39 protein-coding genes, 1 other RNA gene and 2 pseudogenes (1 of these 42 running past the window's edge) are annotated in these 57,671 nt (G+C 41.9%); 35 read left to right on the forward strand and 7 right to left on the reverse strand.

Annotation, left to right across the window (positions count from 1 at the left end):
* From QZ135_RS08925 to QZ135_RS09020, 20 genes and pseudogenes are all read left to right on the forward strand, one after another.
* A pseudogene (locus QZ135_RS08925) lies at positions 1-452 on the forward strand (hypothetical protein); the annotation flags it as partial.
* Positions 453-458: 6 nt separating this feature from the next.
* Positions 459-896 carry a DUF5958 family protein gene (locus tag QZ135_RS08930; RefSeq protein WP_294608062.1) on the forward strand — a complete coding sequence of 146 codons (438 nt, stop codon included), beginning with the start codon at positions 459-461 and terminating at the stop codon, positions 894-896.
* A 233-nt stretch (positions 897-1,129) separates the two neighbouring features.
* Positions 1,130-1,705 (forward strand): annotated as a pseudogene (locus QZ135_RS08935) (RHS repeat-associated core domain-containing protein); the annotation flags it as partial.
* 679 nt (positions 1,706-2,384) lie between these two features.
* Complete coding sequence (locus QZ135_RS08940; RefSeq protein WP_294608064.1) at positions 2,385-2,825, forward strand: hypothetical protein; 441 nt, start codon at positions 2,385-2,387, stop codon at positions 2,823-2,825.
* Positions 2,826-3,211: 386 nt separating this feature from the next.
* Positions 3,212-3,676 carry a nucleoside-diphosphate kinase gene (gene ndk / locus QZ135_RS08945; protein ID WP_294608067.1) on the forward strand — a complete coding sequence of 155 codons (465 nt, stop codon included), beginning with the start codon at positions 3,212-3,214 and terminating at the stop codon, positions 3,674-3,676.
* 155 nt (positions 3,677-3,831) lie between these two features.
* Positions 3,832-4,563: a type III pantothenate kinase gene (locus QZ135_RS08950; protein WP_294608070.1), complete on the forward strand. Its 732-nt coding sequence runs from the start codon at positions 3,832-3,834 to the stop codon at positions 4,561-4,563.
* Positions 4,550-5,812 (forward strand): hypothetical protein, encoded by a 1,263-nt coding sequence (locus QZ135_RS08955; protein ID WP_294608072.1) that lies wholly within the window; start codon positions 4,550-4,552, stop codon positions 5,810-5,812. Before QZ135_RS08950 ends, QZ135_RS08955 begins: the two co-directional genes overlap by 14 nt.
* Positions 5,813-5,850: 38 nt before the next feature.
* On the forward strand, positions 5,851-7,170 hold the full coding sequence (locus tag QZ135_RS08960) for a tetratricopeptide repeat protein (protein WP_294608075.1): 1,320 nt from the start codon (positions 5,851-5,853) through the stop codon (positions 7,168-7,170).
* A gap of 11 nt (positions 7,171-7,181) precedes the next feature.
* Positions 7,182-7,829, forward strand: a complete 648-nt coding sequence (gene lptC / locus QZ135_RS08965) for an LPS export ABC transporter periplasmic protein LptC (RefSeq protein ID WP_294608078.1) — start codon at positions 7,182-7,184, stop codon at positions 7,827-7,829.
* Between the two features lie 3 nt (positions 7,830-7,832).
* Positions 7,833-9,089: a hemolysin family protein gene (locus QZ135_RS08970; RefSeq protein WP_294608080.1), complete on the forward strand. Its 1,257-nt coding sequence runs from the start codon at positions 7,833-7,835 to the stop codon at positions 9,087-9,089.
* A 121-nt stretch (positions 9,090-9,210) separates the two neighbouring features.
* The gene (locus QZ135_RS08975) at positions 9,211-11,349 is read left to right on the forward strand and encodes a SurA N-terminal domain-containing protein (protein ID WP_294608083.1); all 2,139 of its coding nucleotides are present in this window, start codon (positions 9,211-9,213) and stop codon (positions 11,347-11,349) included.
* A 156-nt stretch (positions 11,350-11,505) separates the two neighbouring features.
* Positions 11,506-12,546: a 23S rRNA (adenine(2503)-C(2))-methyltransferase RlmN gene (rlmN, locus tag QZ135_RS08980; protein ID WP_294608086.1), complete on the forward strand. Its 1,041-nt coding sequence runs from the start codon at positions 11,506-11,508 to the stop codon at positions 12,544-12,546.
* Positions 12,547-12,615: 69 nt separating this feature from the next.
* The gene (locus tag QZ135_RS08985) at positions 12,616-13,671 is read left to right on the forward strand and encodes a DUF4837 family protein (protein ID WP_294608088.1); all 1,056 of its coding nucleotides are present in this window, start codon (positions 12,616-12,618) and stop codon (positions 13,669-13,671) included.
* An 83-nt stretch (positions 13,672-13,754) separates the two neighbouring features.
* Positions 13,755-14,852 (forward strand): 4-hydroxythreonine-4-phosphate dehydrogenase PdxA, encoded by a 1,098-nt coding sequence (pdxA, locus tag QZ135_RS08990; protein WP_294608091.1) that lies wholly within the window; start codon positions 13,755-13,757, stop codon positions 14,850-14,852.
* Between the two features lies 1 nt (position 14,853).
* On the forward strand, positions 14,854-16,098 hold the full coding sequence (locus QZ135_RS08995; RefSeq protein ID WP_294608093.1) for a sigma-54 dependent transcriptional regulator: 1,245 nt from the start codon (positions 14,854-14,856) through the stop codon (positions 16,096-16,098).
* Entirely contained in the window at positions 16,085-16,612 is a 528-nt protein-coding gene (locus QZ135_RS09000) for an LptE family protein (RefSeq protein ID WP_294608095.1), read from the forward strand. The genes QZ135_RS08995 and QZ135_RS09000 overlap by 14 nt, the downstream gene beginning before the upstream one ends.
* A gap of 8 nt (positions 16,613-16,620) precedes the next feature.
* The gene (locus tag QZ135_RS09005; RefSeq protein WP_294608098.1) at positions 16,621-17,514 is read left to right on the forward strand and encodes a tetratricopeptide repeat protein; all 894 of its coding nucleotides are present in this window, start codon (positions 16,621-16,623) and stop codon (positions 17,512-17,514) included.
* 4 nt (positions 17,515-17,518) lie between these two features.
* Positions 17,519-17,905 carry a preprotein translocase subunit SecG gene (gene secG, locus QZ135_RS09010; protein ID WP_294608101.1) on the forward strand — a complete coding sequence of 129 codons (387 nt, stop codon included), beginning with the start codon at positions 17,519-17,521 and terminating at the stop codon, positions 17,903-17,905.
* Between the two features lie 151 nt (positions 17,906-18,056).
* The gene (locus tag QZ135_RS09015) at positions 18,057-19,448 is read left to right on the forward strand and encodes an MFS transporter (protein WP_294608105.1); all 1,392 of its coding nucleotides are present in this window, start codon (positions 18,057-18,059) and stop codon (positions 19,446-19,448) included.
* A 6-nt stretch (positions 19,449-19,454) separates the two neighbouring features.
* Positions 19,455-19,805, forward strand: a complete 351-nt coding sequence (locus tag QZ135_RS09020) for a PqqD family protein (RefSeq protein ID WP_294608108.1) — start codon at positions 19,455-19,457, stop codon at positions 19,803-19,805.
* Between the two features lie 72 nt (positions 19,806-19,877).
* Here QZ135_RS09020 and QZ135_RS09025 read toward each other — a convergent pair whose 3' ends face one another.
* The 3 genes from QZ135_RS09025 to QZ135_RS09035 all read right to left on the reverse strand — a co-directional run bounded on the left by QZ135_RS09025 (position 19,878) and on the right by QZ135_RS09035 (position 25,325).
* The gene (locus tag QZ135_RS09025) at positions 19,878-20,936 is read right to left on the reverse strand and encodes a DUF4831 family protein (RefSeq protein WP_294608111.1); all 1,059 of its coding nucleotides are present in this window, start codon (positions 20,934-20,936) and stop codon (positions 19,878-19,880) included.
* Positions 20,937-21,285: 349 nt separating this feature from the next.
* A complete protein-coding gene (locus tag QZ135_RS09030) occupies positions 21,286-22,401 on the reverse strand; it encodes a lactonase family protein (protein WP_294608114.1) in 1,116 nt (371 codons plus the stop codon).
* 101 nt (positions 22,402-22,502) lie between these two features.
* Entirely contained in the window at positions 22,503-25,325 is a 2,823-nt protein-coding gene (locus QZ135_RS09035) for a glycoside hydrolase family 3 N-terminal domain-containing protein (protein ID WP_294608116.1), read from the reverse strand.
* Between the two features lie 301 nt (positions 25,326-25,626).
* On the opposite strand from QZ135_RS09035, the gene ssrA reads away from it, so the two are divergent.
* Positions 25,627-26,023, forward strand: a transfer-messenger RNA (tmRNA) gene (gene ssrA / locus QZ135_RS09040).
* A 127-nt stretch (positions 26,024-26,150) separates the two neighbouring features.
* Here the strand turns inward: ssrA and QZ135_RS09045 are convergent.
* The 4 genes from QZ135_RS09045 to QZ135_RS09060 all read right to left on the reverse strand — a co-directional run bounded on the left by QZ135_RS09045 (position 26,151) and on the right by QZ135_RS09060 (position 34,382).
* Positions 26,151-27,212 carry an endonuclease/exonuclease/phosphatase family protein gene (locus QZ135_RS09045; protein WP_294608119.1) on the reverse strand — a complete coding sequence of 354 codons (1,062 nt, stop codon included), beginning with the start codon at positions 27,210-27,212 and terminating at the stop codon, positions 26,151-26,153.
* Between the two features lie 23 nt (positions 27,213-27,235).
* On the reverse strand, positions 27,236-27,379 hold the full coding sequence (locus QZ135_RS09050) for a hypothetical protein (RefSeq protein ID WP_294608121.1): 144 nt from the start codon (positions 27,377-27,379) through the stop codon (positions 27,236-27,238).
* A 413-nt stretch (positions 27,380-27,792) separates the two neighbouring features.
* Positions 27,793-30,231, reverse strand: coding sequence for a beta-galactosidase GalA (gene galA / locus QZ135_RS09055; RefSeq protein WP_294608123.1), 2,439 nt, complete (start codon positions 30,229-30,231; stop codon positions 27,793-27,795).
* Positions 30,232-30,320: 89 nt separating this feature from the next.
* Complete coding sequence (locus tag QZ135_RS09060; RefSeq protein WP_294608125.1) at positions 30,321-34,382, reverse strand: two-component regulator propeller domain-containing protein; 4,062 nt, start codon at positions 34,380-34,382, stop codon at positions 30,321-30,323.
* A gap of 221 nt (positions 34,383-34,603) precedes the next feature.
* Here QZ135_RS09060 and QZ135_RS09065 point away from each other — a divergent pair, with 221 nt between their 5' ends.
* The 14 genes from QZ135_RS09065 to QZ135_RS09130 form a co-directional block, all read left to right on the forward strand.
* Positions 34,604-35,809 (forward strand): glycoside hydrolase family 88 protein, encoded by a 1,206-nt coding sequence (locus tag QZ135_RS09065; RefSeq protein WP_294608128.1) that lies wholly within the window; start codon positions 34,604-34,606, stop codon positions 35,807-35,809.
* Between the two features lie 67 nt (positions 35,810-35,876).
* The gene (locus QZ135_RS09070; RefSeq protein WP_294608185.1) at positions 35,877-39,035 is read left to right on the forward strand and encodes a TonB-dependent receptor; all 3,159 of its coding nucleotides are present in this window, start codon (positions 35,877-35,879) and stop codon (positions 39,033-39,035) included.
* A gap of 13 nt (positions 39,036-39,048) precedes the next feature.
* Positions 39,049-40,851: a RagB/SusD family nutrient uptake outer membrane protein gene (locus QZ135_RS09075; RefSeq protein WP_294608131.1), complete on the forward strand. Its 1,803-nt coding sequence runs from the start codon at positions 39,049-39,051 to the stop codon at positions 40,849-40,851.
* 31 nt (positions 40,852-40,882) lie between these two features.
* The gene (locus tag QZ135_RS09080; protein ID WP_294608132.1) at positions 40,883-43,639 is read left to right on the forward strand and encodes a SusC/RagA family TonB-linked outer membrane protein; all 2,757 of its coding nucleotides are present in this window, start codon (positions 40,883-40,885) and stop codon (positions 43,637-43,639) included.
* A 13-nt stretch (positions 43,640-43,652) separates the two neighbouring features.
* On the forward strand, positions 43,653-45,365 hold the full coding sequence (locus QZ135_RS09085) for a RagB/SusD family nutrient uptake outer membrane protein (protein ID WP_294608135.1): 1,713 nt from the start codon (positions 43,653-43,655) through the stop codon (positions 45,363-45,365).
* A gap of 183 nt (positions 45,366-45,548) precedes the next feature.
* A complete protein-coding gene (locus tag QZ135_RS09090) occupies positions 45,549-49,754 on the forward strand; it encodes an alpha-L-fucosidase (RefSeq protein ID WP_294608138.1) in 4,206 nt (1,401 codons plus the stop codon).
* A 43-nt stretch (positions 49,755-49,797) separates the two neighbouring features.
* Positions 49,798-50,781 (forward strand): metallophosphoesterase, encoded by a 984-nt coding sequence (locus QZ135_RS09095; RefSeq protein WP_294608140.1) that lies wholly within the window; start codon positions 49,798-49,800, stop codon positions 50,779-50,781.
* Between the two features lie 60 nt (positions 50,782-50,841).
* Positions 50,842-51,870: a L,D-transpeptidase gene (locus QZ135_RS09100; RefSeq protein ID WP_294608142.1), complete on the forward strand. Its 1,029-nt coding sequence runs from the start codon at positions 50,842-50,844 to the stop codon at positions 51,868-51,870.
* An 87-nt stretch (positions 51,871-51,957) separates the two neighbouring features.
* Positions 51,958-52,668 (forward strand): murein L,D-transpeptidase catalytic domain family protein, encoded by a 711-nt coding sequence (locus tag QZ135_RS09105; protein ID WP_138291980.1) that lies wholly within the window; start codon positions 51,958-51,960, stop codon positions 52,666-52,668.
* 98 nt (positions 52,669-52,766) lie between these two features.
* Positions 52,767-54,116 carry an MATE family efflux transporter gene (locus QZ135_RS09110; protein WP_294608149.1) on the forward strand — a complete coding sequence of 450 codons (1,350 nt, stop codon included), beginning with the start codon at positions 52,767-52,769 and terminating at the stop codon, positions 54,114-54,116.
* The gene (locus tag QZ135_RS09115) at positions 54,113-54,256 is read left to right on the forward strand and encodes a hypothetical protein (RefSeq protein ID WP_294608151.1); all 144 of its coding nucleotides are present in this window, start codon (positions 54,113-54,115) and stop codon (positions 54,254-54,256) included. Before QZ135_RS09110 ends, QZ135_RS09115 begins: the two co-directional genes overlap by 4 nt.
* A gap of 349 nt (positions 54,257-54,605) precedes the next feature.
* Positions 54,606-54,935 (forward strand): PAS domain-containing protein, encoded by a 330-nt coding sequence (locus QZ135_RS09120; protein ID WP_287682761.1) that lies wholly within the window; start codon positions 54,606-54,608, stop codon positions 54,933-54,935.
* Between the two features lie 26 nt (positions 54,936-54,961).
* Entirely contained in the window at positions 54,962-56,065 is a 1,104-nt protein-coding gene (dinB, locus tag QZ135_RS09125) for a DNA polymerase IV (protein ID WP_294608154.1), read from the forward strand.
* Positions 56,066-56,195: 130 nt separating this feature from the next.
* On the forward strand, positions 56,196-57,671 hold the 5' portion of the coding sequence (locus tag QZ135_RS09130) for a heparinase II/III family protein (protein ID WP_294608156.1). The gene runs 453 nt beyond the window's last position; the window shows 1,476 of its 1,929 coding nt (coding positions 1-1,476); the start codon lies at positions 56,196-56,198; its stop codon lies off the right edge, out of view.

A 57,671-nucleotide genomic window follows, 5' to 3' on the forward strand; every position in this document is an offset into this window, starting at 1 on the left:
GACTTGTATCGCGAGGGACGGATGCTATTACAAGGCCGATAGGAGAGTTCTTAGTTTGGAGTGGCGCAGGTGAACTTGGTGGACCTCTAGTTGGACAAATATTTGGATGGGGAGCTAAGGGCTTAGTGAACTTATTAGGGAAAAGTGGGGCTAAAGCTGCAACTCAAACTGGTGCCCATACATTAACAGCTAGTGAATATCTTCGGATAGAAAATGCTGCAACTCGAATAAATATGCCTATAAATGTTGTCGGTAGTCGTGCATCTGGTACAGCAACGGCATATTCTGATTGGGACTATATTATTGAGGGAATAAATAAACATAATTGGAATAAAATAAAAAATTCTCTTCCAGGCGCACGGTCTATATTAGACAATACACCACGGAATATAGATCTTATAAAGGAACCTCTTGATAGAACAAAACCATTTATAACAATTTATCCACGATAATAGTTTATGAAGTTTGAGCATGAAATATTAATTAATAAGTACGGTCAGGATCTAATAGATATAGATCAACTAGTACTTCTGTATAAAAGCTTTGGAGAAGATTATAAAAGGTCTTTTATTCACGGTCTCATAACTTTGATAATGCAATCAAAGCCTAAAAAAGAAGACATTAGAATAGCTATATGTAATAGTTGTTTAAAGGAGAGTTATACACCATGTGTTTTGTTAAAAAAGGATTTGTCACAATCTAATCTTTATAAAATTGGAGGATTGCCCTCCTATGAATTAGAGAAAACCGTAGTATTATTTCTAAATTTATTTAGAGTAGCTTATAAACGTAGATTTGAGAAAGAAAGGAATAATATTTATAAATGGTGGTATTGGGACTTGTCTGATAGTAGAAATCTAAAAAGAATTGAGGATGGAAAATTGACGATGGATTGATTTTCTGTCCGTTCAGTCGAGTATGTTATCCGGCTGAAATACTAAAATCTTCAATCAATTAATTGAATGGTCCCTACCTTTTACAACAAAACACAGAGGTAGGGATCTTCTTCTTGGCTTATATCTCTTATCATGACGAGCTTGAGCGTTCTTTTCTAACGGCACAAAAAGCTGTATTCAACAATGCTCCTTTCAACAAGAATTTCTTTACAGTCTGGTTAACAGCCTACTATAATGGCGATTTAACACAAGATTTAAACAAAGGAATAGAGAATATTCAATACAATTGCTTAAATTTGCCAAGACTGGTAAAGTTTAAGGATCAGAGTACTATTACTTATACTTATGCGGCAGACGGTACAAAGCTGCGCGTGGAACATAAGATAGGAAGTAGCACTACCCGGACAACTTACTGCAGTAATGTGATCTATGAGGATGGTACAGCCAAGTGTTTATTAACGGAAGAGGGCTATGTCTCTTTAGACGACCGGGAATATCACTATTACCTGAAGGACCATCAGGGAAACAACCGGATACTGGTAAACAAGAATGGTGGCGTAGAAGAAATCAACCATTATTATCCATTCGGAGGTATCTTTGCAAGTGAAGAGAATGTGCAGCCTTATAAATATAATGGTAAGGAACTGGATACAAAGAAGGGGCTGAACTGGTATGACTATGGGGCGAGGGAGTATGATGCGGCACTGGGAATCTTTACTACGGTGGATCCTTCATCCGAAAAGTATTACCCGACCTCTCCTTATGTTTATTGTGGAGGTGATCCTATAAATAGGATAGATCCTACGGGAGCGGACTGGTATAAGGATAGTGACGGCAATTATCATTGGGCTGAAAGAGGTGGCTACATTGCTGAAGGATGGACATGGGTCGGTTCTTCAGTCTCTATAGAAATCAGTAAAAGTAAGTATGTCAATTATTATGAGAACGGTGGTATTGTAGCCAATAAGCCGGTCAATGCTTTTGATCTGATAGCTTCCAGCCCTAAATTGCAGAATCTTTTTCTTGGTGAGAATAGTCTGTTATCGGAGGCTTCCAAGTCAAGGTTGTTCAATGGACTTGTATCGCGAGGGACGGATGCTATTGCAAGGCCGATAGGAGAGTTCTTTGTTTGGAGTGGCGCAGGTGAACTTGGTGGACCTCTAGTTGGTAAAGCTATAGGGTGGATACTCGGGAAGGTGATGTCTAAAGTGAGTCCGTTGTTGCGTCCTTTAGGACTTGGAAACACAGGTAGGTTTATTTCGAGAAATCTAACAGAAAAATTAGCGATGCAAGAAATTCTAGCAAATCCTGCTGCAGGTGAAATAATTGAAAGAATGAATCCTATAAATGCCCCACGTTGGTTTGGTTGGAGAAAGATGCAATATATACATACCGGATTAGATGGAAATAAAACAGTGATACACTATGTCGGAAAATGGGAAGAAGGTGTTTTGAAAGCAGTTGATGATTTTAAATTTAAATAGATTCATGAAAGTACGTTGCATTAATAATACAGGAAAGAGTATAAGACAATACGAGTATAAGTCTTTAAAAAAAGAACAATTAGGTCGATTTGGTGCTACTGAATATACGCAATTCGGATTGGAAATTGGTAAAGAATTTCTAGTGATGGGTATGCTGTTTGGTGAAGGAGCTTTGGATTATTTGATAGATGACGGAGGATATATTTCGGCATATCCTTATCCGCTTTTTGAGATCATTGATAATAAAATTCCTTCCTTTTGGTATTACAAAGCTTTTTGCTGTGCGGATGAAAAGTATCCCTATAGAGAAGCTGTTTGGGGGTATTATGAATTGGTTTTTGATGATATGCACTATGAACAACTGGTAGATGTGGAAAAAGTTGCATGTCAGATTTATTTTAAACGTAAGATGGAATTAGAACAAGAATTTAGCTTGTATAAATAGTCTTTAAGAATTTTGTTCAACTGGATATTCTATCTGATTGAACGGAGTATTGGAATTTTAATCCGCTATTTAAATTTTCCCCGTCTCTGAAAGCTAAATATTTTTAGAGACGGGATTATTTATTGATGGAATTTAAAATATATTCTTTTGCCGTTACGACGGGCTGGATCGTTTGACCGCCGCTCACTTTAGTGGTTCTGCCTATGGTTCTAAATTTCCTGCCAGTAACATGATATCTACGGAATGAAGTTAAATGCGTTTACAACTTCCTGTACGCTATCATCCCTTTGCATAAAAAAAGCCAATAGAAACCTTGTTTCAAATAAAAATCGTATTTTTGAACAGAGTAAAACAACTCTATAACTTTCAATAAAAAAACGACTATTATGATGGAAAAAACACTGGTTATTCTGAAACCATGTACCCTGCAGAGGGGACTGGTAGGTGAGATTACAAATAGGTTCGAACGCAAAGGCTTACGTTTGGCTGGTATGAAAATGGTTCAATTGACAGACGAAGTGCTCAATGAACACTATACCCATTTGAGTGCAAAACCCTTTTTTCAGCGCGTGAAGGATTCAATGATGGCATGTCCGGTCATTGTGTGCTGCTTTGAAGGGGTGGATGCTGTTGAAGCGGTGAGAGCACTGACAGGCCCTACCAATGGCAGAAAAGCAGCACCCGGAACCATTCGCGGAGATTACAGTATGAGTTTCCAGGAAAATATAGTCCATGCATCCGATTCGCCTGAGGCTGCCGAAGTGGAGCTGAAGAGATTCTTTAATCCCGAAGAAATATTCGAGTATGAGCAGGCTACATTCGGTTTCCTTTACGCTAACGATGAATATTGATAGAAAAAAAACGTATTACTGAAAAAGTCTTTAATCCTTGTATATTCGCCGGATAATGAAAGCGTTCGTCGATAATTTTTTCTTCTTCTTAGATAAAATGTTGCCGGAAACTATATAAATAGTATCTTTGCGCCGCAAATTTAATTAGTAATGCTGTGAATCTGGTTGTCGATATAGGAAATACAACGGCAAAGTTGGCGCTTTTTGATGGAACATTGCCGTTGGAAGTGGTATATGATTCAAATAGCACGTTAGAGCTTTTGCCTGATATTTGCAGTCGGTATGCTGTTGAAAAAGCGATTGTGGCGAGCGTCATAGATTTGAGTGAATGTGCTTTGGCGCAACTCTCAAAGCTCCCGGTGCCTGTGCTTTGGCTGGATGAAAAGACACCACTGCCGGTGGAGAATTTGTATGAAACTCCTGAAACGCTGGGATACGACCGTATGGCGGCAGTGGTGGGGGCGAATGAGCAATTTCCCGGCAGAGACATCCTGGTGATTGATGCCGGTACCTGCATTACATATGAATTTGTTGACGCTGAAGGGCGCTATCATGGCGGGAACATATCTCCCGGCATGCAGATGCGTTTCCGGGCGCTTCACCAGTTTACCGGGCGATTGCCTCTGGTGCCTCGTGAAGGGCGTGAACTCCCCATGGGGAGGGATACTGACACTGCTATCCGTGCGGGAATATTAAAAGGAATGGAATATGAAATTTCAGGTTACATAGTGGCTATGAAACATAAATATCCTGAACTTTTGGTTTTTTTAACGGGCGGGGATGATTTTTCTTTTGATACGAACTTAAAAAGTATCATCTTTGCAGACAGATTTTTAGTGTTGAAAGGATTAAATCGAATTTTAAACTATAATAATGACAAGATTTAGACAAACACTTTTGGTGCTTTTGCTCACGATATTATCTGGGGCGATGGTCGCTCAAAATAATACAAATTCTCCCTATACAAGATACGGATACGGACAGCTGGCAGACCACGGGTCGGGTAATAGTAAGGCAATGGGTGGCATTGCTTATGGCTTACGTGATAAGTATCAGACCAACTTCGCGAATCCGGCATCCTATACGGCGGTCGATTCGTTGACCTTTATGTTTGATGGGGGGATTTCTATGCAGAACACCAACTTAAGTGACGGAGGCGTCAAGATGAATGCCAAAAACTCAAGTTTTGATTACATAACGATGCAGTTCCGCCTTTCCAAATGGGGCGCCATGAGTATAGGACTGTTGCCTTATTCCAATATCGGATATAGCATGGGAAGCTATACGGAAAATGAAGAGGTGCCTGATAAATCTTACATAAATACTTATTCCGGAGAAGGAGGTTTACACCAACTTTATTTAGGTGCAGGTTTTAAAATTCTTAAAAATCTTTCTGTTGGTGCGAATATTTCGTATCTTTGGGGGGATATCTCGCATAGCCGTTATCAGACATTTCCGTCTGATGCGACCGTAATGCCGTTGACGACGGTTACCGGAATAGAGATTACAAGCTATAAACTTGACTTTGGCGCGCAGTATACACATCAATTTGGCAAGAAACATGCTGCCACTTTGGGTGTCGTCTTCTCGCCGGGACATAATTTGAGTAATGATTCATATGTGCAGGAAACACTTGGTAATCAGAATACCGGATATAGTTCAACGCAAAGGGATACGGTATTAACGATGGGTATTCCTATGACTTTAGGTGCTGGTGTGACATATGTGTATGATGATTGTCTGACGGTAGGTATGGATGTGATGTTCCAGAAATGGAACAGTGTGACATTCATGAATGATCCGGCTGCTTTCTGTAATCGTGCAAAGATTGCCTTGGGTGCGGAATATATTCCTAACCAGTTAGGCAGAAGCTATCTTTCACACATTAAATATCGTTTGGGAGCTTATTATTCCAAACCTTATTATAAAATAGACGGTGTGCGCGCTTCGAATGAATACGGGGTGACTGCCGGTTTCGGATTGCCTCTTCCACGTAGCCGTTCTGTGTTGAGCATCTCGGCACAATATGTGAGAACACAAGGCACAGAAGCCCGGTTTGTGAATGAGAATACATTGCGAGTTTGTATTGGTGTGACATTCAATGAACGTTGGTTCTGGAAGCGTAGGGTTGAATAAAAAAGAATAGACAATATAACAACTAAAATTTAAATACAATGAAGATTAAAACGCTTGTAGCTGTTTTGCTCCTTTCGGGTGGAGTAACCAGCGCTTTCGCACAGACTGAAGATTGTAATAAGAACAGTAGTATTTCTCATGAAGCGGTAAGAGCAGGTAATTTTAAGGATGCTTATCTGCCGTGGAAAGAAGTGCTTAAAAATTGTCCAACATTGAAGTTTTATACTTTTAATGATGGCATAAAGATATTAACAGCTTTTTTGGGCGATATAAAAGACCGTAATTCGGCTGACTATAAGAAATACTTCGACGAATTGATGGAAGTATATGATTTGAGAATGCAATATACACCAAACTTCCAGCATTTGAAAGGTACGCCTTCTGTAGGGGATACCAAAGGAAGTAAGGCTATCAGTTATATCGCTTATGCTCCGAATGTGGATGTGAATCAGGCTTATACTTGGTTGAAAGAATCTATAGAATCAGAAAAAGAAGGTTCTAAAAGTCCTATTTTGCACTATTTCTTGGATATGTCTTTGAATAAGTTGAAAGCTGACCCCAACCACAAAGAACAATTTATTCAGGATTATCTGACTGACTCTGAATATGCAGATGCTGCTATTGCCGCTGAAAGTGACCCTGCCAAAAAGAAGGCTCTGCAACAAGTGAAAGATAACATTGTAGCAATGTTTATTAATAGCGGTACTGCCGACTGTGAATCTCTGCAAGGTATTTATGGTCCTAAAATTGAAGCTAATCAGTCAGACTCTACTTATCTGAAGAAAGCTATCTCTATCCTGAAGATGATGAAGTGTACTGAAAGCGAAGCATATTTCCAGGCTTCTTATTATATGTATAAGATTAACCCGACTGCTGATGCAGCTACAGGCTGTGGATTTATGGCATACAAGAAGGGTGATTATGATACAGCAATCAAATACTTTGATGAAGCATTGTCGCTGGAAAATGATAATGAAAAGAAAGCTCAGATTGCTTATGCTGCTGCAGTTTCTTTGTATAATGTGAAGAAGCTTTCACAAGCCAGAAGTTATTTACAGAAAGCTATCAGCTTTAAGGAAAATTATGGTGATGCATACATCCTGCTTGCACAGCTTTATGCTTCCAGCCCGAACTGGAATGATGAGCCTGCATTGAATAAGTGTACATACTTTGTAGTTATTGACAAATTGCAACGTGCTAAGGCTGTAGATCCGACTGTGGCAGATAAAGCAAATGAGTTGATTTCAACATATGCACGTTACACACCGAAAGCTGAAGACCTCTTTATGTTGGGTATTAAAGCTGGCGACCGCGTTACAGTAGGTGGCTGGATCGGTGAAAGCACAACGGTTCGATAAGAAATATAAATATGTTACCACAACGAAGTAACGTTCTATTTTGTAGAAGTTTGAGCATAACCATTGCCTTTGGGGCAGTGGTTATGCTTCTTTTATTTTCTGCCTGTTCCGGGCGCCATAAAGATTTGGGAGATGCCATCACTGAGCGTGATTCTTTGCCTGTGATGGATACGAAAGGGGTGATGACTTTGATTTCTGACTCCGGTGTCACCCGCTATCGCATCAATACCGAGGAATGGTTGGTCTTTGATAAGAAGAATCCATCCTATTGGGCATTCGAGAAAGGCGTTTTTCTGGAGAAGTTTGATTCGGTATTCAATGTGGAAGCAAGTGTAAAGTCGGATACTGCTTATTATTATGATAAGCAAAAGCTGTGGAAGTTGATGAGTAATGTAGATATTCGGAATCTGAAAGATGAGAGGTTTGAAACCGATCTGCTTTATTGGGACCAAAATAAGCATACTATCTATTCCGATAGGTTTATCCGCATTGAACAACCGGACCGTATCATTACGGGACATGGATTCGACTCCAATGAACAAATGACTGTTTATAAAATAAGAAAGCCGGAAGGCATTTTCTATGTGGACGACGATGCCACAACGCCTACCGACAGTTTGCAGACTGACAGTTTGCAGGTTGATAGTATCAAACCGTAAATTATGGATACCTATATTTATTTATTGATTACTATGGCTTTCTCTGCCTTCTTTTCAGGTATGGAGATTGCTTTTGTTTCCGTAGATAAACTGCGTTTTGAAATGGAACGTAAAGAAGGGCTGACTTCTCGCATCCTTTCCTATTTCTTTCGTAATTCCAATAGCTTCATTTCTACCATGCTGGTAGGTAATAATATTGCGCTGGTTATTTATGGTATCCTCATGGCGCAAATTATTAAAGTTCATTTGCTGGGAGATTTGATTTCTAATGATTTTGTAGAAGTACTGTTGCAGACGATAATCTCCACGCTTATTATTCTGGTTACAGGTGAATTTCTCCCTAAAACTTTATTCAAGATTAATCCTAATCTTGTGTTGAAGGTGTGTGCTTTTCCCTTGATTATCTGTTATGTCATTTTGTATCCGGTGTCTCAACTGGCATCCGGGTTGTCTTATCTCTTCTTACGTCTGTTTGGAATGAAGATTAATAAGGAGGCGCAAGAAAGAGCTTTTGGTAAAGTTGATTTGGATTATTTCGTCCAGTCCAGCATTGATAATGCCGAAGATGAGGAAGGACTGGACACCGAAGTGAAGATATTTCAGAATGCGCTTGACTTTTCCAGTATTAAAATACGTGACTGTATCGTACCGCGTACGGAAGTTGTAGCTGTTGACCTGACTACTTCCCTGGAAGATTTGAAGAGCCTTTTTGTTGAGTCCGGCATCTCTAAAATTATTGTTTATGACGGAAATATAGATAATGTGGTAGGTTATATTCATTCGTCTGAAATGTTCCGTAATCCTGCCGACTGGCGGAATAATGTGAAGGAAGTTCCTATTGTGCCCGAAACAATGGCAGCGCATAAACTGATGAAGCTGTTTATGCAGCAGAAGAAAACTATTGCGGTTGTGGTGGATGAGTTCGGCGGTACGGCGGGCATTGTTTCACTGGAAGACTTGGTGGAAGAGATATTCGGTGATATTGAAGATGAGCATGATAACACTTCGTATGTTTGCAAGCAGATTGGTGAGGGTGAATATGTGCTTTCCGGTCGTTTGGAGATAGAGAAGGTGAACGAGACATTTAATCTTGATTTACCTGAAGAGGATGATTATATGACCGTAGGTGGATTGATTTTGAACCGTTATCAGAGTTTCCCGAAATTACATGAAGTAGTGACTATTGATAAATTCCAGTTTAAAATAATTAAGGTTACAGCCACAAAAATTGAGTTGGTACGTCTTAAAGTGGTCGAATAATGACGGAATGGTATATTTTTTTAGAGAATAAATAGATGCGTATTAGCATTTTTTGTATCTTCGTGCGCTAAAATGAAGTTTGGAGAAAATAATAATAAACAAATAAATCATATTAACTAAAATGGCAACATTACAAAACATTCGGTCTAAAGGACCCTTATTGGTGGTTGTAATTGGTTTGGCGCTGTTTGCTTTCATTGCAGGAGATGCTTGGAAGGTATTGCAGCCGCACCAATCACATGATGTAGGAGAGGTTAACGGAGAGGCACTTTCCGCTCAGGATTATCAGAACTTAGTAGAAGAATATACTGAGGTTGTGAAATTCTCCAGCGGTTCAAATGCACTTAACGACGAACAAACCAACCAAATTAAAGATGAAGTTTGGAGAAATTACGTCAACAATAAGCTGATTGAAAACGAAGCAGAGAAGCTTGGTTTGTCAGTCTCTAAAGCAGAAATTCAGGCAATCATTGATGCAGGTGTACATCCGATGTTGCAACAGACCCCGTTCCGTAATCCGCAGACTGGTGCTTTTGACAAAGATATGCTGAAGAAGTTCTTGGTAGATTACTCTAAGATGAACACAGCACAGATGCCGGCACAATATGCTGAATATTATCAGTCTATGTATAAGTTCTGGTCTTTCTTGGAAAAACAACTGATACAGACTCGTCTGGCAGAAAAATATCAGGCTTTGGTATCGAAGTCTCTTTTCTCTAATCCGGTGGAAGCTCAGGATGCTTTCAATGCGAGAGTAGATCAGTCCGACTTGTTGCTGGCCGCTATTCCTTATTCCTCTATCGTTGACTCTACCGTAACCATTACGGATGCCGACCTGAAGGATGCTTATGGAAAGAAGAAAGAACAATTCAAGCAATATGTAGAAACTCGTAACATCAAGTTCATTGATGTACAGGTGACTGCAAGCCCCGAAGATAGAGAAGCTATCCAGAGCGAAGTAATGGAATACACAGAGCAGCTTGCAGGTACTCCGGGTGATTATTCAACTCTGGTTCGTGCTGCTGGTTCTGAAGTTCCTTATATTGATTTGTATTATACATCTAAGGCGTTGCCTACTGATGTTGCAGCTCGCTTGGATTCAGTATCTGTAGGTGGGGTATATGGTCCTTACTATAATGCAACTGACAACACTATTAACTCATTCAAGAAGTTGGCTACTGCTTCAATGGCAGACTCTATCCAATATCGCCAGATACAGGTGGTTGCTGAAGATGCTACTAAAACAAAAGCTTTGGCCGACAGTATCTATACTGCTATTAAGGGTGGTGCAGATTTTGCAGAGATTGCAAAGAAATACGGTCAGACCGGTGAGTCAACCTGGATTTCTTCTGCTAACTATGAAGGTGCACAGTTGGATGGTGACAACCTGAAGTATGTAAGCACTATCAACACTTTGGATAAGAATGCTCTGACTAACCTGAGTCTGACACAAGCAAATGTTATCTTGCAGGTGATGGACAAAAAGGCTGTTAAGGATAAATATAAAGTAGCAGTCATCAAGCGTCCGGTAGAATTCAGTAAGGAGACTTATAGCAAAGCATATAATGAATTCAGCCAGTTCATTGCTTCTAATCCGACTTTGGATAAATTGGTTGCTAATGCTGAAGATGCAGGTTACAAATTGCTGGACAGAAACGACCTGTACAGTTCTGAACATACTATCGGTGGTATCAGAGGTACTAAAGAAGCTCTGAGATGGGCTTTCTCTGCAAAACCGGGTGAAGTTTCGGGTTTGTATGAATGTGGCGAAAGTGACCGTATGTTGGTGGTGGGTGTTTCGGCTGTAATCCCGGCAGGTTACCGTCCGTTGGCTTTGGTGAAAGACCAGTTGAGACTGGAATTGCTTCGCGACAAGAAAGCTGAGAAAATCATGGCTGATATGAAGGCTGCCGGTGCAACTTCATTCGATCAGTACAAAGCTATGGCGGATGCAGTTAGCGACTCTGTGAAACACGTAACTTTTGCAGCCCCTGCTTATGTTCCTGCATTGCGTGCGAGCGAACCGTTGGTAGGTGCTTATGCATCTGTTGCTGAGCTGAACCAACTGAGTGCTCCGATTAAGGGCAATGGTGGTGTATTTGTTCTCCAACCGTATGCAAAAGAAAAGATGAACGAGACTTTCAATCAGGAAACCGAAGAAACTACATTGCAGAATATGCATGCCCGTATGGCAAGCCAGTTCCTCAACGATTTGTATCTGAAAGCTGATGTGAAAGATTCACGTTACCTGTTCTTCTAAGGAATTATAAAATAATTCGAGATATGAAAGCCGTCTGATGTTATATCAGGCGGCTTTTTCTTTCTGCCTTTCTGTCATTTTCTGTGCCTGCCATTGCCTTTGTGCAACTTTATTCCTACCTTTGCAAAGATAAACTGGAAAGATTGATAGATAATTATGCCGAAACTAACTCTTTTAGGATTAACACTCGCTGAATTGCAGGAGGTGGTGAAGAGACTGGGAATGCCAGGATTCGCCGCCAAGCAGATTGCTTCATGGCTGTATGACAAGAAAGTGAACTCCATAGATGACATGACTAACTTGTCGTTAAGACATCGGGATCTTCTGAAAGATATCTGTGAAGTGGGAGCGGATGCACCTGTGGATGCGATGCGTTCGGTAGATGGTACGGTGAAATACTTGTATCGGGCTGGTGAGAAACATTTTGTAGAGGCGGTTTATATTCCTGATGAAGAACGTGCCACGCTTTGTGTATCTTCGCAGGTGGGATGTAAGATGAATTGTAAGTTTTGTATGACCGGTAAACAAGGTTTTATTGCTAACCTGACTGCCAATCAGATTATCAATCAGATTAATTCCCTTCCCGAACGGGACAAGCTGACTAATATCGTGATGATGGGCATGGGAGAACCTCTGGACAATCTGGACGAGGTGTTGAAAGCCCTGGAAATAATGACTTCTTCTTATGGCTATGGATGGAGCCCTAAGCGAATCACTCTTTCTACGGTTGGATTGCGCAAAGGTTTCCAGCGCTTCATAGAGGAGTCCGAATGCCATTTAGCCATTAGTTTGCATTCTCCTGTCATCATGCAGCGCCGCGAACTGATGCCGGCGGAGAAAGCCTTTTCTATTACAGAAATGGTAGACGTGTTAAAAAACTATGATTTTAGTAAACAGCGCAGACTATCTTTTGAATATATTGTTTTCAAGGGTGTGAATGATTCGTTGCTCTATGCTAAAGAATTGTTGAAACTCTTGCGCGGACTGGATTGCCGTGTTAATCTTATCCGCTTTCATGCTATACCGGGCGTAGAATTGGAAGGTGCGGATATGGAAACAATGAATAAATTCCGTGATTATCTGACTTCTCATGGTTTGTTTACCACGATACGTGCTTCCCGGGGTGAGGACATATTCGCCGCCTGTGGCATGCTTTCCACTGCGAAGCAGGAAGGGAATAAACAAGAATTAATATAAATTATTAACTTTGGCTCGGATGATATACGTATTCTTCGTAGTTTTGTAAAAACATTAACTGGTAAGTATATGAGAAAGCACCTGTTTTTTTTGAGTTTAGCTCTTGTAGCGATTGCCTTTTCCGCTTGTAGTGGTGGTAAGAAAGGCGTATTTGGTGCGACCTCCAGTGGTCGCGCGTATGAGATTTTGGTAGTGGTTGACCCTGCTATGTGGGAGCGCCCTGCCGGCAGGGCCCTTTTTGACGTACTCGATACGGATGTGCCGGGACTTCCCCAATCCGAGCGTTCTTTCCGTATGATGTACACTTCCCCCTCAAATTATGATGCTACGTTAAAGCTGATTCGTAACATTATCATTGCTGATGTACAGGATATTTATACCCAGCCTAAGTTTAAGTATGCAAGGGATGTGTATGCAGCACCACAGACCATTTTGACAATCCAGGCTCCGGATGAAGCTTCTTTCGAGAAGTTCGTGTCGGAAAATAAGCAGACTATTATCGACTTCTTCACCCGTGCGGAAATGAATCGCCAGATTTCGCAGTTGGAAAAGAAACATAATGACTATGTGGCTACGAAAGTGAAGAGCATGTTTGATTGTGATGTATGGATACCCGCAGAACTTTCTTCTACCAAGCAAGGTGAGAATTTCTTCTGGGCAGGCACGAATGCAGCTACCGGCGATCAGAACTTTGTTATTTACTCTTTCCCTTATAAGGATAAGAATACGTTTACCAAAGAATATTTTGTGCAGATGCGCGACTCTGTCATGAAAGCTAATATCCCGGGTTCTAAGGAAGGCGTGTATATGATGACCGATTCATTGATGACAGATGTGCGTCCTCTCACTATACAAGGCGAATATGCTTTGGAAGCACGTGGATTGTGGCGTATGAAGGGTGACTTTATGGGCGGTCCGTATGTTTCGCATATGCGCCTGGATCCGGTGAACCAACGCATTATCGTTGTAGAAGCCTTTATCTATTCACCTGATAAGTTGAAACGTAATCTAATGCGCCAGATGGAAGCTTCTCTTTACACATTGAGAGTGCCGGGTGATAAACAGACGGGTTCAGAAATACCATTAGGAGTGACTAAAGAGCAGGCTGCTGATAAAGAAGAATAATATGAAGGTATGGGGTGTGTCAAAACGTGGTGAGTTCCGGCACACCCACATCATTTCTCTAATGTGATATATATAAATTTAAAATGGAAGATAATAAAATAAAAGTCGGCATTACCCAGGGAGACATAAACGGCGTGGGGTACGAGGTTATTCTGAAAACATTTTCAGACCCCGTTATGCTAGAACTGTGTACGCCTATTATTTATGGCTCACCCAAGGTGGCAGCTTACCATCGTAAGTCACTTGATTTGCCGACAAACTTCAGTATCGTGAATTCGGCTTCGGAAGCGGCTCATAATCGTTTGAGCGTAGTGAACTGCACGGATGATGAAGTGAAGGTGGAGTTCTCGAAAGCTGATCCGGAAGCCGGAAAGGCTGCACTTGGTGCTTTGGAAAGGGCGATTGAGGAGTATAAAGAAGGGTTGATTGACGTGATTGTGACCGCCCCTATCAATAAGCATACTATTCAGTCGGAGACTTTCTCTTTTCCCGGTCATACGGAATATATAGAAGAAAGATTGGGAAATGGTGCCAAGTCGCTGATGATATTAATGAAAGATGATTTCCGGGTGGCACTGGTGACAGGGCATATTCCTGTTAGCCAGATTGCATCTACCATAACGAAAGAACTGATAGAGGAAAAACTAGCTATCTTCAATCAGTCATTGAAGCAAGACTTCGCTATTGGTGCACCGCGCATTGCCGTACTTTCTCTGAATCCACATGCGGGAGATGAAGGACTGCTGGGCAAAGAAGAGGAAGAAATCATCATTCCGGCGTTGAAAGAAATGGCTGCAAGAGGCATTTTGTGCTATGGTCCGTATCCGGCTGATGGTTTCATGGGTTCAGGTAATTTCACTCATTTCGATGGTGTGCTTGCCATGTATCACGATCAGGGATTGGCTCCGTTCAAGGCGCTGGCAATGGATGAAGGGGTGAACTATACTGCCGGATTGCCTGTAATACGCACTTCACCGGCTCATGGTACTGCCTATGACATAGCAGGAAAAGGACTGGCTAGCGAAGATTCTTTCCGTCAGGCTATTTATGTGTCTATTGACGTATTCCGTAACCGCCTGCGTGATAAAGAAGCACATGCCAATCCTTTGCGAAAACAATATTACGAAAAGCGTGATGACAGCGACAAGCTGAAACTTGACGTTGTGGAAGAAGATTTGTAGCATGACGAAAGCGGAGATACAACAGGTAAAATTACGTTTTGGCATCATTGGTAACAATGAAGCATTGATGCGTGCGATAGACGTTGCCATTCAGGTGGCGCCTACCGACTTGTCTGTACTGATTACCGGAGAGAGTGGTGTGGGTAAGGAGAGCTTCCCCCAGATTATCCATCAGTATAGTAGGCGGAAACACGGCCAGTACATCGCGGTGAACTGCGGTGCCATCCCCGAAGGAACTATTGATTCGGAATTGTTCGGTCATGAGAAAGGAGCGTTTACCGGTGCTATCGGTGAGCGGAAAGGATATTTTGGTGAAGCAGATGGAGGAACCATCTTTCTGGATGAAGTGGGAGAGTTGCCTTTGCCTACCCAAGCACGCCTGCTTCGTGTGCTCGAAAGTGGAGAGTTCATCAAAGTCGGTTCATCTAAGGTGCAGAAAACCAATGTGCGCATTGTGGCAGCTACCAATGTGAACCTGGCACAAGCCATTTCCGAAGGACGTTTCCGTGAAGACTTGTATTACCGTCTCAATACCGTACCTATTCAGGTGCCTCCTCTGCGTGAGCGTGGAGAGGATGCCTTCTTGTTATTCCGCAAGTTTGCTTCGGACTTTGCTGAAAAATATCGTATGCCTGCCATTCAATTGACAGATGATGCCCGGCAGTTACTGACTTCTTATTCATGGCCCGGCAATGTGCGGCAATTGAAGAACATCACAGAGCAGATTTCCATCATTGAAACGAATCGTGAAATCAATGGCACTATTCTGAAAGGTTATTTGCCGGATCAGAATAATATGCAGCGGCTTCCGGCTTTGTTCGGTGTCAAAGAGTCCAAGAGTTTCGGGAGCGAAAGGGAAATTCTGTATCAGGTTCTCTTCGATATGCGTCAGGATGTGACGGAATTGAAGAAACTGGTGCATGAGATTATGACCGAGCGTGCAAAGACTGCTGCTCCGGCTGTATCGACCACCTATTATGCCCAGCCACCTGCAGTGGTGGCTCCTGTTTCTCCGAGTGTGCCTACTATTATTCACCCTTCCATAAAGCCATCTCATGAAATGGATGAAGACATACAGGATACGGAAGAATATGTAGAAGAATCTCTCTCTCTGGATGAAGTGGAGAAAGAAATGATACGGAAGGCTTTGGAAAAACATCATGGCAAACGCAAGAGTGCGGCAAAGGATTTGAATATTTCCGAGCGTACCTTATACAGAAAGATTAAAGAATATGGATTGGATTAAAAAGATTGCCTCGACAGTTATCCTGCTGGGTATATTACTGATAGTAAATTCGTGTAGTATTAAAGTCGGACTTGCACCGATTAGTTCGATTGACTACGCTAAGGTGAAGACTATTTCGATAGCTGACTTCCAGAATCGTGCGGAGTATGTCTACGCCCCGTTAGCTACACAGTTTAATCAGGATTTGAAAGACCTGTTTATGCGCCAGACGCGCCTATCGCTGGTTAATGGCAATGCCGACCTTGAAATTGATGGTGAGATTACCGGTTATAATCAATATAATGAGGCGGTAGATGCAAGTGGATTTTCTTCAAAGGTGAAGGTTACTTTGACGGTAAAGGTTACTTTTGTGAATAATACCGACCATAAAGATGATTTCACCGATCAACAGTTCACGGCTTTCCAGACTTATGATTCTTCCCTGCTGCTGACTGATGTGCAGGATGACTTGATAACCAAGATGGTGAAAGATATTACAGAACAAATATTTAACGCAACCGTAGCTAACTGGTAATATAAGGAATGACGCCTGTACATTTGCAACAATGGATACAGCATCCCGAGGCGTTGAACCGGGATACCTTGTATGAACTTCGTACGCTGGTAGCCCGCTATCCTTATTTTCAGTCCCTACGTTTGCTCTATCTCAAGAATCTCTATGTGCTGCACGATATTAATTTCGGTGCGGAACTGCGTAAAGCGGTATTGTATGTATCAGACCGCCGTGTATTGTTTTACCTGATTGAAGGTGATCGGTATACTCTTCATCCCCATACTTCCGTGCACATTGCCGAAAAGGATATGGAAAAGGAGCCGAGTATTGACCGCACCCTTTCACTGATAGATGCCTTCCTTGCTACTGTTCCCGAAGAACATTTTCAGACGACGGAACTGGACTATACCATGGATTATACCTCCTATCTGGTGCAGGATGAGGAAGAAACGGGTGGGACGGATAGGTCTTCAGTTGTTCCGGCAAAAGTACCGAAGTTGCGTGGACAAGATTTGATAGACGGCTTTATTCGCCAGAGTGAGACAGAAGAAGGAATCAGCCTGAAGTTGCCTAAAGAAGAAAAAGTGCTTCTGTTGCCATTGACTGAAAACGATATGGAAGAAGAGGAAACGGAGGTTGCTTCCGATGAGACCATTCAGTCGGTACAGGTAAAAGCAGAGCAAGAAGAGGAAACGGAGAATGAAGAAACTGATGAGGAAACAACTCCGAAATCAGTTCCCGATGATTTGGATGATAGCTGTTTTACCGAAACTTTGGCTAAAATTTATATCAAACAGCACCGATATGACAAGGCACTTGAAATTATTAAAAAATTAAGTTTGAATTATCCAAAAAAAAATGCTTACTTTGCAGACCAAATCAGATTTTTGGAGAAATTGATTATTAACGCTAAATCAAAATAACAAAATGTACTTATTATTAGTTATCTTAATGGTGATTGCATCCTTGCTGATGTGTTTCATTGTATTGATTCAAAATTCCAAAGGAGGCGGTCTGGCATCCGGCTTTTCTTCTTCCAATCAAATTATGGGTGTTCGCAAGACTACTGACTTTCTGGAAAAAGCTACATGGAGCTTGGCTGCATTCATGGTCGTTATGAGCATTGCTACTGCTTATGTTGTTCCTACTTCTTCTGGTAGAGGTGGTGACGTAATTATGGAACAAGCTCAGCAAGAAGAAAAAACCAACCCGTATAACATGCCGTCTGGTACAACTGCTCCGCAGACAGAAGCACCTGCAACTCCTGCAGTTCCTGAAACTCCTGCTCCGGCTGCTGAAGAACCGGCTAACTAAAGCTATGCGCGGATGAACCGCAAACAGAAATAAGAGAGAGGTTGACACTGAAAAGGTGTCAGCCTCTTTTCTTTTTATGCCAGATTTAATTACCTTTGTCGGGATTATGCAATCTTAAAGCAATAATTTAAAATCTTATATAAATAGTACAATGACAGAACAATTGAAACTTAAATTGAATGACTCCAAAGCTACCCGATGGGGCGCGTTGGTGATTGTTGCCTTCACGATGATGGCAGCTTATTATGTAAACGACGTGGTAGCACCGTTGAAAACGATGCTGGAGACAGACTTGGCTTGGTCGAGCACGGACTTTGGATTCTTTACCGGTGGTTACAGTTTCCTGAATGTATTCTTCTTGATGTTGATTTGGGGAGGACTGATTCTCGACCGTTTTGGTATCCGTTTCACAGGAAAATTGGCAACCATCTTGATGGTAGGAGGTACAGCACTCGAATACTATGCAATGACAGGACTTGCAGGACCGGATGCACAAATCTTTGGTCTTAATGAAATTTTCGGTTATAAAGCCGGAGTATTTGTTGCTTTTGCCGGTTATTCTATTTTCGGTGTAGGTGCAGAAGTTGCCGGTATCACTGTCTCTAAGATTATAGCTAAATGGTTTAGAGGTAAAGAATTGGCTACAGCTATGGGTGTACAGGTAGCTTTAGCTCGTATTGGTTCGCAAGCCGGTTATGCAGTAGCTATTCCTTTGGCACGTGCTTTCGGAATCACCACTCCGGTATTGGTTGGTTTAATTTTATTAGTGGGTGGCTTGGTTGCTTTCTTTATTTTCTCCGTGATGGATAAGAAGCTGGATAAGCAGATGGAAGCGGCTGCCATAGCGGCCGGTACGGAAGGAGAGGAAGAGAAGTTCTCTTTCAAAGATGTGAAGAATATCTTGGTTAATCCGGGGTTCTGGCTGATAGCTTTGCTGTGTGTGTTGTTCTACTCATGTGTGTTCCCCTTCCAGAAGTTTGCTTCCGAATTAATGATTATCAAATATGGCATTAATGAAAATGTGGCAGGAACTTTTGCCGGGTTGCCGGCATTGGGTGCACTGATTCTGACTCCGGTATTCGGCGGGTTTATTGATAAGCGCGGCAAATCGGCTTCTATTATGATATTAGGTGCTGCCATGCTGATAGGTGTACACTTTATATATGCCATTCCTGCCATTGATTATTGGCTGGTAGCTATTGCATTGATGATTATTCTGGGTATTGCTTTCTCGCTGGTACCATCTGCCATGTGGCCTGCTGTTGCCAAGATATTCCCGGTAAGCCAGTTAGGTACAGCGTATGCATTGATATTCTTTATCCAGAATATCGGTCTGTGGGGTATTCCTACCCTGATTGGTAAAGTGCTTGATGTTTATTGTATAGTGGGGCAAAAAACTGACGGTACGAATATATATGATTATACAATACCTATGTGTATTTTCACCGGTATTGCTTGCTTATCTCTTGTGGTAGCCTTTTTGTTGAAGAGGGCAGATAAAAAGTATGGTTATCAATTGGAAGAACCTAATATTCAAGAATAGGTAAAAATGGGAACACTTGAAGGTAAAATCAGTCTACTGGATGCTATTCCGGTGCGTTGTAACCATATCATGACGGAATGGGAAGGGGATTGCGCTATAATTTCCTACCCCCGGTTCAAATATGAATGGATGCGCCGTCTTTTGTTACCAAAAAGTATGTCTCCCGATATTCATATTCGCTTTGAAGAACACGGCAGTGCTGTCTGGAAACTGATAGATGGGCAGCATACCGTGCAAGAGATAATTTCTCTGCTTGCCGAACATTTTCATCCTGACGAGAATTATGCTTCGCGGGTTACGACTTATGTGATGCGATTGCAAAAGGATGAACTTATTAAATTGAAAATTGAAAATTAAAAATTAAAAATTAAAGGCTGCGCAGTGTTTGAACATTAACTGCGCAGCCTTTAATTTTTAATTCCTTCAGTTTCATTCTTTGTCTACTTTGACCAAAGCTCCTGTGTCAGGGTTGAATAACACTTTAATTGTGGAGTTCTTATTGAACAGCACGGGAGCAAGATATTCGACTACGCCAAATTGTGTAATGGGTATTTCTGAATTATACAACTCCTCGTTCTGGTATTTCAATGTAACTTTAGCTCTGCCGGGCGCGTTGTATGCAACGCCATCTACCTGTTTCTTGGGAAGTTCAGCAGGAATAGTAATGGTTTTGAGGTCTGTTATTGTGATGTACACCGGTTCGCCTGCCAGGTCGTCATTGGCTACAACTCCTAATTTCTTTGAAAAGCGGAAAGCGACTTCGTTCTTCATTTCTTTAGGAACGATACGGATGTTGTATATCTTCTCTTCTTTTGTTACTTTACCGGCGAACATTTCTGTCAAGGCACGTTCTTGCAAAGTCAAGTTGTCCAACATAAGTTTCAGTTGTGCACCGTCTTTGGGCATGTTGTCTGTTTCGCCACGCAACAGGGCATTTTTGCTTTCGCGGATGCTATAAATTTCCTTAGCTACCAGTTCCGCCATCTTTGCCGTTGAATTTGCCATCAGAATTTCTTCTGTCAGGAAATTGCGGGGATTGAGGTTAGGAGTGTTATCCGTAGCTTTAGGCTCTACGGGAGTTGCCTTTTTCTGTCCGCTGCCCAATGGCATGTTGATGGAATAGATGATACCGTCTTTGCCCAACTCAATGAGAGGGGCTACGGTTTTATCCTTCATCTTTACAAAATATACATTCTCATTATCGGGTACGCCGATAACTTCCGTTTGTATCTTGTCCAGTGTCCAGTAGGTTTCCGAATCGGGAGAAACGTTGGTTAATCGCAGATAGCGTTCGGCATACTTAGAAAATTCTCCGGGAGTATAGATGTTTTTGGTAACTTGCACGGTGAGTTCAATTTCCGTTTTAGGCAATACATAAGTCACCCCATAGTCCTTGCCACGGGTGACACCGGCCGTCACTTCCGTTTGACCTACAGCGGTCACGGAGAATAACAGGGCTGAAAGCAATATTATATTTTTTTTCTTCATAAGTCGCGTTGTTAAAACAATTTCGGTTAAGGGACAAAGTTAATGAAGTTATTTTTGTCAAGAGTAGAATTACGGAATATTAACAGAATAACCGAATTGAGGGAGCTGCCGGTACTTTCCGTCTTAATAGATGGTATGTTTGGTCTCAATAGATAGTATGTTTTGTTCCGATAGATGGTGTGTTTTGCCTCAATAGATGGTCTGTTTTACTCCGATAAATGATGTTTTGGATATAAAAAACAGGGAGAAGTATTGCTTCTCCCTGTTACTATCTATAAATCCAAATCTAAATCAGGATTACGTTGACAAATATACGATATTAAATACCGGAAGTCAAACTTTTGCCCGGTTATTTTACGAATTGGATGCAAACGGGCTTATCCACCTTGATATCCTGATGTATGTCGAATAACAGTCCTGTGATGGGATCGCGTTGGAATACCTGAATCACATGGCTGTCCCGGCAAGCTGCCAACAGATACTTTCCATTCGGGGTGATGATGAAGTTGCGCGGATGGATACCTGTCAGTTGGTATCCTGCCTTTGCCAGCATGCCGGTTTCAGGATTTACTTCAAAGATAGCAATGCCGTCACCTTTCAGCCGGTTGCTGGCATAGAGGTATTTCCCGTCGGGACTTAGGTGTATATCGGCACTGCCACGTGCACGGAGCGTATCGGCGGCAATAGTTTGTATCTTTTCTAATTTTCCATCCAGATAGCTGAAAGCGGTGATATTACCTGATAACTCACTGATAAGATAGGCATACTTTCCGTTGGGACTGAATGTCAGATGGCGTGGACCGGAATTGGAATCCACTTCGATGGCTTCGGTAGAGGGGTGGGGGATGATACTCTTCGGATGCATCACGAAGCGCAGGATGCGGTCGGCACTGAAATCGGTGGCGAAGATATATTTTCCGTCCGGAGAGAAGACGGCGCAATGTACGTGGGGTGTTGCTTGTCTGTCAGCGTCCGGTCCGCCGGTGCTACCTTCAAAAAGGGTATCGGCGGGTTCCAATGAACCGTCTTTTTTCAGTGGAAAGACGGACATGCTTCCGCCGCTGTAGTTGGCTGTAAGTACTTCTTTTCCATTGGTGGAAACGTAGCATGGGTCGGCACCCATAGTCGGCTGGCGGTTCAACAGACGAAGCTGTCCCGTTTTTTTGTCGAAGGAGAAAGCATTGAGTGCTGCCGTCGTATCGTTCATTTCGCTGACGGCATAGACGAACTTGCCGTCTTCGGAAGGAACGAGATAGGAAGGATTGAGCACTTCAATGGAACCGAGTGCCGTTGCCATACCTGTTGCCTGATTGAAACGGAAGGTGTAGATGCCTTTACTGTTTCCGTCGGTATACGTGCCCACCAACATGGTGAGTTCATCACTTTCACTGTTTACGTTTCCCGCCTTACGAGGAGAGCAGGCCACCATAGCTAATCCAAGCATAAAGAAAAGAAGTTTTCTCATGATACTATAATTTTTATTTAATGAAGAATGAAGAATGAGGAATGAAGAATTTTGCTGAATTATTTGAATATGCCGCAAGGTAATTTTTCATTCTTCATTCCTCATTCTTCATTAAAATTCACTTCCGCCACCCCTACACGGTCATCGTTCAGCACGATGCGCAAGTCGCTGGCAGTGGTTCCTTTGAACGTGTATGAAATCAGCTTGCCGTACTCGCTGACTGTACCCGAATAAACCGTCAGGAACTGTCCGCCACCGCCCGAAAGCTGTATCTCAAACTCTGCCGGCAGACCGTTGCTTCTGCTGAATGCAATGGAAACACCATCTACCTTAGAGCCGTTCTCTAAGGCAAAGGTAATATAATCTCCTTTATTTCCCTCCCAAACAGTATTCATTTTTTTATCAAGTACGTTCATTACGCTTTCCGGATTGGTGCTGGCAGTCACAGGACTGTCTGTTTGGGCTTGCGTTTGCATAGGAGCGTTTGGGTCTTCTACTGTCAACATTCCATTCAGACGAATGTCTTCGGAAGAGGCACCTATCATGATGCTGAAGTCTCCCGGTTCTACCACCCATTCCATGTGCTTATCCAGTAGTTCCAGGTGTTTACGGTCGAGGGTGAAGGTAACTTCCTTCGTTTCTCCCGGTTGCAGGTGGATGCGCTCGAACCCTGCAAGATTCTTTTCATAAGTGGTGACACTGCTCAGCATATCGCGGATATAGAGTTGCACTATTTCATCGCCTGCCCGCTTTCCGATATTGGTAACTTTGCAGCGTACGGTGGCTTTCTGATTGGCAGTCATCACCTTCGGACTGATTTTGATATCGGAATATTCGAAGGTGGTATAACTCAGACCGTATCCGAAGGGATAAAGAGCACCGTTGACACGTGACATATTTCCATCCGGTCCCGGATTCTTTCCCCCGTCAATTTGTGAGGAAGGTTTGCAGGGGAAGTTGAAAGGGATTTGTCCCACACTTTTGGGGAAGGTAACAGTCAGCTTTCCGCCCGGATTATAATCTCCGAAGAGTACATCGGCCACTGCCGTGCCACCTTTAGACCCTGGATACCAGGTTTCCAGAATGGCGGGGACAAACTTATCCGCCCAGTTGATAGAAAGTGGACGACCGTTAATCAACACCAGTACAACAGGCTTTCCCGTTGCCTGCACGGCTTGAAGAAGTTTCAGTTGTCGTCCCGGCAGGTCAATGCTGCTGCGTGATTTGTTTTCACCACAGGTGCGTTGTCCGCCGCCTAATACAACGACGGCTACATCAGCTTGGCGTGCATTCTCTACGGCTTTGTTTATTTCTGCTTGTTCTTCATCAGTCATGGGATATTCGATGAGTTCGCTTTCCGGCCAGTTGGCGTCTACAAGGTCGCATCCCTTTGTATACAGCACTTCTGTTTTACCTTCGGTCTTTTGGCGGATACCCTCCAATACCGTGGTTACTTCTACTGCCAACGGACCATAGTGCGTCAGTGCATAACCTTCTTCATTGGCATTCGGGCCGCATACGGCTATCTTTTTTACGTTGTTGATGTCCAGTGGCAATACGTTGTTTTCATTCTTCAACAGGACGAGGCTTTCGTGTGAGGCTTGCAGGGCTACTGCTTCATTCTCTGCTTTCTCCACTTCTTTATCGGCCCCTGCAAGGTCGGTCTGATAGGGAGCATCAAATAGTCCGACAAGGAACTTTACACGCAGGATGTCACGTACGCGGTCGTTGATGACGTCTTCGCTCAGTCCGCCCTCTTTTACCAGTTCGCGTAGCGGCAATACATACGAGTCCGGTGAGCGGAAGGTACAACGTACGTTCAGACCTGCCTCCACACTTTGGCGTACGGCTTCTTTCATGTCTTTGGCAGTGCTGTGTTTCGTATAGAGATATTCTACGGCGTCACTGTCGGAAACGACGTATCCGCGAAATCCCATTTCACCACGCAGGCGTGTAGTCAGCCAGTAATAACTGCCTTGTATGGGGATGCCGTCGTAGTCATTGTACGAACTCATTACTCCCAGCATGCCTGCTTCTTTTATGACTCGTTTGAAGGGATAGACGTGTATCATCTCCACTTCGCGCGGAGACATTTGCGGGTCTACACGTGCCATACCTTCGCGGGCACCTTTGTTATTGCTGTAGGCAACAAAGTGTTTTCCGGTGGCTGCCACTTGGTGGTTGTGCTGCATGCCGCGCACCATCTCAATGCCTAGTTCGGCTACGAGGTAAGGAGATTCGCCGTACACTTCTTCATATCGTCCCCAACGCTGGTCGCGGCCTACATCGAGAATAGGAGCATAGACATTGGTGTATCCCAACATACGGGCTTCCCGCCCGGTGATAAGTCCCACCTGGTGTATAAGTTCACGGTTCCAGGTGTGTCCTAATCCCAGTTGGGTGGGGAAGTTGGTGGCACGGTAGCTCTCTACGCCACGGATGCCTTCATTGGTGAAATCTACGGGAATGCCGAGGCGGGTTTCTTCTATGAAGAAGCGTTGCACTTCGTTCAGTGCCCAGGCATGGCGGGAGGCTGGCCATACGTTCGGATTATCCGATGGGGGTAGTTCCCATTGCTGGAAGCCGTTCAGGTGTTCGTCGATGGCACCGATGCCGTCTTTCCAAAGCATTTGCTTCCATTCGGGGGTGGGGAGGTCATCTTTCAATACGCGTTTATAACCGTAGAGGGTGACCATCTGGCAGGTCTTTTCGTCCAGTGTCATCTGGCTGAGCAGGTCTTCGATGCGTGCGTCCAGCGTGGCGTTGGGGTCTTCGTACACATCTTTCACTCCGTTTTTGTTGAAGTCTATCCAGCCTTTCCGGTATATCTCACTTTTCGCGGGTTTGTACACGGATGGAATCTTTTGGGCTGACAACAGACAGGTGCCACTCAACAGCAGGCAAGTCGTAATTATTCTTTTCATGGTATATAGGTTTTCTTTTAAATCTACAGACAAAGATACGGCAATTCAAGGGGAGGGAGTGGGCAAAATTGTCCATGTTTGTGTATGATATATTCCATTGTGAATGATAAAAAGCTGACTTCTGCCATTACGTTCGCATCGGGATTATAATATTTGCTAATAAATGAAGTATGAAAACAAAAGATTTCCTATCTTTGCAGGAAAGATATGCGGCTATGAGATAGTATTCTGGTGTCTTTTTGTTATTGATACTATTTAGTGTGGCTGCATTTTTCTGATTTCTAATACGTTAGATTTATCTGGGGTTGACTGGATTTGACAGCGGGTAGAAATAGTAAGTAAGCATGCAGTGCGTCGTTGATTTGCACTTTAATCTCAGTCTTCAAAATTTTATCTGGCGAAAGACAATACGCTCTTGCTGCTTAATCGAATCATAGTAGATTAGCTTAATCCCGGCACTAGGTGCTGGGACGAGACATCACTCGGAAGCTGTTGCTCCGAAGCATTCCGATACAGTGGTGCAGTTACATCGGGGATAGTTTTTGTCGGCCTTGAGGCAAGAATGAAACTTTAAAGGATAAGGCAACGATTGATGGCTTTGGTTCTGCCGTTGCTCGAAAATCTAAGCAAAGATAAGCATGTAGAAAGCTTATGATTTCCTCGTTTGGACGAGGGTTCGATTCCCTCCAGCTCCACTTTAATAAAAGATAAGTCCTTGAATTATTAAAATTCAAGGACTTATCTTTTTCTTATTATACTCCTCTTCTTGCTTTCATCTTTTTGTGCTCATTTACCTTACTTGCCGTTAAATGAAGGCAGAGCACACTATTTCGAAGAAGTCTTATGAATCTTAAAAGTAGCAAGGTTTCCTTTGTGGTCGGTAGGCCAAACACCGGAGGGGAGCAGAAACTTATCTTTGGAATCGTTTTCAGTTATTACTCCTCTGACAACTGTTTCGGAAGGACCTACTAAAATGCTATTTCTCAATGAAAGAATCGAGTTCATCGGATAATAATAAATAAAATCAATCCGGTCACGTTCATCCACTTCGGGTGCCCAAGCTAATTTTTCAAGTTTAGCTTCTTCTGCAAGTTTATTTCCGGCAGGGAATGTGAATCCGGGATATCGAACAGGGTTGGGATATTTTTCACGATAACTATCTTTAAATCCAGCTTTATGAAGCATCATTGAACAATCCCAATGAATAACCGCTCCATTGTGGTCCCATAGATTTTTGGTGTCTGCTTGCCAGTCTAAATGTGAAGGCTCATTGAAATCTCCTCCCATGATAACCGGACGTCCTTGTTTAATATCGGTTTGTACTTCCTGTACGAAAGTATGGATAGACTCATCTCTGAATGACAAACGATTGGCTTTCAGAACTTCATATTCGTCTGTTATGGGTTTATCTATCTTCTTCCAACTTGTGCCGCTATATCCGCGTGGCATGTAACATTCATAATTTCGATAATCTAAATGACAGGAATAGAAAGAAACTGATTGCCCTTCGATTGTAGTCGTCATTTTTACCATAGCACGACTTTCGTCGCCTGGTACAATGCAGCATTTAGTCATGCTGTCTGGTTTGAATTTGCTTAAAATACCAATTGCCAGATCGAAAGTTTCTCCATAATAGTGTTTTCCTCTCTTCTTCAATTCTTCTATCACGTGTGGTATAAACCGTTTTCCATCTTTGACTTCACACAGGAAGACTACATCTGCATTCGTCTGGTCCAGTATATCAATGATTCCTTGGTCTCCATCAGGTACTTTAGTACCTCCATGCCACAGGTTTAATTGAAAAACTGTAAATGTACTTTTGTTTTTCGCATCGCAGAGATTAACTAAACAAAACAGGCATAGTAATAATAGTAAATTCTTTTTCATTTCGTATCTTTTTTATTCTTAATCTATTGTGCACTGCTTCCGTTATCGTTGGCATAACAAGCTTTATACGCTACTTCTGCATATCTCTTGCCCAGAATAACCTGGCTGTCAGCACTGAAGTGAGGGTCTTTCTCATTAATCAGGGGAACCAATTCTCTGGATGACACACAGTAGGAATTAGGGATATGTTGCCGATAAACAGGAAAATATCCAGTTTAGTATCTGTGGGTTTGTCACCGGCATAGGTGGCTAAACTTATGATAAGTAAGCATAATGATAATAAGATGTGTTTCATGGTTCTATTCTTTTCTATTCGTTTATATTGGTGGCAAATATAAGCAGATAATAGACTCCCGGCAACGGAATGTTATACTTTTATATAGAGTTTTTATGACTTTAATACCCTGTCGACAAGAAGTTAAGAGTTTGTCAACAAGAAGTTAACTCTTTATTGACAAACTCTTAACATCTTGTAATGTATTGATTTACAACACTATCTTTACTAGCTTATTTCAGTCGTTCTTTCTTGTCTCTCAGTCTAAAAAAGTTTATTTTAGGAGATGGAGATTATGACTATAAATCACCGGATATAAATTGTTAAGTGACTTGTTATTAGAGATTCGGCTGTTACGCTTATCTGAATGGGTTTTCCTGAACCATCACTTTTTATAATAAGTTGTGCATAGCCGGAGAAAGCACTCCTTCCTATAGGAGCATTTTGTGGAAACGCATCAGGTTCATGACACGAAGGATTGCCATTACCTATTCCTAACACTGTACCATTTTCTACTTTGAAACTAATATAATTATCGGCAGTGGGAACTATACGTTTTTTAGAGTCAAGTATTCGGGCGGTGATAATGGCAATGTCATTACCATCTCCATTTATTGAATCTCCGTTTTCGCTACTTAATTGTATTAATGCTGGCTCTCCGGTTGTTTCTATACTCTCTGTATATTTTTGATTCTCTTTTTTACCTTTAGCTGTCAGTTTCCCCGGAATATATTTGACACGCCAGGTGGGTATGTCATACTTATTCACTTTCTTTTTGCCTAAACTCTTATTATTAAGGAAAAATTCTACTTCATCCAGGTTTGTGTATAGCTGTACATCGACGGAATCTGTTCCTATACCATTCCAGTGAGGCAAAATGTGTAATACAGGCTCATCAGTCCACCAAGCCTTATAGTACCAATATGCATCTTTCGGGTAGCCACAATAATCTAAAATGCCAAAGTTTGAGACTACTCCCGGCCAGTAATGCATCAAAGCTTCTCCACCATAATCAAATCCGGTCCAGACAAATGCTCCACCAATATATTTGCGAGTATCAACATAACGCATCCATTCTTGTGCGGTAGCTCCCCAGTTAGGACGATCATGATCGTAGGATTGATGATAATCTTTTTCTTTTATAGTGGTATAAATTCCCCGGGTAGTAAGTGTACTGGCTTCTTCCGTCAGAATACAGGGAAGGTGGGGAAGTTTTTTATGCACATTATCCATATTCCCTATTCTGAAATAGTTAGATCCTTGTACATCTACAGCTAATGAAAAGCCGGTTCCCCATCCCCCGTTCATTGCTGCTGTGCACATGCGGGTGGGATCCAGTTTATGCTGTATGTTTTTCATCCGCTCAGCTATCATTCTTCCTTTTTCTGTTTTTTGAATGGCTGGTTCTTCATTGCCTAAGCACCAAAGAATAATGGAGGGGTGATTTCTGTCACGTCGGATAATGGTCTTCATCTGGCTAAGCCCTTCATCACTGGAACTCATCATACGCATTTCATCTACAACCAGCATTCCTAAACTATCACACGCTTCCAGAAGAGAGACAGTGGGAGGATTATGAGACGCACGATAGGCATTGGCCCCGAACTCTTTTAATTTCTGTATGCGCCAGAAGTTTAGACGGTCAGGCACTGCTACTCCTACTCCTGCATGATCTTGATGACAACATACTCCCTGTATTTGTACTCGTTTTCCATTCAGGAGAAACCCTTGGTCAGGTGTAAATGCTATGGTACGGATTCCAAAACGAGTGATGTAACTATCAACCACCTTTTTATTCACTTCTACCTCTGTCTGCAATTTATATAGATAAGGTGTTTCTGGTGACCATAACATTGCATTCTTCACCTGCATAAAAGTTTCTATATCGTTTTTGTCAAGCGGATTGATTTTCAGGTTGTTTTCAATGTAAGCTACTTGATTTCCCTGCATGTCTATAATCGTATTTTTTAAGGTGACGTTTACTGCTTTGTCAGTTTCATTGGCTATTTCTATCAAAGCTTTTACATCTGCTTCTTTTTGAGTAATATTTACGTCGGTAGTTACAAATGTGCCCCATTGCGGAATATGTACCGGAGAAGTGCGGTGCAACCATACATTGCGATAAATACCTGCTCCTTCATATGACCATAGTTCCGATTGTGTAGCGTCTACCCGTACCGTTATCACATTTTCTTTTTCTGGTTCATAATTTAAACACTCGGTTACATCAAGAGTTAAAGGAACATATCCGCTTTCGTTTCTTCCCAGATAAATGCCATTCATCCATACTTGTGCATCTCTGAAAATACCTTCAAATTCCAATGTGTATCGGCATCCTTTGATTGCCGTCAGTTTGAACTTCTTACGATACCATCCTATACTATTTTCCGGTGAACGCCCGCCCAGTTTGCGGTAACCTTTTACTTTAAGTTGATTTATGTCAAAGCCTAAAGTCATTCCCCAGTCATGAGGTATGGATACTTGTTCCCACAGGCTATCGTTATAGACTTCTGTGTGAGGAACTTCAAGGCGCGATTTTTGATCGTCCTGAAGCATTGTTGCCTCTTGTAGAAAATTAATTTTAGAGAAAGAAAGTGCAAGTCCGTAATTGAAGTCTTTTCCGGGATTTGCTGCATGCCCTTTAGCAAAGCGCCAGTTGGGGTTAAGTGATATCTTCTCACGCATACTCTGCGCGTTGGCAAGAGATATACACAGCAATAAAGCTAATAGATGAAATGTTCTCATGATAGTTAGTTTTTTGCTGGCAAAGGAATGGGAATTTAATCAAAGGGAGGTATATGCTGCATACATGATACGTACCTTTTGCATACATTCTATTCTTCTTCTGCTGCTTCATCTTCCTTATTACTGTAAATTTCGCCTTTGCGGTAAATTTGTGGAATAACATGGAATTTAGCTTTGAAGCTTTTAGTAAACTGTCTGGGCGAAGAGAATCCCAGATGATCTGCGATTTCAGATATATTCAATTCCGGATTGTTTTTTAACATGAAGGCTGCCCGTTTTAGGCGTACGGTAATTATAAACTCATAAGGAGTCTGTCCGGTTATATCTTTCAATTTATTGAATAGTTTAGTACGGGCAATACTCATTTCACGAGCGAAAATATCCACATTGAAGTTTGTGTCATCAAGATGCAGCTCTATAATTTTCATGGCTTGATCTATAAACTCCTTATCCAAGATATTTGTAGCTAATATTTGTGGGGTAGCCTGAGGTTGTTTGCTGAACTTCTCTTGTAGCATGATACGGTTGTTAACCAGATTATTGCAACGTGATAATAATATGTTAATATTGAATGGTTTGGTAATATAGTCATCAGCTCCTATGCGAAGTCCTTCTAAATTGTGTTCAATGGCTGTTTGGGCTGTCAGTAAGATAACAGGAATATGGCATGTATCTAAATTTTCTTTGATAATTTTGCATAGCTCTGTTCCTGATAATTTGGGCATTATCACGTCACTTAATACCAGATTAGGATGTTCGGACTGGACTTTTTCCCAACCTTCAGCTCCGTTAGAAGCTGTTATTACGGTGTAGAAAGTTTCAAATATCTTGGTTAACATGTCAAGTAGGGAAGGATTATCCTCTATAATGAGTATTTTAGCTTCTTTGTTTTTTTCAATAGCCGACTCTGTTTTTAGTATATCTGATTCGTATTCATCCAGAAAAATTGCCGGATTCTGATATTCAGATGTGGCTATCTGTATTTCATTTTTTAATTCATTAATTTGTTCAGGTTTCAGATGCTCTTTACCGCAGGGTAAATGTACGCTAAAGGTTGTTGATTCTCCGGGGGTACTATATACATCAATTGTGCCATGATGTAATTCAACAATACCCTTGGTGAGTGATAGACCTATTCCGGTTCCTGGATGGGCTAATGAATCAATCTGCTCTGTCTGATAAAAACGGTCGAAGATTTTATCAATATCCTGAGGGGAAATGCCACTTCCATCATCGGTTACTTCTATTATAGCTCCATGTTTTTCTTTTCGTACCGACACGGAAATATTCCCTCCTTCCTTTACATGTTTGAAAGCATTTGAGAGAAGGTTATTTACTACCTTCTGCATTTGCTTTGGATCAAACCAGATGGAAATGTTATCATGTGTTTTGTGGAAATTGAATGATATCTGATGTTGTATGGCGTACTCTTGAAAAAGCAGGTAGGTTTCGTATACAAAATCTACAAGATTATTTTCACTTGCTTTTATGTGCATATAACCTTGTTCTTGCTTACGGAAGTCCAGTAACTCAGAAATCAATTCCCGTAATTGCAGGCTGCTTTTATAAACTTTTAGAATTTTATTATAGGCGGTTGGGGCGAAAGAACGCATCTGCAGTAACATTTCCATTTGTCCGATGATCAGAGTCAGTGGTGTTCGGAACTCATGTGAAATGTTGGTAAAGAAACGTAGTTTAGTTTGATTAAGTTGCTCTATATCCTCTAAGTGTTTCTTTTCATATTTTAGTGATTCCTGTAGCTTAATCCGGTTATTATACATGCGGAATAAATAGTAGAGGACACTGCAAATACATAGGACATATATTATGTAAGCCCATACGGTGCGGTAAACTGGGGGAAGAATTTCAATTTCCAGTTTACTCATGGGTACAAGTGGGTTGTTTTTTGCACGTACACTGAGTGTATATTTTCCCGGATTTAGGTTAGTATATGTGACGGCTTGTTGTTTGCGTATGCTTGTCCAGTTTTGTGAGAATCCTTTTAGAAAATATTCTATTTCATCTTGATTAAAGGGGATATAATTGGTGGTGGTATACTCAATACTAAACATGGATTGATTGGGTTTCAATGTAATTCGATGGGAGTAACTTAAAGAATTATTGAGTATCTGGCTCTTATCACCAGGTTGAATAATTTCGCCATTTACTAATAAACGGAAAGGATAGATATTGTAGCTTTGTGGTATGTAGTCAATGCTTTCAGCTTTAAATGATATCATACCGTCTACTCCTCCGATATATATATCACCATTGGTTGTTTTGTATACAGAACGCTCGTTGGGAGCTGATAATGGTACTCCGTTTTCTTTGTTATAGTTCTGAAATCTGCGTGTAGGATAATCTAGTATAGAAAAACCGGAATCGGTTATGAATAATATTTTATTCGGTGAAAGTTCGCATACGTCATAGACATAATTACTTCCTAATCCATTATTCTGTTCGTCAAAGTTTTCAAAATCATCCGTCTCATATCGGTATAAGTCTATTCCGCTTTCATTCGTACAGAACCAAAGGCGTTTTTGACTGTCCTCATATATTCGGTTGATACTATTACTGCTGATACTTTGTTTCAGGGCGTGATTGTGCCTGTAATTCTTTAATTTATTACTGTCAAATGAGTATTTATATACACCTTTTCCATCACCACCGATCCAAAGAGAGTTGTGGTGATCTATATAAACAGAAGTTGCATAGGAAATATTCTGGTGCTCGTCTTGGAACAGGACTTTGTATTGACCTGTGTTTGGACTAAATATGCTTACACCTCTATGCGTAGCCAGGATGAGTTCGTTTTTATAGGGTACAATATCCCGAATTGTATTTGAATGGGAAAATACGTCATTATTTCTATTGAATGGGTAATGGGTGAAATGGTCATTTTGAGTATCTAATTTATTGAGCCCTCCCATGTGGGTACCTATCCATAATATTTCTTTGTCTTTATCGTAGTAGATAGACTTTATATTGTCGTGAGATATGCTGTTACCATGCTTGATATGTTTATACCATTTAAATTTGCCATTTTCCGGATTCAGTTTATTTATTCCTCCTCCTTCTGTTGCTATCCACAAATTATGTTGATTATCTTCAGTGATACAACCTATGATGGGTGAGCTAAGCCCCTCCTTTTCCAAAGATGATGTCTGATAATAGCGGTAGTTCTGGTTTTCCGGATGGAAATAATTAATCCCTCCAAAATAGGTTCCGATCCAAAGGGTACCTTGTTGGTCACATAGTAAAGTCCAGATAGAAGAGTGGGTAAGGCTATTCTCTTTATTACTTTTATGATAGCTTGTGAAAGTCTGATCGGTAGCATTATACCGGTTGAGTCCATTGAATGTTCCAATCCAGATATTTCCTTGTTTATCTTCACAGAAGCAACGAATGAAATTGGAACTAATGCTGGAAGGGTCCAGATTGTCATTACGGAAATTAGTTATAGAATCTTCATTCATTACATAGATTCCATGATTCATTGTACCTATCCAGAATTTGCCGGTGGAGTCTTTAAATATGTCAATAATGTCAGTATCCGGTAGAAGATTGTAAAGTGTATGATCGTGGGTCATCAAACGGAAAAGTCCTTGGTTTTGGGTTCCTATCAGTATATACTCATCGCAAATGTATATAGAGGTAATATACATATCTAACTCTTTGACTTTATAATACTCTTTGAATTGTTTACCATCGTAGCGATAAATCGTATTTCCAATGGTAATGTAGAGTTGCTTGTGGTAAAACATGGAACGTGTGCTACCTTGAATCAGAGTTGAAATCTTATTTTTTGATACCTGCAAAGTTGAGATCCCTTTGGAAGTCATGAAGTAGATTTCATCTTTGCTGTTGCCTGTAATTTTGAGTATATTATTATAAATTAGACTGTTCGGATTATCCTTCTGATATTTGTAAGTTATAAATTCTTTACCGTTATATAAGCAGACCCCATTGCGTGTTCCTGCCCAAATGAATCCTGCCGAATCTTGGTAGATTGCCATTACGGAATTATGTGCCAGTCCGTCATCGGTAGTCAGGTGATTGAAAGAGATACTTTGTGCCATGCTATTGGGTAATCCCAGAATACAATAGCAAATTAGGAAAAAGAGGCTTTTATATTTCGTTGTGTGTTCCATAGCGATAATAGTTAGATAATACGGCAAAGATATTTCTTTTTTGATAAAAGTGGTAATATGACATCTGTCGTTTAAGTACAAAACAGGTGTATTGTGAGTACATTGATTATTGGAAAATGTGATGTACTGGCAGGGTATATTTGTTGTACGTACGTCGTGGCTTTGTTTTTAGTGATAATCTACTTTTGCATTATTCTTTTTAATTAGCTACTAATACGTATATGAAAAGTACTTTATTAACAATTCTGTCAGGGGCTTTGCTATTGATGATGTCAGGATGCAGACCGAAAGTATCTGTTTCTACAGGAGATATTCTATCTGATAATATAAAGAGTGCAATAACACAGTATTCTTCTCAGGTCAGGCTGATTGGGAATAATGATAAGATTATGATTCCACGAACTCTGGATGAGCATGACGGGATTGTATACATACCTTGTAATGACTGGAGTAGTGGCTTCTTCTCAGGAAGCTTGTGGTATATATATGACTTAACAAGAGATCCTAAATGGGAGACTTGGGCAGTAAAGTACACAGAGGCTTTAGATTCTATTTCATATTTGACTCATCATGATGATGCTGGATTTATGGTAGGAAGTAGTTTCTTGAATGGTATGAGGATAGGGGGAAGGGGTTATCGTTCTGTGATATTACGAGCGGCCAAATTACTTTCTACTCATTTTCATCCGGTAGCGGGAGTCATTCAATTATTGGATTTGAACAAAGACTGTCAATCTTCCAAAGGCTGGAAATGTCCGGTAACAATCGAAAATATGATAAGCCTGGAGATTCTTTTTGAGGCTTCACAGTTGTCCGGAGATTATAGCTATCATAATATGGCAGTCAGCCATGCTGATAAAACTCTGCAGAATCATTTTCGTATGGACTATAGTTGCTACCACCTTGTTGATTACGATCCGGATACTGGAGAAGTAAGAAGCCAGCAGACCATACAGGGATATGCTGATGAATCGGCTTGGGCCAGAGGACAAGCTTGGGCTCTTTATGGATATACGATGTGCTATCGATATACGCATAAGGCAGAGTATTTGGTGCAAGCTCAGAATATTTATAACTATATTTTCACTAATAAGAATTTGCCTACAGACTTAATCCCATACTGGGATTATGATGCGCTGAACATACCTAATGAACCTCGGGATGTTTCAGCGGCAGCCATAACAGCGTCAGCTCTCTATGAGCTGGATACTTTTCTTCCTGGAACAAAATATAAAGAAACGGCTGATATGATAATGGAGTCATTAAGTTCTCCGGTATATAGGGCGGAAGAAGGAACAAATGGTTATTTCATATTGAAACATTCTGTAGGAAGCATTCCACACAAGCAGGAAGTAGATGTCCCTTTAAACTATGCGGACTATTATTTTCTTGAAGCATTGATAAGGAAACGTGATTTGGAAAAATGATACAATAAACTAATACTAACCCGTACCTATGTTTACGACCGTAGGGTACATAATCTAATTATTTATGATGCAAAAAGTGATTCTTAAATGGGTCTGGTTATTGATTTTACTCAGTATCGGGCTTGTGGGACATGCTCAGGTTACTACAGTACGAGGTACTGTATACGATGAAAGTGGTATAGAAGTAATTGGAGCAAATGTGAAATTGAAAGACTCTTCTACAGGAGTTATTACAGATCTTGATGGAGTGTTCAAATTGGATGTGCCTGATTCGGGCAAAGCTGTCTTGATTATTTCTTTTATTGGCTATCAGACACAGGAAATTGCTTTGAAAGGTAGAAAAGAAGTGAAAGTGACGCTGGTTGAGATTGCGAATGAATTGAGTGAAGTAACAGTGGTTGCTTATGGCGTACAAAAGAAAGAAACGTTAACGGGTGCCATTTCATCCGTGAAAAATGAAGCTTTGCTACGTTCACCTAATGCAAGTGTTGCAAATGCGTTGGCCGGGCAGATTACCGGTTTATCTTCTGTGACGACGAGTGGACAACCTGGTGCGGAAGATCCCACTATTTACGTCCGTGGGGTTGGTTCTTTGACAGAAGGTGGTTCACAACCTTTAGTTCTGGTAGATGGAGTGGAACGTTCTTTTTTTCAGATGGACCCTAATGAGATAGAAAGTATTAGTGTACTGAAAGATGCTTCGGCTACCGCTGTATTTGGCGTACGTGGTGCCAACGGGGTTGTTCTTGTCACTACCAAACGAGGTGTAGAGGGAAAAGCTAAAATATCTCTTTCTTCTTCTTTTGGTTTGACGCAACCTACACGTTTACTGGAAATGGCAGATAGCTATACGTACGCTTTGTGTCATAATGAAATGAAAGATAACGATGGAAAGGCACATTCATTTGATGATTATGTTTTAGAAAGATTTCGTTTGAATGATGAGCCTATAATGTATCCCAATATGAACTGGAGAGATTATTTACTCAAAAAAACATCTATCCAGACGCAACATAATCTGAACATATCCGGGGGTACCGAAAAGGTGCGTTATTTTATTTCATTGGGGTTCTTATATCAAAATGGATTATTCCGCCAATTTGAGGACCTGGATTATAAAAGCAATTATACCTATAGCCGATATAATTACCTTTCCAATTTAGATTTGAATCTGACGAAATCCACCGTTTTAAAATTAGGTCTTGGTGGAATTGTTGGCTTGACACACGAACCCAAAGGAGCCGGTTTTGGTAATGGGTCACAGCCATTCTGTAGTCCGGGAATAATTGATGGAAAATTAGTGGTAATGAATCCTCAAAAGTATGAAGGGGTTTTGATGAATAACAATGTATTAAAAGGTTTTTATGATTTAGGTTATAAGAATAAGACTGCAAATACAATGAACATGGATTTGTCTTTAGTTCAAAAACTTGATGTGATAACTAAAGGGCTTTCTGTTGAAATAAAAGGAGCTTATAACACATCTTATTCTTACTCAAAAAACAGAACACGGTCTCAGACAATCAGATACGAGCCTCACTATCAATCGGAGTTGGAGGGATATCAACCTGAAGCAGACCATCCTTTGACTGATGATCCCAATTATAATAAAAATGTAGTTTATAGAGTATTGAACGACTATGCGACTCCATTTTTGACATTTGACGAAGAAACAACACGAGGACGTAATTGGTATCTTGAAGCAAGCCTACGCTATAATCGTAAGTTCGGTAATCACAATGTAGGTGGACTGTTATTGTACAATCAAAGCAAGAAATATTATCCGGCACAATACTCAGATGTTCCGGCCGCCTATGTAGGGCTTGTAGGGCGCTTAACCTATGACTATAAATCCCGTTATATGGCTGAATTTAATTTCGGGTATAATGGTTCCGAAAACTTTGCTCCTGACAAACGCTTTGGTGCTTTTCCGGCAGGTTCTATCGGTTATATTATTTCAGAGGAGCCGTTCATGAAGAAACAAAAAGTGGTCGATTACTTAAAGTTGCGTGCCTCTATCGGCTTGGTCGGAAATGATAATATGAGTAATAACCGTTTTCTTTACTTGTCAGATGCCTATTTAGTGGATCAACAAGGCAATCAAACGGCATGGAAGGGATACCCTCATGGATATAATTTTGGTTATAATTCGTCTTATTGGACACCGGCGGCACTTGAAAGGCGTCTTGGGAACCGGAATGTTACATGGGAGACCGCTTTGAAGCAAAATTATGGTATTGATGTTCATTTCCTGAAGAGTCGTCTGAAGATAACAGCTGATGTTTTCTTTGAAGACCGTAAAGATATTCTGATAAGTAGAGGTACCATCCCTATGATCTCCAGCTTGACATCAAGTATTTTACCGGTAGTGAATATGGGACGGGTAAAAAATCATGGATATGAGATAGAGGTGAAGTGGGAGGATATGATTCAGGATGTACGCTATTGGGCAGACGCGAATGTGTCTTATTCAAAGAATAAAATTATAGAGCAGGATGAAGTGGAACCCAATGAACCCTATCTATGGCGTACTGGAAAATCGGTTGGTGCTATATTCGGTTATGTGGCAGAAGGTTTTTATTCGGAGGCGGATTTTAAAGAAGATGGAAAGCTGATAGATGGATTGCCTGATCCCAAGGTGCCTGTATATCCGGGTGATGTGAAATATAAAGACTTAAATGGCGATTATGTGATTGATACGGATGACCAATGTGAAATTGGATATCCTACCCGACCGGCTTATACATTTGGCTTGAATTATGGTCTGAATTATAAGGGATGGTTTCTTACCATGAATTGGTTGGGCGTTACAGACCGTTCATTAGTATTGGCTAATGAGTTCAGAACTGCTTTTGGTAATGGTGGCGGGCAATCGCTGGGATTGTTCTCATATCATGTAGATGAGCGTTGGACACCCGAAACGGCTGAAACAGCAACTATGCCTCGATTGTCAGAAAACAGCGGAGCGCACAATGCAAAGCAATCCAGTTTATGGGTTAAGGATGGATCTTATTTGAGATTGAAATCAGTGACGGTAGGATATGAGTTTACAGATAAGAAATTATTAAAAAAGATCGGAATCAGTAAATTGGGAATTAAATTGTCGGGATACAATTTATTGACTTTTGATAAATTTGGAATTATGGACCCGGAATGTAAACCTAATAATCAAGATACATATCCCATCACTAAGACTTATAATTTAGGCGTTAATATTACTTTCTAATAAATGAATAGCCATGAAACTAAAAAATAAATATATAGGATTTCTTCCTGCCTGTTTCCTGTTTATACTGGTGGGGTGTGAAGATTTGAAATTTGGTAATGCTTTTCTTGAAAAGCCCGTCAGTACAGATGTAACTATTGATACCGTCTTTTCTCAAAGAAAATATGCGGAACAAGCTTTGGCCGAAGTGTATCATTCATTGCCGGATTATTTGCCTACGGATGGAAAATTGTCGTGGGGCACTTTGGAAACGATAACAGATTTGGGCGAAAATACTAAAGCTGCCGGTGCGCAAGGTTATTATACCGGTACGCTTACCGCAGTGGATACCGGACAATTTCCTTATCGTTTAGATCCTACCGGTAGCGAAGAAGCGGGAGCTTGCTCACCTATGTATGGAATTCGTAAGGCATGGATTTTTCTGGAGAATGTAGATAAAGTCCCTGATATGTCTACTGAGGAAAAAGAAGTTCGTAAAGCGGAGGCAGCTTTGATTATAGCATTTCATTATGCACAGATGTTACGGCATTATGGCGGAATGCCATGGATTGACCATGCTTATAAACCGGATGATGACATGACATGCACCCGAATGACAGTGAAGGAAACGGTTGCTAAAATTGATTCGATAGCAGATGCCACTTCCAAAGTGCTGCCGTGGAATGTGGACGATGCGGATGAAGGACGCATGACTGCTGCCGCCGCGTTGGCTCTTAAGTCAAGAGTCCGTTTGTTTGCTGCAAGTCCGCTGTTTAACTCTGAAACTCCTTTCAGGGCAGGAGAGGCTTCTGATAAATTGTTTACCTGGTATGGTGACTATGACGTATCGCGTTGGAGAGATGCTTTAGATGCTGGTTTAGCTTTCCTGGAAGCCAATCAGGCTAATGGGGATTACTATCGTTTAGTTAATACAGGTAATCCGAGAGATGATTTTGCAGCGGCATATTTTAACCGTTGTAATAGAGAGTGCATTATTGTTTCTCATCGTTTCGTTACGTATGACGCTAACAGTAAGTCTTTTCAGCAGATAAAGTTTGGGACAAGCGGTGTTACCGGAAACTATGCAGATATGTTTGAAATGGCTGATGGAACTCCATTTAGCTGGGATAACCCGATACATAAAGCTAATCCTTTTTTTGATGATAACGGTAATCCGGTGCGTGATATCCGCATGTATGAAACTCTGATTGTAAATGGTGATAAATGGGGAGCACGTACTGCTGAGATATGGTTGGGTGGTCGCGAGTCGTGTGAAGGCTCTAAAGTATCCTCCTTTCAGAAAAATGCATATAATGGTTATGGTATGCGCAAATTCCAACGTGATTTAGGTGCTGAGATGAGGAAGAAATTCTATTCTTGTCCCTTATTGCGTCTGCCTGAAATTTATTTGAATATAGCTGAGGCTATGAATGAATTAGGGCTCGCTACCAACCGGGACAAATTCGGAAGAAATGCTTATGATTATGTGAACCTGGTACGTAATCGTGTAGAAATGCCGGGATTGGATGAAAGTATCATAACTCCGGGGGAAAAGCTGCGTGAGGCTATCTTACATGAGCGTGCCGTTGAATTTGGATTTGAAGAAGTGCGATATTTTGATATTAATCGTTGGAAAAGAGATGATTATCTAAAGGCAAAACTTCATAGGCTAAGAATCACCAAGGAAAACGATAAGCTTTCGTATGAGGTGAGGTATGATATGTTGCATAAGCGTGTATATATAGAGCGCTGGGATAACCGTTATTTTCTGATTCCTATTCCTCAAGGGGAAATAAATAAGAAGTATGGACTCGTGCAGAATCCGGGGTGGGAATAAGAACAAATCTAATTAGAAACATTGAAAACTTATGAATAGGAAAAATGTATATATAGTCGGAATAGCGTTATTATATTCTATTTCGGCAATGGCTGATGGAGATATCAAGACAAAAAAGATTAATGAACGTCAGACCTCGGCTGTTTCTACGGTGACATCGGAAGAGTTGGAAAAGAATTCCACTCCTAATCCTTATAATACATTATATGGTTTATTGCCGGGATTGAGTGTACTGCAACAGACGGGCTGGACTGATAATGCGAAACTGATAGTACGTGGCAGGGGTTCACTGAACGGGGCGGAGCCATTGATTATAGTCGATGGATTTCCCCGTCCGTTAGAGTACCTGAATGTGGCGGAAATAGAGTCTGTTTCCGTATTGAAAGACGGTGCAGCTACGGCTGTATGGGGGCCGCGTGGAGCAAATGGTGTGATTGTTGTTACCACAAAGCGTGGAAAAGAAGCTAAAATGAGCATTGATGTCAACTATCGATTTGGTATGGGGCTTCCTATAAATCAGCCCAAGTTTGTAGATGCCTATACTTACGCCCAAGCTAAGAATGAAGCGCTGTTGCTGGATGGATTACAGCCGCAGTATACAAATGCCCATTTAGAGGCTTTTAGAAATGGGAGTAACCGTGATCTTTATGCTGATACGGATTGGCTGAATGAGGGGCTAAGAAATCAGTCCTACAATAATCAGGCGGACTTCACATTTCAGGGGGGAGGTAAGCGCCTCAGGTATTTCACCATGTTGAGTTATAAAAACGATTATGGTATACTGAATTCTGCTTATACCGATTATTCTGACCGTTATAATGCGCAGATGAAAAAGTATAGTCTGAACTTCCGGATGAATTTGGATGTGGAACTCACTTCTACGACAATGGCTAAGCTGACCATGCTGGGAATGCTGTATGAGCGGAAACGTCCGAATACGACAGAAGATAAGATTTTCACAGGTTTATATAAGACCCCTTCCGCCGCTTTTCCTGTCAGGACAAGTCATGGTTACTGGGGGAGTAATACTGTGTATAATGATAATCCGATTGCGCGTATTGCCGATGTCGGATATTATAAGGAAAATCAGCGTATGTTGCAGGCTGATTTGCGGATTATACAGAATTTGTCGGCAATAACGAAAGGCTTGAGTGCGGAGATGGCCGTATCTTATGATAATAGTGCCACTTACCAAGAAACCGGAAGCAAGAACTTTCTGTACGAGATTAATTCTTCGGTATTGAATCCGGAAACTGGCGAATATCAGGTGAACACGGAGCGTTTCGGCGATGATAAGGCTTTGACTGTTGATAATAAAGATTTGGCCGACCAGTATATACGTGCTAATCTGGAAGCTAAAGTTGCTTATGACCGTACTTTCGGGAAACATACTTTTACGGCATCAGGACTGTATCGCCAGGAATCGCTGACTCCTACAGGTAAGGCGCAATCACGTTATCGCCAGTATATAACAGCCGCTGCCGGTTATAGCTATGATAATCGTTACTTATTGGATGTGGTAGTAAATCATAGTGGAACCAGTGTATTGCCTAAAGGAGACCGTTTCCGTACTTATCCGGCGGTTTCGGCGGGTTGGGTTCTTTCAAACGAATCATTTATGGAGTCTGTGTCTTTCGTCGATTTACTGAAACTTCGTGCATCGTGGGGGCGTTCCGGTTATGATGGCTTTGATTATTATCTGGACCGTCAATATTGGGTCAGTGGTTCCGGTTTTGTGTCGAATGATGCAGGAGGCACGCTAAGTGGTTTGAAAGAGGGACGGCTGGCTATTTCTGATATGTCATGCGAGATTTCCGATAAATATAACGTAGGATTGGACGCGCGTCTGTTCAAGAACTTGACTTTTACTGCTGATTACTTTATGGACCGTAGAAGGAATATTCTGGTTGACGGTGCCAATATGGTATCTTCGGCATTGGGCATAGAAGTTGCTAAAACTTTTATGGGCGCTGTTGACACCAAAGGATTTGAACTGGCCCTGAACTGGAATGGGGCAAAGAAAGATTTCAGCTATCATGCAGGAGCTAACTTATCTTATGCCAAAACAAAAATAGTGGAAAACGGGGAAGGATATAAACCTTATTCTTATTTATCCGCTAAGGGGTATCCTGTCGGCCAGATATTTGGCTTGGAGGCTATCGGATACTTTCGTGATGCAGAGGATATAGCAAAAAGTCCCACACAAACGTTCTCGGATGTGCGCCCCGGTGACATCAAGTATAAAGATCAAAACAACGATCAGAAGATAGATGACAATGACCGGGTTGCTATCGGGCATTCTTCTACGATTCCCAAATTATATTATGGCATTAATTTAGGCTTCGAATATAAAGGTTTTGGAGTGGATATGTTGTTTCAGGGCGTTGGCGGATACAGCAAAATGCTGAATGTGGCGAATGTATATTGGCCTCTGCGCAACAATACAAACATTTCCACCTGGTATATGGACGATAATATACGTTGGACGGAAGAAACGAAAGATATAGCCAATCTTCCCCGTCTGACAACTCTGAATACGAGTAATAACTTTCAGAACAGTACCCAGTGGCTGGTCAATGGTTCATACCTGAAGCTGCGCAATCTGAATGTATATTATAACTTGCCTCAACAGTGGATAAAGAAGGCGAAGATGGAAGCCTGTCAGGTATTTGTGCGTGCTAACAATGTGTTTTCATTGGATCACGTGAAATATTCGAATTGTGAGGACCTGAGTGTTAACTATCCGGATATGCTTTCTGTCTATTTCGGTTTTAATGTAAAATTCTAAAAAGTATATGACTATGTTTAAGAGATATATTGCTTTTATATGTATATCACTTTCGCTGTCCGCCTGTGATTTCTTAGATTTGGAAGAAGCTACGGACATAACGAAGGAAGGAGCTTATACGTATGATTTTAATAATGTGAATAAATTGGTGGCTTACGTTTATTCGTTCTTGCCACAGGATTTTGGAGTAATGGGAGGTGGTGCTTTGCGCGAAGCGGCAACGGACAATGCTGTGTTCACATGGAGCAATAGTAAGATTTACGATATCTATGACAATGCATGGGGACCACTTAATACTATAGATGATGTGTGGGGTAATTCCTATACAGCCATCCGGTCTGCCAATTCATTTCTGGAAAACTACTCCTTGGAGAAGTTGGAATACTTTAAATGGAATGAAGATTATGAAGAAAACCTGAGACGTGCCAAACGCTATGTATATGAGGTACGTGCACTTCGTTCTTTTTACTTTTTTGAATTATGTAAGAGGTATGGGGATATTCCCCTCCTGACTCGTACTTATACGATTGAGGAAATCAACTCGGTTGAGAAGACGAAATTTGCAGATGTGATTGACTTTATTGTCAAGGAATGTGATGACGTTGCTCCCGGGCTTCCCATTACACAGGACGCTCCTGGAACCACTGTTCCCGAATCCGAATGGAATGACTATGGACTGGGTGAAACCGGTCGTGTAACTCGTGGCATGGTAATGGCTTTGAAATCACGTGCTCTTTTGTATGCGGCAAGTAAATTACATAATCCTGAAGGGGACAAAGGGAAATGGGAGAAAGCTGCCACTGCTGCCTATGCCATTATCAAGGAGAATTGGTATTCATTGCCGAATATAGACGATGACCCCTTATATGATGCCAGAGGCGGGCATGACGTACTTAAGTCCAAGCAGCTTATATTCGTGAAACGCAATGGAAACACCAGTTCTTTTGAAGGCTACAATCTGCCTATTGGCTTTGAAGGGGGAAACAGTGGAAACACTCCGACACAGAATTTGGTGGATGCATTTGAAATGGCGGATGGGACAGCTTTTGATTGGAACAATCCGGAGCATGTTCAGAATATGTACGTCAATGGGGAAGGGAAAAATACCCGTGATCCTCGTTTATATACCACCGTATTATACAATGGTGCTGTTTTCATGAAGAATGCGATAGAAACTTTTGTAGGTGGAAAGAATGCCTATCCTATAGAAGGCGCTTCCTTGACCGGATATTACCTACGAAAGTATATGAATGAGACAGTGTCGTTGTCGCCTGCTAAACCGATTTCACAACCCCATCACTTTGTTATATTCCGCTATGCTGAAATATTGCTTAATTATGCCGAGGCCATGAATGAGTGGCAAGGTCCGGACTATACAGACGGCACACATCCGATATCGGCACGTGAAGCTCTCAACCAAGTACGTTTTGCGGCTAATATGCCGCCCGTGACAGAGCAAGGAGAGGCCTTTGCACAGCGCATTCGCGGTGAGCGTCGCATAGAACTGGCGTTTGAGGATCATCGTTTTTGGGATATCCGCCGGTGGAAAATAGGAGAGGTGGTTAAAGATATTTATGGAGTAACCATACAGAAGGTAGCCGATGGATTCTTGTATACGAAGAGTAAAGTACAAGAGCGCAAATGGGAGGATAAGATGTATCTATATCCCATATCTCAGGAAGAGGTATTTAAAAATTCTAACTTGAAACAAAATACAGGATGGTAGAAAGAGCGGATAACATGTAGTTTTTATTAGATCCAGACCGGATTTACTGTGTCTGGATCTAATTATTTTTTTAGAAAGTTGCCATGCCATTGCTTACATATTACCGAATAAAAATGTAAATTGCAGAAAGTATATGGTAGTACCTGTTTTGAGATTGAATCTTATTATAATTTTATAGATAAAATGATGAGGAAGTATTATAAATTATTTCTTGTATATGCGTTGGGTTATCTGATGCCACTTCAGCTTTCAGCCGGGGAAATTTGGAGAAAAGTGGTTTATGTTTTGTTATTCGGCTGGGTTGCTATATCGGCTCAGGCACAGAGTAATGCTTCACGTATGGATTGGTGGCGTGAGGCTCGTTTCGGAATGTTTATCCATTTGGGATTATATTCTGCAGCTGCCGGAGAATGGAATGAAAAAGAGGTGGAAGGAATTGGTGAGTGGATACAGAATTTTGCAAAGGTACCCAATAGTGAATATGAAAAGTTGCTGTCGGATTTTACTTTGAGTAAATGCAAGCCTGAAACCTGGGTGCAGATAGCAAAGCAAGCCGGTGCAAAATACATTGTTTTTACGGCTAAGCATCACGAAGGTTTTTGCCTTTATCCGAGCGATGTGACTGATTTTGATATTGAGAATACACCTTACAAAGGTGATCCGCTGAAAGAATTGATAGAAGCCTGTCGTAAATATGGTCTGAAAGTAGGAATCTATTATTCACATCGTCAGGATTGGAGGGAGGAAGATGCTGCCGTGATGAAAAACGAGTATGACGGGCATTATGGAAAAGAGAAGGCAGAGGTAAAGCCGGATTTGAACCGGTATATCCAAAATAAAGCCTTGCCACAGGTGCGTGAGTTGCTTACAAATTATGGAAAGATTGATTTACTGTGGTATGATACTCCTTTTGATCTATCGAAAGAGCAGAGTCAGCTTTTTGTCGATGTAGTCAGAGAACTGCAACCGGATTGTTTAATCAATGGTCGTGTGGGGTATAATCTGGGTGATTACGGGGCTTTGGGTGATAATGAGATGCCCTGTGCCTATGCTCCAACGGATTTGGAAATGGTGGCTACGCTGAATCACACTTGGGGATATAAAAAGAATGGTAATGCCTGGAAAGGAAAGAAAGAAATCCTTTGTTCGCTAATTGAAGCCGTGAACCGGAATATCAATTACATGATTAATATAGGACCGCGTGCAGATGGAGTAGTTCCTCAGCCGAGCGTTGATGTGTTGAGTTTTGTAGGAAACTGGTTAAGGGCAAATTCGGAGGCTATTTATGGTGCAACCGGAAATCCGTTCAATGATAACTTTCCATGGGGATATGTCACCCGAAAGGGGAATAATCTGTATCTGCATTTGGTTCGCCAACCACAAAATAATCAGATTGTGCTGAAGGGACTACGGTCCGTTATTTCATCGGCAGAAGTATTGTCATCTGGTCAGAAACTGGTGGTAAGCGATAATAAGATATCTGTTCCTGAAGGACTGGATTATGAGTATGTACCGGTATTTAAACTTACTTGCCGGACTCCTTTTAATATAAGTACCTTGAATTTTTCAAATGAAGGAATGATAAGTATGCCTGCCGCATCCGGACGGAAAGTGCCCGGGAAGAAGGGCTGTTTTAGAATAGCTGAAGGAGGAAATACGGAAAATTTCAATCCTCAAACGGGAAAGCTACTGTTGGAATGTGTAGTCGATGAACCCGGAGAATATGACGTGAGGCTATATACCAGCAGACATTGGAGGCGGTCGTTCACGGAAGGTACCAAAGTCTCTTTGAAGGTAGGGGATGAAAAACAATTCAAAGCCTGTTTGCTGAACAAAGATGAGGAACTGGTAAACGTCAGGCAGAATTCTTATCCTGAGACGTGGAGCTATATTGGAACGGTGGCTTTTGAAAAGATAGGAAATAAGATTTTGGAGCTTTCAATAGATACAATCGGTACATATAGCCGACTTGGATTTTTCGGTGAGGATATTCAGAATGAAAGTGAGAATAATGTTCGCGTCATGCGGATAGAACTGATAAAGAGAAATCGGGAAGATTGCAATCGTAAATTGAATGATCTGCAAGGTTTACGCAAATCAAATCCATTGTCATTACCGCAGGCCACTTCCGAAGAATTGAAAGATGCGCGGAAGTTGATAGAGCGATATCAGTTGAAGCGCATGCAGGACGGACAGGTGGCAGGACTGCCATTGTCCAATGAAGAAAAGCTTACTTTGGCACAGGCTCAGGGATTAAGTACGGCAACCCGTGCTTTAGCTTATGCCGCGTTAGAAAAATGTCCCGGTGCAGAAGATGAGTTTACTCTGTTTATAGATTATTTGATTGCACAGAAAGCCATTGAGCGTATTGTTTTTCGCTATAGCAATTATCAGGCTGTCCGTAAAATACCTGCCGACTTCCTGAGTGCTTTATCGGCCTGTGACGACATTCGGAAATCGCAATTGATTGAGGGAGTAAAAAGCTTGGTGGAGTTTGATCAGGTGTATCTTTCTTCTTCCTGTTTAGCTCCCAGGATAAACTCGGATTATATTTATAATGTACTTCCCCATCTGCTTGTTTGTACATTGTATAATCCGGATAACCGTCAGGCATTAATTGATTTGGAAGCTTTCTCCCATTTCCTTTCTGCCTGCACCCAGTATGTTCCCGGAGGGAATGACTGGTTGAAACCTGATGGCACTGGCTTTCATCACCGGACACATTATAATGGATATATGTATTCCTATAAAACCTTGGTTGAGTATGCATCCCGGCTGAAAGGTACTTCTTTCCGGATAGATAGCGGTGCTTATCAACGTATCCGGAAAGCAATAATCTCGTTCTATCTGATGGCTACCCGTTCTGTATCAGATGATAACCATTACTATGCTAATAGCCTGGCAGGACGTCATCCGTTTACGGGAATTGGGCTCAGTTTTACGCAACAGCTTTTTGAACAACTCATAGAAATAGGTGGAGATATAAAGGGGGAAGCTGTCGACCTGGATTTGGCTTCCTATTATAATTACTTCTTTATGACAAAGAAGTATGCGAATGCTCCCGATCTGAATTTAGAAGGCTTTTACCAGTTTAATTATAGTCCGTTAGGTATTTACCGATTTGATAATTGGGTAGCTGCCATGCGTTGCCCGACAACGAATTTCTGGGGTGCTGAAATATATGCAGAAACCAATCGTTTTGGCAGGTATCAAAGTCATGGGACGCTGGAGGTTTTGTATGACGGACCCTTGGAACGTTCCGGGTACCCGGTCAAAGGGCATGAGGGATGGGATTGGAATGTAATACCGGGAAGTACTACTGTGCATTATACATCCTGGAAGGAAATGATGCCGGGTGGCAATGAAACGGATCGTTTTGATCAGAAGGCTCTGACTACAAACTTTTCCGGAGCCCTTTCATGGGGAAACTGTGGTTTGTTTGCTGCTGCATTCGACCAAGGAGATAATTGGGGGAAGCGCCGTTTTGAACCTACCAACCTGAGATTCTGCAAATCCGTTTTTGCTATTGATGGTATGTTGATTAGTCTGGGCAGTGATATTTCTGCTGTCGGCGATTACTCCGATGACCGTTTAACGGCAACCAATCTTTTTCAGGTAGTAGGCGAAAGAGGAGACTGTCCGTTGATAATCAATGGAAAAGAGGTTAAACGAGATAGAGTGGAATCTTTGAATTTGAAGAAGAAAGATGCATGGTTGGTTGCTCCTAATACTACAGGCTACTACATCCCTGCCGGTAATGACCCGCTGATAGTAGAATCTGTAGAGCAAAATGTTCCTGCGTCATCAGGGCTCCGGGATGGTTTGAAGAGTATGAAGGCTGTCAAAGCTTATATCAATCACGGAATTAAGCCTAAAGGTAAGGAATACTGTTTTGTGGTTGTCCCTAATACTACATCGCAAAAGATGGCCATGTTAGTGAAGCAATTACAAAAGAAAGAAGGATTGTTTGAGGTATTGTCGACGCAGGATTCTATCCATGTATTGAAACACCGTTCTTCCGGCACTATCGCTTATTCTTTATTTGCTCCGGCTTCACATTTGTCTTACGGATGTTTGCGTTTTTCTGATACAGAACTGTTGTTTATGGAAAGGATGGACAAGAAAGAAAATATGCTCGACATTGCTTTATGTAATCCTAATCTCCGGCCTCAACCATCTGAAGTGTATGGATGGATAGCTACCCCTACCTATGCATCATTTGTCTTGAACGGAGCATGGGCGCTAGCTGACGGGGAGTGCTCGGGGAAAGTCCTTCTAATTGAATCAAAGTCTGCCGTTACCACAATCAAGGCGGTACTTTCTGAGGGGGAACCGCTTTACCTAAAATTGAAAAGGAAGGCATCAAATGGTGCTTCTTCTGTAAAATAAAAGAGTCTCATAGATATAAATTTGAATATAAATAAGTAAAACCATGAAGTCAGTTATATATTCTTGCATAGTGTTTCTATGTACATTATTAAGTTTAGTATCTTGCAATTCTTCTGATAAACCGCTGAAGTTTGCAATAGTATCAGATTTGCATGCTTCGGCCATGCCCGATGGAAAGGAGCGTATGCAGGCTGTTGTGGATGCTGCAAATAGAGAAAATGTGGATTTCCTGATTCAATTAGGTGATTTTATACGTCTTGATAGTGTAAGCCGGTCTTTAGACTCTATCTGGAATGAGTATGAGGGAGAAAAGTATCACGTACTGGGCAATCATGATCTGGATGCTTATACAAAAGAAGAATTCCTGAAAGGATTTGGAATTCCTAACCGTTATTACTCATTTGATAAAGGTGATTTTCATTTTATCGTGTTGGATGGTAATAACCTTTATGATAACAAAGAGTACAGCCATTATGCTAAGGCTAACTATCTAAAGGCTAAGTCCGATATGCGTGCCTTTGTGGATCCGGAACAACTGGAATGGTTGATAAATGATTTGGCTGCAACTGATAAAAGGTGCATTCTGTTTTCTCATCAAAGTATAGACAGTTTTATGAATAACGGTGATGAGGTGCGTGCAGTCTTGGAAAATGCAAACAAACGTGCAGGTTTTAAAAAGGTGGTATTGGCTTTTAGCGGGCATAATCATAGTAACTATACGAAAAAAATAAACGGGATTACCTATATGCAGATTAACAGTGCATCTTATGTATGGGTTGGCGAGCCGACAATGACTGAGAAGCGCTATTCCAAGGCTATTAATGAAAAATATCGTTTATTGCGTTATTCGATTACTTACGATAAACCTTTGTACGCTATTGTAACATTGACAAAAGACAGAATCGATGTTAAAGGTACACAAGCCGATTTTTTACCTCCTACTCCGCAGGACTTGGGACTCGGGGATTCAATTGATGTTTATCCGCTTGTTTCTATCATAGCGGATGCACAGGTTGATTTAGATTGATACAGAGTCAACAATTGCAGGCAGGTAGTCGTTATATAGATTATAGATTAATTTCATTTTATGAAACATTCCGTTCTTTTTGCCTGCGTGGTTGTTGGTTTGATTCTTGCCGGATGTCATAACCGGCAGGAACCACCTGTGCTGGTAGTTGTGCAAGAGGCTGAACCTAAAGATACGGCTGTGCTGGAATTTCCTCATCCTAAGGAGAAACAGTTGACCGCTGCCGATATTTCCCTTACCAAAGAATTGCTCTATGACCAGCATACCCTCGAAGATACCTATCCATATAAGGATACGGTACGCTCTTTCAAATGGGATGTCATCCGGAACTGTCTGGCTTATATCGAGAATATGCAGCGCGATACTACTGCAAGGTGGGTGGTGTTGCAGAATTATAAGAATCTGAATAAAGAAGCTCCCCTGGTACGTAAGTTCGTGCGGAATGTGTACCGCCGTGTATCTGATACATTGGGCGTGGAGCGCTATCAATCGGTGCCGCTGTATCTGCCCGCTGATACGCTGGTACCCGAACGTTATGGTAGAGACGGTACTATTGCTTATCTGAAAGGCGAGGAAGGAAGTTTTTACCGGATATTACCCGCCACTTTTGAAGAAGAATGGCTGGCGCCACGCAGATACCTGAAACAATTGCCGGACAGCACCGTCTTTAATCATGTGATTTTTGTCGACCGCCTGGATCAGAATATTACTACCTTGGAACATGTCTCGGAAGGTGAGTGGAAGATACGTAGCATGAATCCCGCCACTACTGGAATGCATGCTCCACCCTATGCCCAGGAAACTCCACTGGGGATGTATCTGCTTCAACAGAAGAAAACGCGTATGGTATTCCTGAAAGACGGTTCGGCGGAGACAGGAGGCTATGCCCCCTATGCCAGTCGTTTTACGAACGGAGCTTATATTCACGGAGTGCCGGTGAATGCGCCGCGTACAAGTATGATTGAGTATAGCTGGTCGTTGGGAACCACTCCACGTTCGCACATGTGTGTGCGCAATGCTACTTCACATTCCAAGTTCGTTTTCGATTGGGCGCCTACCGAACGCTCTTTGGTTGTGGTGATTGAATAGTGAATCCTCATTTTTAACTATCTGTGTGATAGGTGTCTGGAGAAAAAACTGTAATTTAGCCGCCGTTATTTCTTTGGCTAAAGTTTTATGTTGCGATTTATTGTATCCGTTTTATTCTTATTTCTTCCTTGTACCTTGTTTCTGGGCGGCAAGTCGTCAGATAGCACTCCTGACTTTGCTGAAAGGGCTGCTTCATCTGATGTTGAGGCTTATGCGAGCTTATACCGTTCCATGCAGTTGGAAGGAGTTGTCAACTGGAAAGCTTTCCGGCAGGCTGTGGCAGGTTATTATAAAATAGACAATCGCAAACGGGAGGTGTTGACATTGATAGACTTTTCCCGTCCTTCTACCGCAAAACGTCTTTTTGTATTTGACATGAGGGAACGTAAAGTACTTTTCTCATCGGTCGTTTCCCATGGAAAAAATAGCGGTGATAATTATGCCACTTCCTTTTCTAATGAATACGGTTCCTACAAAAGTTCACTGGGATTCTATCTTACAGAATCTACTTATCAGGGAAAGAACGGGTATTCGCTTATTTTGAATGGTTTGGAAAAAGGAATCAACGACCGGGCCCGTGAGCGTGCTATTGTTATGCATGGGGCGGCTTATGCCGATCCTTCGGTAGTCAGTAGAGGGGGACGTCTGGGAAGAAGCTTTGGCTGTCCGGCTGTTCCGCAAAAACTTTCCCGTCCTATCATTGATGCCATTAAAGGAGGAAGTGTGATGTATATCTATGCTGAAACTCCTGATTATCTGGCACACAGTTCAGTCTTAAAAGATGCAGACGGACTGTAGTTTTATTCTTTTCATGGCGAAGCATATTTTTGACGTTTGTCAATTCCTGTAATCTTATCTTTTCATACCTTTGCGTACAATTTTCAGAGGATTAATTTATGGCAACATCAAGAGAAATGACGGCAGGACGCGCATTGCCGTTGATATTCAATTTCACTATGCCTCTGTTGATGGGAAACCTGCTACAACAGACATACTCTCTGGTCGACGCGGCAATCGTAGGAAAATTCTTGGGTATTAATGCACTGGCCTCAGTCGGAGCAAGTACTTCGGTGGTTTTCCTTATTCTTGGTTTCTGCAATGGGTGTTGTGGAGGTTTCGGCATTCCTGTGGCACAGAAGTTCGGAGCGCGGGATTACAGTACAATGCGTCGTTATGTATCGGTCAGTTTGCAACTGGCAGCGGTGATGTCGGTGGTGATTGCGGTAGTTACGAGTATTCTGTGTGGAGATATTTTGCAGATGATGCGTACACCGGATATCATATTCCAGGATGCCTACTATTATTTATTGATAACGTTTATCGGAGTTCCCTGTACTTTCTTTTATAATTTGCTGTCCAGCATCATTCGTGCTTTGGGCGATAGCAAGACGCCTTTCTGGTTTCTGCTGTTCTCTACTATACTTAATATTCTGCTCGACTTGTTCTGTATCCTGGTATTGGATTGGGGAGTGGCGGGAGCTGCCATCGCTACGGTCTTTTCACAAGGCGTATCGGCTGTGTTGTGCTATAGATACATGATGCGCCGTTTTGATATATTGCGGGGAACACCGGATGAACGGAAGTTCAACGCTGCCCTGGCACGGACACTGATGTATATCGGTGTACCTATGGGATTACAATTCTCGATTACCGCTATCGGAAGCATCATGTTGCAAAGTGCCAACAATGCATTGGGAACTGCTTGTGTTGCAGCTTTTACCGCTGCCATGCGCATCAAGATGTTCTTTATGTGTCCGCTTGAAAGTCTGGGCATTGCTATGGCTACCTATACCGGACAGAATTATGGTGCGGGCAAGCCCGAACGCATCTGGATGGGAGTAAAGGCAAGTGCATTAATGATGATTATTTACTGGGCATTTACGTTCTGCATATTGATGCTGGGGGCACGTACGTTTGCCTTGCTTTTTGTGGAAGCGTCCGAACTGGAAATATTGAAGGACACGGAGTTGTTCCTGCATATTTCCGTGTCCTTCTTCCCGGTTTTGGGATTGCTCTGTATTCTGCGATATACCATTCAGGGAGCGGGATATACCAATCTTGCTATGCTTTCCGGAGTTTCCGAAATGATAGCACGTGTGCTGGTAAGTCTTTATGCAGTGCCCGCTTTCGGCTATCTTGCGGTCTGCTTCGGTGATCCGACGGCATGGATTGCGGCTGTCCTGTTCCTGGTGCCGGCATTTATTTTTGTATATCGGAGGTTGCTCCGGATGAGGAGAGAACAGTGAGTATAATTTCTGTAGCTCCTTCTGGTGCCTGTGCTATCGTCGCATATTTGCCTGTTTTTGCTTCGGGTACTATGGTTTGTTCCCAAGTAGTAGGACAGGTGGTGATGAATGTGATAGACTTTGCACGGGAAACAATGTAACTGAGCTATGCTGTTCTTATGGGTTGGCATATCATCATCCGTATTGATGGTAGGAATCATTGGCATTGATAGTAGGAATCATTGGCATTGATTCTATACTGAGTCATATACTGAGGCATGTTCATTCTAATTGTGACTTGGGCTCTGCTCAAGTGTATGATCCGCTCCCGTTATAGCACTTGATATAAATTAAGAGCATATCTGTAAAGTTCAGTATAATATCAGAGAATCGAGTGATTTCAGTCTTTCAAAGATTTTGTTGATAGGCAATAAGAGTGTCATTGGGAAAAACATTATCTTTGGGGGCATAAAAGTAAAAGGTATGAACCGTAACTTTATAACAAAAACTATGTACGAATGGGCTAATGAAATGAACTGTGCCGTAACCGTATGTGACACAGAAGGAGTCATCCTTTATATGAATGAGAAAGCATGCCGTACGTTTGCCAAACATGGCAATCTGATAGGCAAGAATCTATTTGATTGTCATAACCCGCAATCGCAGGATAAGATACGCGAACTGCTTGAAACGGGAGGTGTCAATGCTTATACCATTGAGAAGAATGGAGTCAGGAAAATGATTTATCAGACGGCATGGAAACAGGATGGTGTGGTGGGAGGCCTGGTAGAGATTTCCATGGAGATACCCGGAGAGATGCCCCACTATGTGAGGAAGTGAATAGTAAAATGGAAAGGTGATTATGCATGATGTGTTGCGAAGGCACTGAACGAAAAATCATACATATAGATATGGATGCGTTTTACGCATCTGTAGAACAGCGTGACAATCCCGAGTTGCGCGGAAAACCTATTGCAGTGGGTTATGCCGAAGAACGTGGTGTAGTGGCAGCTGCCAGTTATGAGGCGCGTCGCTTTGGAGTTCGTTCGGCTATGCCATCCACGAAAGCAAAGCGGCTTTGTCCGCAACTTATTTTTGTGCCCGGACGGATGGAGGTGTATAAGGATGTTTCCCGCCAGATACATGAAATTTTTCATGAATATACGGATATTATTGAGCCGCTTTCGTTGGATGAGGCTTTCCTTGATGTGACGGAGAATAAATCCGGTATCCCATTGGCGGTGGATATTGCTAAGGAAATCAAACAAAAGATACGGAAAGAACTTAATCTTGTAGCATCCGCCGGTATATCTTATAATAAGTTCCTGGCAAAGATTGCTTCGGACTATCGCAAGCCGGATGGGTTGTGTACCATCCACCCCGACCAGGCGCTGGATTTTATAGCCCGTCTTCCCATCGAGAGTTTCTGGGGCGTAGGCCCGGTGACGGCAAAGAAGATGCACTCATTGGGGATTCACAATGGAGAACAATTGCGTGCCCGTTCGCAAGCTACGTTGCTGCGTGAATTCGGAAAAGTCGGTTCATTGTATTATGACTGTGCGAGAGGAATCGACCTTCGTCCGGTGGAGTCGGTGCGTATTCGTAAATCTATCGGTTGTGAACATACATTGGAGAAAGATATCTCGCAACGTTCATCGGTTATCATCGAGCTATATCATACTGCGGTGGAACTGGTAGGTCGTCTGGAACATAAGGATTTTAAAGGAAACACACTGACGTTGAAAATCAAGTTTCATGATTTCAACCAGATAACCCGTAGTATTACGCAATCCAAAGAATTAATAACTCTTGATGTGATTCTTCCCTTGGCGAAACAATTACTGAAAGAAGTGGATTATGAACACCATCCTATCCGGCTGATAGGCCTCTCTGTTTCTAATCCGCGGGAGGAGACAGAGGAGAAGGGCGTTTGGGAACAGTTGAGTTTTGAGTTTAGTGATTGGAAATGAACTTGGTTTATTAAACCGATATACAAATGGATGATTTTGTACCCAACTACGGATAATCAGGTACACTGTTTTGGCGGAACTTGTGTACTTTTGCCTCATCATATAACAGATAATCTAACTTTTAAATATCATGAAGAAGAACACGCTTTTCCGTATTTTCCTTTCTTTCTGCCTGCTTGTTGTAGCAGGTGTCTCTGCACATGCCTATACTGAACGAAATCTTTTGCAAAAAGCCGCCGGTAGTGAAGAACAACTGAAAGAGGTATTGGTGATGAATCAGAAGTGGGTACCTTATCCTGCTTATAACGACCGTGCCGGTTGGGACGAATTGCTGGGTACCAATAAAGAAAACCTGATTCGTGCCGGAGAGAAAATGCTTAATTATGAATGGAAAGTAATCCGCGCCACCGATTATCTGGAATATGAACGTAGCGGCGAACGGAACATTATGCAAAATCCCTATGAGGCCAACCGGAAAGCAATCAATGCCCTGATGCTTGCTGAACTTGCCGAAGGAAAAGGACGGTTTATCGACCAGTTGATAAATGGAGCATTTTACAGTTGCGAGATGACTTCCTGGGTACTTTCTGCCCATCTGGTACGCCAAGCCACCAAACGCTCTTTGCCCGATTATCGCGAACAGGTGATTGATCTGGGTTCGGGAAACTTCGGCTCCATGTTGTCGTGGGTATATTACTTCTTCCATGATTCTTTCGATAAAATAGATCCTGTAATCTCTCAGCGCTTGCGCCATACATTGCAGGAACGTATTCTCGATCCTTATATGAACAATGACCGGGAATGGTGGATGGCTTTCCAATGGAAATCGGGAATGATTATCAATAACTGGAATCCATGGTGTAACTCCAATGTATTGCAATGCTATCTTTTATTAGAGAATGACCGTGACCGCCTGGCAAAGGCTGTTTGGCGCAGCATGCAGTCGGTAGATAAGTTCATCAATTTTGTAAAGGCTGACGGTGCTTGTGAAGAAGGTCCTTCTTATTGGGGACATGCAGCCGGGAAAATGTATGACTATCTCCAGATACTTTCGGATGGAACAGCCGGAAAAGTATCTCTTTTCAATGAACCGATGATTCGCCGGATGGGAGAATATATCAGTCGTACGTATGTAGGAAACGGTTGGGTAGTGAACTTTGCGGATGCTTCTGCCAAGGGTGGAGGCGATGCGCAGTTGATTTACCGTTATGGCTGTGCGGTCGGCAGTGAGGAAATGATGCAGTTTGCTGCTTATCTGTTGGATGGTAAACGTCCTTCTGTGCCTTTGGGCAATGACACTTTCCGCTCCTTGCAGTCCATATTATGGAATGGAGAACTGGAAAAGACGGCCGCTGCCCATACCATACCTGCTTGCACTTGGTATCCCGAAACGGAATTCTGCTATCTGACCAATAAGTCCGGCTGGTTCCTGGCTACGAAAGGCGGATTCAATAATGAAAGTCATAATCATAATGATGTAGGTACATTCTCATTGTACGTCAATACGATACCTGTACTGATTGATGCGGGGGTAGGAACTTATACACGTCAGACATTCAGTAACGAACGTTATACCATCTGGACCATGCAAAGTAATTACCATAAC

Origin of the sequence: uncultured Bacteroides sp., assembly GCF_905207245.1 — a bacterium.
Classification (GTDB): Bacteria; Bacteroidota; Bacteroidia; order Bacteroidales; family Bacteroidaceae; genus Bacteroides.

Excerpts from the sequence above, each read along its gene's own strand:
- QZ135_RS08995 (WP_294608093.1), top strand. The coding sequence starts at position 14,854 with ATGACGAAAGCGGAGATACAACAGGTAAAATTACGTTTTGGCATCATT.
- QZ135_RS08960 (WP_294608075.1), top strand. The coding sequence starts at position 5,851 with ATGAAGATTAAAACGCTTGTAGCTGTTTTGCTCCTTTCGGGTGGAGTA.
- QZ135_RS09020 (WP_294608108.1), top strand. The coding sequence starts at position 19,455 with ATGGGAACACTTGAAGGTAAAATCAGTCTACTGGATGCTATTCCGGTG.
- QZ135_RS09000 (WP_294608095.1), top strand. The coding sequence starts at position 16,085 with ATGGATTGGATTAAAAAGATTGCCTCGACAGTTATCCTGCTGGGTATA.
- QZ135_RS08985 (WP_294608088.1), top strand. The coding sequence starts at position 12,616 with ATGAGAAAGCACCTGTTTTTTTTGAGTTTAGCTCTTGTAGCGATTGCC.
- QZ135_RS08930 (WP_294608062.1), top strand. The coding sequence starts at position 459 with ATGAAGTTTGAGCATGAAATATTAATTAATAAGTACGGTCAGGATCTA.
- QZ135_RS08970 (WP_294608080.1), top strand. The coding sequence starts at position 7,833 with ATGGATACCTATATTTATTTATTGATTACTATGGCTTTCTCTGCCTTC.
- lptC (WP_294608078.1), top strand. The coding sequence starts at position 7,182 with ATGTTACCACAACGAAGTAACGTTCTATTTTGTAGAAGTTTGAGCATA.
- QZ135_RS09060 (WP_294608125.1), bottom strand. The coding sequence starts at position 34,382 with ATGGAACACACAACGAAATATAAAAGCCTCTTTTTCCTAATTTGCTAT.
- ndk (WP_294608067.1), top strand. The coding sequence starts at position 3,212 with ATGATGGAAAAAACACTGGTTATTCTGAAACCATGTACCCTGCAGAGG.
- QZ135_RS09015 (WP_294608105.1), top strand. The coding sequence starts at position 18,057 with ATGACAGAACAATTGAAACTTAAATTGAATGACTCCAAAGCTACCCGA.
- pdxA (WP_294608091.1), top strand. The coding sequence starts at position 13,755 with ATGGAAGATAATAAAATAAAAGTCGGCATTACCCAGGGAGACATAAAC.
- rlmN (WP_294608086.1), top strand. The coding sequence starts at position 11,506 with ATGCCGAAACTAACTCTTTTAGGATTAACACTCGCTGAATTGCAGGAG.
- QZ135_RS09075 (WP_294608131.1), top strand. The coding sequence starts at position 39,049 with ATGAAACTAAAAAATAAATATATAGGATTTCTTCCTGCCTGTTTCCTG.
- QZ135_RS09085 (WP_294608135.1), top strand. The coding sequence starts at position 43,653 with ATGTTTAAGAGATATATTGCTTTTATATGTATATCACTTTCGCTGTCC.
- QZ135_RS09105 (WP_138291980.1), top strand. The coding sequence starts at position 51,958 with ATGTTGCGATTTATTGTATCCGTTTTATTCTTATTTCTTCCTTGTACC.
- QZ135_RS09100 (WP_294608142.1), top strand. The coding sequence starts at position 50,842 with ATGAAACATTCCGTTCTTTTTGCCTGCGTGGTTGTTGGTTTGATTCTT.
- QZ135_RS09110 (WP_294608149.1), top strand. The coding sequence starts at position 52,767 with ATGGCAACATCAAGAGAAATGACGGCAGGACGCGCATTGCCGTTGATA.
- QZ135_RS09025 (WP_294608111.1), bottom strand. The coding sequence starts at position 20,936 with ATGAAGAAAAAAAATATAATATTGCTTTCAGCCCTGTTATTCTCCGTG.
- QZ135_RS09070 (WP_294608185.1), top strand. The coding sequence starts at position 35,877 with ATGCAAAAAGTGATTCTTAAATGGGTCTGGTTATTGATTTTACTCAGT.
- QZ135_RS09120 (WP_287682761.1), top strand. The coding sequence starts at position 54,606 with ATGTACGAATGGGCTAATGAAATGAACTGTGCCGTAACCGTATGTGAC.
- QZ135_RS09030 (WP_294608114.1), bottom strand. The coding sequence starts at position 22,401 with ATGAGAAAACTTCTTTTCTTTATGCTTGGATTAGCTATGGTGGCCTGC.
- secG (WP_294608101.1), top strand. The coding sequence starts at position 17,519 with ATGTACTTATTATTAGTTATCTTAATGGTGATTGCATCCTTGCTGATG.
- QZ135_RS09080 (WP_294608132.1), top strand. The coding sequence starts at position 40,883 with ATGAATAGGAAAAATGTATATATAGTCGGAATAGCGTTATTATATTCT.
- QZ135_RS09090 (WP_294608138.1), top strand. The coding sequence starts at position 45,549 with ATGATGAGGAAGTATTATAAATTATTTCTTGTATATGCGTTGGGTTAT.
- galA (WP_294608123.1), bottom strand. The coding sequence starts at position 30,231 with ATGAGAACATTTCATCTATTAGCTTTATTGCTGTGTATATCTCTTGCC.
- QZ135_RS09005 (WP_294608098.1), top strand. The coding sequence starts at position 16,621 with ATGACGCCTGTACATTTGCAACAATGGATACAGCATCCCGAGGCGTTG.
- QZ135_RS09045 (WP_294608119.1), bottom strand. The coding sequence starts at position 27,212 with ATGAAAAAGAATTTACTATTATTACTATGCCTGTTTTGTTTAGTTAAT.
- QZ135_RS09035 (WP_294608116.1), bottom strand. The coding sequence starts at position 25,325 with ATGAAAAGAATAATTACGACTTGCCTGCTGTTGAGTGGCACCTGTCTG.
- QZ135_RS08940 (WP_294608064.1), top strand. The coding sequence starts at position 2,385 with ATGAAAGTACGTTGCATTAATAATACAGGAAAGAGTATAAGACAATAC.
- QZ135_RS08955 (WP_294608072.1), top strand. The coding sequence starts at position 4,550 with ATGACAAGATTTAGACAAACACTTTTGGTGCTTTTGCTCACGATATTA.
- QZ135_RS08975 (WP_294608083.1), top strand. The coding sequence starts at position 9,211 with ATGGCAACATTACAAAACATTCGGTCTAAAGGACCCTTATTGGTGGTT.
- dinB (WP_294608154.1), top strand. The coding sequence starts at position 54,962 with ATGATGTGTTGCGAAGGCACTGAACGAAAAATCATACATATAGATATG.
- QZ135_RS09065 (WP_294608128.1), top strand. The coding sequence starts at position 34,604 with ATGAAAAGTACTTTATTAACAATTCTGTCAGGGGCTTTGCTATTGATG.
- QZ135_RS09095 (WP_294608140.1), top strand. The coding sequence starts at position 49,798 with ATGAAGTCAGTTATATATTCTTGCATAGTGTTTCTATGTACATTATTA.